We start from the raw sequence: 40,978 nt of genomic DNA on the forward strand, positions 1-40,978 counted from the left end.
CGAGGCGCAGCCACAGGTCCGCCGGCACCGCCACCACGGCGAGGAGGAACCCGACCGGTACGCCGAGGCGGCGGGTGACGCCGAGGAGATAGGCCCGGAGGGCCGGCTCGCCGCCGGCCTCGTAGGCGCGGCCGGCACCGGTCGGCACCACGTTCTCGGTGGCGGCGAGCAGCAGGAGCACGATGCCGACGAGGTACTGCGCCGCCCGCAACCCCCCCAGGGCCTCGTCGCCGAGCGCCCCGCCGGCGAGGATCCAGACCAGCTGCTCCTGCCCGAAGGTGACGAACACCACCGGCAGCAGCCAGCGCGCCATCTGCCAGTGCCGCCGGGCGGCGACGGCGAGGTGCCGGCGTCCGGGCTCGACCGCCCGGCCGAGCAGCACCGGCAGGGTCGTCAGGAATGCCGTCAGCGCCAGGAGCTCGACGAGGCGGGGGGCGTTCAGCGGGATGCCGAGCGCCCACAGGGCCGCGACCGCGACGGGAAACGCGGCCGCGCGGGCGAAATCCATGGCGAGCGCCCGGCCACCGCCCTCGTAGGCGAAGAGCAGGCGGCGCGCGGTGAGCTGGAGATTCTGCGCCAGGGTCAGCGCGCCGGCGGCGGTGACGAGATCGACCGGCACCGCCTCGCCCTGGGCGGCGAAGTAGAGCGCCAGCGCTCCGGCGACGCCGAGCGCCAGGCCGGCGGCCAGCACCAGGGCCCCGGCGCCGACCGCGGCGGCGTAGCGGGCGGGGCTGCGGACGGTGCCGGCGAGCGTCATCAGGGGTGCGGTGACGAGGGCATTGTGCAGCCCCTGTGCGAAGCCTGCGACGATCAGCACGAGGGCGAAGCGCCCGAACGCCTCCATGTCGATCAGCCGGGCCGCGGCGATGCCGGCGAGGAAGCCGAAGCCGCTCACCGCCCCCTGGTCGAGGAGCGAGAGCAGGGCCGGCCCGCGCAGGCGGCTCAGTCGTGCCGCGGCCATCGTCACCGCGCGAGCCAGGCGCCGGCCGCCGCCGTGACGAGGCGGTTGCGGCCGAGAAGCCAGAGCGGGCCGCTCGAGGCGACGTTGCGGGTCAGCCCGCGCTTGAAATCGTAGACGCCGCGGTTGTTCGCCGGGTCGATGCCGCCGAAATCGAACACCCGGCAGCCCTCCTCCACCCCGCGGCGGAGGAAGCTCCACACCGCCAGATAGGCGGCGGCGTTGGCCTTGGCCCGTTCGGTCGAGGCGGTGAAGAAATCGGTGAAGCGGTCGCGGCTCCGATGCGCGATGCGCACCAGGCACGGCTCGTCGCCGTCGCGGATCTCCAGCATGACGTGGCGCGGGTCGTTCGCCGCGAGGTCGCGATAGGCGGCGGGGTCGAAATCGTTCGAGAAGCCCTTCCGGGTCTTCAGGGCCGCATACATCGCCGCGAAGGCGTCGAAGGCGGCGAGCCGCTCGCCCGGGTCGTCGAGGAAGCGGGCCTTGAGGCCCGGGTTGCGCTCGGCCTTGCGCAGGGCCTTGCGCCAGCGCGGCTCCATCCCGGCCTGGATCGCGTCGAGCCCGCCCGTGAGGTCGACCTCCAGGGTGTGGCGGCCGGCGGTCGTCACCGGCTTGAAGCCGGTCGCCAGCAGGCCGAGCACGGCGCCAGGGCTCTCGGTGCGGGCGAAATCCACCACCGCGAGGTCGAGCGGCCCGAGGGCCAGATGGGCGAGGAGCGCCCGCAACACCGCCTCGCCGTGGCGCTCGCCCTTGTCTGTGAGAAGCGGCCCGCCCTGGATATAGACCTGCCGCGCCGGGCCGCGGCGACGGACCTGGGCCTGGGCCAGGCCGAGGAGGTCGCCGGCCTCGTCGACGACGCCGAGCCGGGCGACCGCGGCGCCGCGGCGCGTCTTGTAGGTGCCCCAGCCGGAGGCCGCGAAGATGCTGCCGCGCCCCTGCCCCCACACGGCCTCGTCCCAGGCCGGGACATCGGTCATCGGCGTCACCCGCATTCCGGTCTCGTGGTTCGTTCCGGTCATGGATTCCCCGTGCCAGGATGCGACAGCCCCCGCCGCCATACCCCCTGGCCCGCAAGCGGCGCGCCGCTTGCGAGAGGCGTGAAGTCTCGTTCGCAAGTCTCCGTTAGGCCGGATCTGCGACGATGCCAGGGCAGCTGGGGATTCCCGGTCGCGATCGACAGGGATCTCGGTAGTCTTCTCGGATCCCGGTGATTGTCCTGGAACTCGGTAGTTTTCTTGGCTTGCTGCCGCGGCGGACCGGTCTCACCATCGAGGACCAGCGGTGTCGCAACGGCGGACGGGATGCTGCAACCCATCAAGACACTCGCGCGCGACCACCCCGTAATCCGGGCGCTGCTGCTGCGGGCGCTCGCCCGGGTGCGCCGTCTCGCCCACGCGCCGCCGGGCCTCTACGCGCTGTGCTACCACCACGTGCCGGAGCGCCACCGGGACGGGTTCGCGGCACAGATCGCCCATCTGCAGCGGCACGGCCGCTTCGTCGGGGCCGACGAGGCGGTGGCGTTGCTGCGCGACGGCACCGTCTGCGCGCAGCGCCACTTCCTCGTCACCTTCGACGACGGCTACGCCGACACCGTCGAGGTCGCCCTGCCGGTTCTGCGCGCGGCCGGCGTGCCGGCGATCCTGTTCCTGGTCGCCGACTGGCTCGACGCCCCGCCCGCGACGCCGCCCGGCCCCTATGCCGACCGCGCCCTGGTGGCGGAGTGGCTCGCCGCCGGCCTGGAGATCGGCTCGCACAGCCTCACGCATGCCCGCATCGCGACCCTCGGTGACGACGCCGCCGCGCGGGAGATCGCGGCCTCCCGCAACGCCCTTGAAGCCGCCCTCGGGCAGCCGGTCCGGCACTTCGCCTGCCCGTGGGGCGTGGCGGAGAGCGACTACCGGCCCGGACGCGACCCGGGCCTGGCCCTGGGCAGCGGCTACGCCACCTTCTTCACCACCCGGCGCGGCGTCGCCACGGGTGCCGCCGATCTCGCGGCGATGCCGCGCCACGTCCTCGAACCGGAATGGCCGTTGCACGAGCTCGATGCCCTGATGGGAGCCCGCCTTGGGAGAGGCTGAGCGTCCGGTCGTCGTCGTCACCGGGGCGCTCGCGCCCTACACGCAGGTGCTCTACCGGGCCCTCGCCGCGTCCCTCGACCGGCCGCTGACCGTGCTCGCCTGCGCGGCCCGCGAGCCGGCGCGGCAATGGGAGCTCGCGGCGGCGGACGGGTACCGGTTCGCGGTGCTGCCGGGCCTGCGCTGGCATCGCGACGCGGTGCGCAACCTCTACGTCAATCCGGGCGTCGTTCCCCGGCTCGCGCGGTTGCGGCCTCGCGCCGTGATCCTCAACGACTTCTCGCCCACCATGGCGATGGCGGCGCTCGCCGCGCGGATGCTGAGGATTCCCTACGGGATCCGCACCGACGGCGTGCCGGAGACCGATCCGGGCGCGCGCTCGCGGACGCACCGGGTCTTGCGGCGGACGATCGTCCCGGGCGCCGCCTTCGGCCTGGCGCCGAGCGAGGGCAGCCGGACCCTGCTGGCCTCCTACGGGCTGGCGCCGGCGCGCATCTTCCGCGCGCCGCTGTTTCCCGCCTGGACGCCCCGCGGGAGGCTGCCCGCAGCCGAGGACCGGCCCTACGACGTGCTGTTCTGCGGCATCCTCAACGAGGAGGTGAAGGGCGCGCGCTTCTTCACCGACGTGATGCGGGCCTGCGCCGCCGCCGGGCGTCCCCTGCGGGTGCGGGTGGCCGGTGACGGCCCGCTGCGGCCCGAGATGACGGCGCGCCTCGCGGAAGCCGGGATCCCGGCCCGATTCGACGGCTACCTCGACCAGGAGGCCTTAGGTGAGGCCCATGCCTCGGCCCGGCTGCTGCTGTTCCCGAGCCGCGGCGACGTCTGGGGCATCGTCGTCAACGAGGCGTTGCAGAGCGGCGCGGCGGTCCTGGCCTCGCCCCATTCCGGCGCGGCGCGGGAGTTGCTCGAAGCGCGCGGCTGCGGCGTGGTGCGGCCGCTCGATGTCGCGGACTGGGCGCACACGACCCTCTCGCTCCTCGACGATCCGGACCGGCGGGCGCGGCTGCGCGCCGCGGCAGAGCAGGCCCTGCCGGATGTCGCGCTCGACCGGGCGGTGGAGGGCTACCGGGCGGGGCTCGCATCGGTCGTCTGACGCGGATCGAGTCAGGCAGCTGCCTTCATGAGGGTCGCGACCTCCCCGGAAGCGGCATCCCCCTCCCGAGCCCTGCTGGCGCGGTCCCGGCTCCTCCAAATGGGGGGCCGGTTCGGGAGGATCCCGTCACGTCCGATCCCATTCCAGACCCGCCGCCGCGAGCATGGCCCCGTCGAGGCCGCCCGCCGACAAAGCCTCGCGCAGGGCGGTCGCATCGGCGTAGATCATCACGTCGCAGGCCGGATCGCCGCCCTGCAGGCAGGTCCGGATCACGTATCGCCCATCCGCCATGCGGTACAGGGTCTGGGTCACCGGAACGGCATCCCCGGGAGGGCTCGCCGCACGGGCGATCGGTTCGGCGAACAGGCTTACCACGTCGCGCGGGGGCCCGGAGACCGGACGCGGCGGCACCGCCGGGGACTGAACCGGGTGCCGCTTCCGGGGAAAGGTCGCGTGGCTCTCTGGCATCGTCATCCTGCGATCATGGCGCCCTGACAATCTTATCGAGTATTCACGGCCGATCCGCATCCTCCGGTCGTTACCCCAGCCCAGACAAACAACTTAAAGTTTTTATTGTCTCCCGGCGCATGACCGCGGGACTGGTGCGGGACAGCCCCATAGAACGGCAACACTCGGCCAGCCGCACCACCGATTTAGCGCATGACTGGTGCGGGAGTCAGGTTTTCACCGTTAAAAACTGCGCAGGGGCCCCGGGGGAGCGGCATTAGGCCTCGGGCGGGCCGTGATCGAGGGGCGCGATCGGCTCGTCCTTGATCTGCTCGAGGGCGAGCGCGGTGCGCACCGTGCGGACGTTGGGAAGGCCGGTGAGGTGCCCGACGAGCTGCTGGAAGGCACCGAGATTCGGCGCGACGCATTTGAGCAGGAAGTCGGTCTCGCCCGACAGCGTCCAGCACTCGCGCACCATCGGCCAGCCGCGCATCTCCGCCGCGAAGGCCGCGAGCTCGGCCTGGCCCTGCGCGGCGAGCTGCACCATGGCGAAGCACACCACCTCGTAGCCGAGCGCCTTCGGCTCGAGCAGTGCGCGGTAGCCCCGGATGATGCCGGCCTCCTCGAGGGCCCGGACCCGGCGCAGGCAGGGCGGCGCCGACAGGCCGACGCGCCGGGCCAGCTCCACGTTGGTGATGGAGCCGTCGGCCTGCAGCTCCCGGAGGATCGCCCAGTCGATGGCGTCGAGACGGGCGGGCAAGGCGGCGGGCGATCCTGAGGCGGGGCGGGATCAAGCTGAGTAGCCGGCCGCGGGAGCGGGCACAAGGCAAGCCGGCACAAGGCCGGCGCCGGTTGCCCGTCGCGGGCTCGTCTCTTATGGGGGGCTGTCCGCGTGACTGGCGAGGTTCAAGGTGGCCGAAACCACCGGGGAGCGCGGGCGTCCTCCTGCCGCTCGCCTGGGCACCCTCCCCGACTCGACCCACGGGTGACCCATGATGGCCGCGCCGACGAAAGCCGCGCACGACGCTTCTTCCCCGCCCTGCTCCCTGCCCGGGGTGCTGGACCGCCTCGACCGACTGACCGACTGGGAGAAGCGCCCCCGGGGCGGGATGCGGGTCGGGCTCGGCCCGATGCGCGACCTGCTCGCCCGCCTCGGCGACCCGCAGGCGTGCCTGCCGGTGGTCCATGTCGGCGGCACCAAGGGCAAGGGCTCGGTCTGCGCCCTGATCGAGGCCGGGCTGATGCGGGCCGGGCTGCGGGTCGGGCGCTACGCCTCGCCCCACGTCGAATCGGTCACCGAGCGGGTGTGCCTCCAGGGGATCCCGGTCGGGGCGGCCCGGCTCGCTGGGGCGCTGACCCGGGCGCTCGACGCCCACGAGGCGGCGCGGCGCGGCGGCACCGCCGGGGCCGACGCGACCTGGTTCGATGTCCTGACCGCGGCCGGCTTCACGCTGTTCGGCGAGGCCGGGCTCGACTGGGCGGTGGTCGAGGTCGGGCTCGGCGGGCGCCTCGACTCGACCAACGCGGTCGACGGGAAGGTCGCGGTCATCACTAATATCGGGCTCGAGCATACCGAGATCCTCGGCCACACCCGTGCGGCGATCGCCGCCGAGAAGGTCGGCATCCTGAAACCCGGCGCGGCGCTCGTCACGACGCTGCCCCCGGACGACGAGGCCGGGGCCGTCGTCGCCGCCCGCGCCGCCGCCCTCGGTTGCCCGGTCCTGCGCCCGGCGACCGCACCCAGCGCCTCGATCGCCGCGGAGAACGCGGCGTTGGCCGGTCTCGTCCTCGATCGTCTCGGCGCGGGCGGGGTGCGCGGCCGAGACGGCGCCCCCCTGCATGCCGGCCTGCTCGACGCCGCGGCCCGCGCGAGCGCCAGCCTGCCCGGGCGCCTGGAACGCCGGGTGATCCGCACCGCCCGCGGCCCGGTGCCGGTGGTGCTCGACGGCGCCCACGTGCCGTTCAACCTCGCGGCGGTCCTGCACGACCTAGGCGGCGATCCGACTCTCGCCGGCCCCTGCACGGCTCTCGTCGCGCTTGCCGGCGACAAGGACGCGGCCGGCTTCCTCGCGGTGCTGGCCCGGCATGCCGCGGCCATCGTCGGCACCGAGATGCCGGAGCGGCGCGGCCACGCCGCCGCCGCGCTCCGGGCGCTCGCCGCCGGCGAAGGGGTGGAGGCGGAGGCGGTGGCCCTGCCGGAGGCGGGCCTCGCCCGCGCGACGGAACTGGCGGCCCGGCGCGGCGGCTGGCTGCTGGTCACGGGCTCGCTCCACCTCGTCGGGGCGCTACGGGGCTCGACCGGCCTCGAGTGACCCGCCGCTCGGGCGAGCCCTCGGATGCGCCGATGCGCGAACCAGCCTCAGCCGCTGGGCTCCCCGTGCGCGAGGTTCCCCGGTTTCGCCCGGGGCCAGGGCTTGAACCGGATATACTGCTCGATCGAGAAGGCGCCGCCGCCGAGAGCGAGCAGGGCGAGAAGGGCTTCGCGGAAATCTCCAGGGTTCGTCATGGCGCTTACCCGCAGTTCGATGGATTTTGTCAGGTCTTGCAGCGGTCGCCGTCCCGCCGCACTCAGACAATGGCCGAGGATCTCCTGGGTTGCAGGCTGCCCCCGACGAAACGACATCGAGGGCATTACAATGTCTTCATGCAGGGCGGCCGCGCAGCCCGGTTTGCAATTGCCGGAGGCTCAGCGCAGCAGCGCCAGGGCGAGCGGCACCAGCACCGCGGTCAGGAAGGCGTTGAGCCCCATGGCGATGCCCGCGAAGGTGCCGGCGACCTCGCTGACCTGGAAGGCGCGGGCGGTGCCGATGCCGTGGGCGGCGAGCCCCGCCGCGAAGCCGCGGGCGCGGTAATCGCGGATGCCGAGATGGTCGAGGAGCGGCGTCACCATGATGGCGCCGAGGATGCCGGTGAGGATCACCAGCACGGCGGTCAGGGTCGGATCGCCGCCGAGGGCCGAGGTGATCCCCATGGCGACGCTGGCGGTGACGGATTTCGGCGCGAGCGCGATCAGGACCGCATCCGGGACGCCGAGGAGCTTCGCCGTGCCGATGCCGGTGGCGAGCGCCACCGTGGAGCCGACCACCAGGGCCGCCAGCATCGGCACCAGCACCCGGGTCACCGTCTTGCGGTGCTCGTAGAGCGGGATCGCCAGGGCGACCGTGGCCGGCCCGAGCAGAAAGTGCACGAATTGCGCGCCCTCGAAATAGACCGCGTAGGGCGTGCGGGTGACGATCAGCACCAGGCCGACCATCCAGATCGCGTGCAGCACCGGGTTGGCGAGCGGATGGCGCCCGGTGGCGGCGGATACCCGGTCGGCGATGACGTAGGCGGTGAGCGTCACGGTGAGCCATAGGAGCGGCGTGCGCGACAGGAACACCCAGAGGGCGAAATCCCCGGTCATCGCCCGATTCTCATCGCCAAGGCCTCATCATCGCCGCCGTCTCATCGTCCGACCCATTTGGCGACGGACAGGAACGTGTAGACGGTGGCGACGAGGGCGAGCGCCGTCGAGACCACCAAAGCCGCCGCCAGCGCGACGCCGTGGGCCGCCAGCACGTCGAGCCGTCCGATGACGCCGGCTCCCGCCGGCACGAACAGCAGCGACAGATGGGCGAGCAGACCCTTGCCGGTGCGCTCCAGCGTGCCGTCGGTGAGCGGTGCCGGCCATCCCCCGGGCCGCCGATCGCGCAGGGCCAGCACCGCGAGGAGCAGGGCCATGCCGACGACGGGACCCGGCACGGGCAGCGCGAAGCCACGGGCGACGATCTCGCCGGCGAGCTGGCACAGCAGCAGCAGGGTGAGGCTGAGGATCATGAGGCGGCGAGGACCTTCGGCCTTGCCCCCACCCCTGTCCCCGCCAGCCAATGGTCGAGGAACGCGTCGAGCCAGGCGACCACGCGGCCGTCATGCATCAGCCGGCCCTCGATCTGCCGCGCCCGGTCCTGCGCGCCGGGCAGGCGCAGGCGCTCGGCGGCCCGCACGGTCCAGCGGCAGATCATGGCGTGGGTGACCTCCGGGTGGAACTGGAAGCCGAAGGCCGACTTCCCGACCCGGATCGCCTGGGTCGGGAAGTCGTCGCCGGTGGCGAGCGTCTCGGCCCCGGCCGGGCAGGTGAAGCCCTCGCGGTGCCAGTGATAGACGTGCGACGGCCAGGGCTGGCCGATCTCGTCCGCGAAGTCGCGTCCCGCCGCGGTCGGGAGCAGCGGGTAGTACCCGATCTCGGCCCGCCCCTCCGGATGGGCGCAGACCGTGGCGCCGAGGCCCTTCGCCAGCATCTGCGCGCCGAGGCACAGGCCGAGGAACGGCCGCTCCTCGCGAAGGGGCACCTGGATCCAGTCGATCTCCTCGCGCACGAAGGCGTCGCCGTCATTGGCGCTCATCGGGCCGCCGAAGATCACCGCCCCGGCATGGTCGCGCATCGTCTCCGGCAGGGGATCGCCGAAGCGGGGCCGGCGGATGTCGAGGGGATAGCCGCGCTCGAGGAACAGCCGCCCGAGGCGCCCCGGGGTCGATTGCTCCTGGTGCAGGACCAGCAGCACGGGCCGGCGGTCGGACTCGGGCTGGCCGCCCGTGCGAGAGTTCACCGTGCGAGAGTTCACCGTGCAAGCGTTCATCGCGGCGTCACCGGGCCGGCATCTGCTGGGCCGGCAGCCCCGCCAGGGCGACGGCCCGGGTCGCCGTGATCGCCGCGTCGTCGAAGCCGAGGAGCTGGCCGAGGCGCCAGACGAGATCGTCCTCGAATTCGTGCACCTGCCCGTCGGCGGCGGCCACCGCCCAGGCGAGGCCGAGCAGGCTGCGCCGCTCCTCCTCCGGCACGTCGCGGCCGATCATCTCGACGAGCTCGGCCACGTCGCGGGTCTGGTCGTCGAAGCCGATGGCGCGCTCGATCAAGGCCTTCGCCGCGGCCTCGGTCGGGGCGAAGCGGTGGGTCAGCAGGCGGGCGAGGCGGTCGCGCTCCACCGCCGCAAGGGTGCCGTCGACCCGCGCCACGTGGACGAGCAAGGCCGCGGCGGCGAGATGCGGCTCGTCGCCGGCATCGGGGGGCGAGACGGGCGCGCCGAACATCTCGGCGGCGTAGGCGCGAAGGCGGGCGATCAGGGGCATTGGGGAGATTGAGATTTTTGGGTTCATTATGGTCGGGATTCGTCGCCTTCGCGTCAAGCGCCCCGGATCATCAAACGACACCGATCCGGCCGCCCGGCCTGCATCGCTGGTCTGCGTCGCGGCCCGGGCGCGGCGGAGGCCCTCGACGGAGGCCCCTCGTGGCTGGGGACCCTCTTGGCGGAGGACCCTCTTGGCGGAGGACCCTCTTGGCGGAGGACCCTTGCCAACCCGGACAGCGGCGGGTAAGAGGACGCCCATCGGCCGCCGGTTCACCGGCCCGGTCGGCGCCGCAATAGCTCAGCTGGTAGAGCACCTCATTCGTAATGAGGGGGTCGGGGGTTCGAATCCCTCTTGCGGCACCACTCTCCTCCCCCGACAATCGACTGGATGCGGCGCCTCGCGGAGCGCTTGCCCGCGCGTGGCCGCCCCTCCCCCGGCAGAGCGATCAACCGATGCGGCGTTCCCTCGCGCCCGGTGCGTCCGAGGCGGCGCGGCTGGCTTCATGGACCGAACTCGACACCGGCCCGATCCCCGGCCGCAGCGGCTGTTTGCGCCTGGTGCGGCGCGACGACGAGTTCCTGATCGCGGTCGACGGGACGGAGCTGATGGGCAGCCATCGCAGCGGCTCGGAGCGGGAGCTCGCGACGCTCGCCTGCGCGGCCTTGCGGGACCATTCGGCACCGCGGGTGCTGATCGGCGGGCTCGGCATGGGCTTCACGTTGCGGGCGGCGCTCGGCGCCCTCGGGCCGCGAGCCCGGGTCGTGGTCGCCGAGCTGGTGCCGGCGGTGGTGGCCTGGGCCCGTGGCCCGCTCGCCCACGTGTTCGGCGACTGCCTCGACGACCAGCGGGTCGAGATCCGCGAGGGCGACGTCAACCGGGTGATCCAGTCCGGGCCGGAGGCCTGGGACGCCATCCTGCTCGACGTCGACAACGGCCCGCGCGGCCTGGTCAGCCGGGGCAACGACCGGCTCTACGATGCCTGGGGCCTGAAGCGAGCCCGCTGGACCCTGCGGCCGGGCGGGGTGCTCGCCGTCTGGTCCGGCTGCCCGGACCGGAAATTCAAGGCGCGGCTGCAGCACACCGGCTTCTCGGTGGCCGAGCACCGCATCCGCGCCGAGCGCCGCGGGCGAACCCCGCACGTGGTCTGGATCGCGACGCGCCCCTCTCCGTAAGCCGCGCCGGTCTCAAGAGGCCGGGCTCAGCACGCGATGAGCAGGTGCGCCGCGATCACCAGGGTGATGGCGAGGGCGAGCGCGACGCTCAGGACGACCGGGGCGCGGCGCCCGGCATCCCCGGGCAGGCCCCTCGCGGGCATGATCTCGAACCCTGACCCAACCATGACGACACGACTTGCTGACGGAGAGATGATCGGCGTGTCGTAGCATATCTGGCGCATGAGGGTGCGGCAGGATGCGGCTCAGCGTCTCGAAGACTTGTCCCGGTGTCTCATCATATCGCCCGTTCCACGTCGTGGCAGCGCCTGGCGGAGGAGACGGTGCGCCCCGGCCCTGTCTTCCGGGCAGGTCGTCCGGCATGTCTTGCTGTTAGACGCTAGGGGCCGGCGGGAGCGGCAGGCCGCGCGCCGCCGGACGATCGCGGGCGCTTCTGCCGTCATCGCCTGTCTGCGCCGTCGACCGTCACTCGGGGGATGGTCGAGCCCGGCATCGAGAAAGACGTTCACCATCCCGCGTCGCGGATTGACGTTAGGACCGAATTCCCGCATCGCCCGTGCCCCAGCGGTCGCGATTCCGACGGTCGCCTCGTCGCGCCGATCCGCCCTGGTTCGGAGGGCAACCGCACCGGGAGAGGCGGACGCTGTCACGATGTCGGGCCAGGACACGACCGATTTCAGGCTCGAGCGGCTCGCGGCGGAGCAGCGTTTCGCCCTCTGGCACGACCTGGTGCAGCCGCTGTTCCGGGTCAGCCTCGAGGAGGATTCCGCGGCGGGTTTCCGGGCCGAGATGCGGGCGGTCCCGGTTTCCGACGCCCTTCTCACGACCTGCACCTCGCAGGCCCAGGTCTTCGAGCGCAGCATGGCCGACGTCCGCAGTTCCGGCTGGGACCACGTCGTGATCCAGCATTACGTCGACGGGGGCTTCACGGGCCTGTGCGGCGACCGGAGCGTGACGGTAGAGGCGGGCGACGTGAACGTCCTCGACCTCAACCGCACCCTGCGCACCCGGGCTACGGACTTCGCCAACCTGACCCTGATCCTGCCGCGCGACCGGCTGCCGCTGGCGGCCTCCTACGACCTGCACGGGCGGGCGATCGGGCGGGGCAGTGCAATCGCGGCGGTGATCGGCAGCCACCTGCGCAGCCTGGCCGAGCACGCCCCCGCCCTGTCACCGATCGAGGCGAGCACCGCCCTCGAGGCCCTATGCCTGATGCTCTCGGGCAGCGACCTGCGGGAGGCCGATCCGCTGGTCCGCGCGGCCGCCAATGCCAGCGTGCACGAGCGGGTCTGCGCCTATATCGACCGGCACCTCGACGACCCGAGCCTCAACCCCGGCACCATCGCGGCGGCCTGCCGGGTGTCGCGGGCGAGCCTCTACCGGCTGTTCGGCTTCGAGGGCGGCGTCATGGCCTACCTCGCCGGGCGCCGGCTCGACCGGGCCTTCGCGACGCTGAGCCGGACGGATGGCGGCCGCAGCAGCATCGCGCAGGTGGCGTATCGCACCGGCTTCTCCAGCGAGACGCATTTCAGCCGCTCGTTCCGGACCCGCTTCGCGATGTCGCCGCGGGAGGCCCGCCGCCTCGCCCGCGAGGGGGTGCACCCGCCCGGTCCGGCACCCGGCCTCGGCCCTCAGGACTGGGTGCGGACGATGCGGCGGCTTCGCGAGGTGCTGTAGGCCACGCGTCCCCCGTGAACCCACCCCTCAGGGCAGCGCGCCGATCCGCTCCTTGGCGCGGGTCATGGTGTCCTCGCAGGCGCGCTCGTTGCCGGCGCGGTCCTGCTCCCGGGCCTTGGCGATGAGGTCTCGCGCCTCGGCGATCCGGCCCGGATTCGGGACCGTCGCAGGGTCGCTCGGCTTGCCCGCGGGCGGCGCATCCAAGGCCTTGGGCGAGCCCTGCGTCGTCGGCGTGCTGCCGGTCACCGCCGCGGCACCCGGGCTCTCGAGCCGGCGCTCGATCGTGGCGATCTGCTCCGCGCACGGCGTCGCGGCGGCAGCGGTGGCGAGCGGGATCAAGATCGATGCCCCGATCAGCGTGGCCCGCATGGCGGTCTCCTCCTGCTTGAAGGCCGCCTCGTGCGGGCGGCAGCAGGAAACTGTCCGCCGGGGCGCCGGTTCGCCGACCCGGCTGCGGCGTCGATGTCGCATGCGGGCGGCGCGGCGGCCGCCGCTCTCAGTTCCGGTCGCCGCGGGCCGCCTCCTGGACCAGGCGCAGCACCTCGCGGCGGGTGTCGGGATCGGTGATCCGGTTGAAGGCCCGCAGCAGCTCGAGCGCCTGGCTTTCGGTCTCCATGCTTCCCGGCATCATGTCCGGCCCCCCCGGCGCGGCGGGATCGGCCGCGGGATCGATCACCACCCCGAGCAGGGTCTCGATCTCACGCAGGCGGCGCGCCGAGAGGCTGACGCCGGACACGGCGGCGCCGCCGCGGGAGGATCGCGGCGACTTGCCGGGATCGAACACGCCATCGGTCATACGCCCCTCCCGTTCCTCGCGCATCTTCCGACGAAGTGGATCCCCGATCGTCGCAGAAAACGCGGAATAATCAACGATTTAGAGCACCACGCGAGCGTGCCGGGTCAGGCGGCGCCCGAGAGCCCCGTCGCGCGGGGACGCACCGGGATTCGCACCCCGGGCCAGCCCGCGCTCGATAGAACACAGATTGTTGTCTCAGTCATTCGCAGACAAACAAGAACGAACGGATTACCCCGTTCGACACGATCCGGATCCGCCGAGCGGCGCCGACGGCAAGGCCCAGCCATTCCCGACCGGCATGTCTCCTGCAGGCGGCGGCGTCTTACACAGGACGGGCCCCGCTCCGGGGCGCCTCGATCCTTCCAGCGATTGTGAGCGGACCAGACGCGATGACGATTCCACGAGAGCCGTCCGCCGGAGAATCGTCTATCCGAGAAGCGCCCATGCAAGCGTCGCTGCCGCTCCTCGTCGCGGTGACGATGACCGGGACGGTGGCCCTGCACATCTTCGTGCCGGCGCTCGCCGATGCGGCGGCCGATCTCGGCACGACGCCGGTCGCCGCGCAGCTGACGATTACCCTCTACCTGGTCGGCCTCGCCTGCGGGCAGCTGGTCTACGGGCCGCTCTCGGACCGGTTCGGCCGGCGCCCGGTGCTGATCGCCGGCCTGTCGCTGTATCTCGCGGGCCTGCTGCTCGCGATTCCCGCCACGTCGATCGAGGTGCTGATCGTCGCCCGGGTGCTGCAATCGCTCGGGGCCTGCGGCTCCCTGGTCCTCGGCCGGGCGATGGTGCGCGACGTCTCGACCGCCACCGACGCCGCCCGCAAGATCGCGATCCTCACGATGGCGATGACGCTGACCCCGGCGCTCGCGCCGGCGATCGGCGGCCTCGTCAACGGCGCCTTCGGCTGGCGGGCGGTGTTCGTGGTGCTGGCGGTCCTGGTGGCGGGGCTCGGGGCGCTGGTGGTGACGACCCTGCCGGAGACCAACCGGCGGCCGGTCGCGCTTCCCGGGATCGCTGCGGTGGCGGGGGCCTATCTGCGGCTGCTGCGCCATCCCGCGTACCGGGCCTACGTCACCGCCGGGGCCTGCGCCGGCACCAGCCTCTACGCTTTCCTGGCGGTGGCGCCGTTCCTCCTCGTCGACCGGCTCGGCCGCTCGTCGCAGGAGGTCGGGCTCGATTGCCTGATCGTGGTGGCCGGGATGGTAGCCGGCTCGGCGATCGCCGGGCGCCTCGCCGGCCGGGTGCCGATCCGGCGCGCCGCGAAGGCCGGCAACGGCCTCTGCCTCCTCGCCGCCCTGGCGTTGCTCGCGGTCGACCGCAGCGGATCGCTCAGCCTCCCGACGCTGCTCGCGCCGCTGGTGCTCTACGCCGTCGGCATCGGCCTCCTCGGGCCGAACGCCGTAGCCGGCCTGATGAACGTCGATCCGCATTCCGCCGGCTCGGCCTCGAGCCTCTACGGCTTCATGCAGATGGCGCTCGGCGCCCTGTTCACCCTGGCGGTCGCCACCTGGCACGACGGCTCGGCGACCCCGGTGGCGGTGACGCTGCTCGCGGCGTCGGGGATCGCCGCGCTCGCGCTGCGGCGGGTCTGACCCGCCGCAGGCCCGGCCCAGCGGGACCCTGTGAACACACGTTAACCTTTTCTTAACTCGGCCGTTGCCCCGGCGGAGCCGGCGTGCGACCAACTCGTTAACGAGAGCTTAACGGTTGCGGGTGCGGGTCGGATGCGTATCGCGGGTCGCCGGAATGGAATCGGAATCGTCGCGCAATCGACGGCCCTTGCCGCGGTCGTCGCCGCCGCGCTCCTCACCTCGGTGAGCGGCGCCGGCAGCCAGACCCTCGCAGGGCTTCCCGCGGTCACCATGCCGGCCACGTCGGTCGGCGAGGCCCGGCCGGTCCCGGCCTGGACCGAGTTCTGCGCCCGCTACGCCCAGGAATGCGCCGTCGATCCGAGCGAGCCGGCCCAGGTGACGCTGACTCCGAAGCTGTGGCAGACGGTCACCGGCATCAACCGCCAGGTCAACACCTCGCTGCGCGCCGTCACCGACATGGAGCATTGGGGCGTGCCGGACCGCTGGGACCTCGCCGAGGACGGCTCGGGCGATTGCGAGGATTTCCAGCTCCTCAAGCGCAAGCTGCTCGCCCAGGCCGGGCTGCCGCGGCGCGCGATGCGGATGACGGTGGTCATCGACGAGAAGGGCGAGGGCCACGCCGTGCTGATGCTGCGCACCGACCGGGGCGACCTCGTCCTCGACAACAAGACCAGCGCGGTGCTGCCCTGGCACAAGACCGGGTACACCTACATCAAGCGCGAGGCGGACGAGGCCGTCCGCTGGGTCTCCCTCGGCCGGGCGGTGTCGCCGGTCGTCACTGCGAATCGCTGAGGTCGGCGCCGTAGCGCGCGTTCAGCGAGTCGCTGGCCAGCTCGGCGCTGCCATTCGTCCACGGCATCGCCAGGACGACCCGGACGCCCGGCGCCGGCGCCGGGGCGGCGGGCCGTGCCAGCCGCGTGGCGATCGGCACCGGGTCGAGCGCCGGGCGCAACGGCACCGCCGCCGCCTCCTGGCCTCCCCGGCTCAACAGCACAGCCACGCCAGCCCCCGTGATGAACGCGGCCTGGAGCCCCAGCCGCCGTACAGTCCGAACCATGTGAAGCACTCGCCTGTCAGGCGGCGGCCGTGTTCTTGCGTCCGTCGCTCGCCTGGGACCATCATCGGCCGGCGTCGCTTAACGGGCTATCGTCATCGCGCCCGCTGCTCTCATCGCGGATCGACGAGTTTCCGCGATGCTGAACGGAGGTTTTACACTGTCCTTCATCATCCCATAACCTTGACGGAGCGCGAACGCGGCCCCTCCTCCGGAGCGTGGGTGGGAAGGGGAGGCGCACCGCGCTATATTCCGCCGATGAGCATGCGGGTCGAGCCGGAGGTGGTGCGGATGGGATGGCCGACGGAACGGACGCTGTCGCGCCTCCTCGCCGCGGGGCTGGCGGCGGTCCTGCTGGCGCCGGGGGCGGCGCAGGCGCAGTACTATGACGGCTCCGGCTATCGCCGCGCCCCCGCCTACCGTCCCGCCCCCGCACCCGAGGCGCAGCGGCAATTCTACTGGCCGTGGGAGGACCGCCCCGCGGCCCAGCCCGTGCCGCAGGATTACGGCCAGCCCAGCCCCCGCGGCGCCTACCGCACCCCTCGCCCGCGGCGAGAGCGGGAGCGCGAGCGGGAGCGGGAGGTGGTGCACAGCCGCGAAGGCCGCTCGGTGCAGCGTCCGAAGCCGCGCCCGGCGCCTGTCGTGGCACGCCCCGCCGCCCCGAAGCCGAAGACCGACCCGCAGACACAGATCGCGGTCTTCGGTGATTCCCTCGCCGACCTTCTCGGCCAAGGCCTCGACACCGTGTACGAGGCAAATCCGGACGTCGTGGTGATCCGCCGCGCCAAGGGCGACAGCGGCCTCGTGCGCAAGGACGTGGTCGACTGGCCGAAGTCGGCGGAGGATTATCTCAAGTCGAACCCGAAGGTGACATTCGCGGTCGTGATGGTCGGCGCCAACGACCGCCAGCCCCTGCGCGACGGCGACCAGACCCTCGACCCGCTGAGCGAGCGCTGGCGCGCCATCTACCGCGACCGGGTCGATGCCCTCCTGAAGGTCTTCACCGACCGCAAGGTACCGGTGATCTGGGTCGGCGAGCCGCCGATGAAGAGCGAGAGTTTGTCGGCCGACATCACATCGCTCAACGAGATCGCCCGCGACCGGGTGCAGCGCGCAGGCGGGGTCTATGTCGACATCTGGCCGGCCTTCGTCGACGAGAACAACCGCTACGCCGCGAGCGGGCCGGACCTCGAGGGGCAGCAGGCGAAGCTGCGCACCGCCGACGGCGTCCATTTCACCCAGGCCGGCGCCCGCAAGGCGGCGCATTTCGCCGATGTCGAGATCAAGCGGCTGATCGAGGCGAAGGGTGGCACCCCGTCCCTGCCGGACGCGGTCTCCACCCTCACCCCGGAAGCCGCGCCGCCGGCCGCGGGCGGCGGGAAGCTCGACGACGACGCGGCGATCGACCGGCTCATCACCGCGATGCTGCCGAGCCTGCCGGAGCCGCCGGGCATTCCGGCCCTGCCGGTGAAGCCCGCCGCCGGCCCGGTCCTGCCGCTGACCCGCAACGAGGTCGCCCCCAACGGCACCCTCGTCACCGGGCGGCCCCGGGTCGAGGGCGATGCCGGCTACACCCTGGAGCGCAGCCTCACCCGCGGCGTAGCACCCCCGCCCCAGCCCGGCCGGGCCGACGATTTCCGCTGGCCGCGAGGGTGAGCTGTCGCCGCGCCTGACCGGCCATCCCATCGATCGCAGCGTCGAACAATGCCAGGCCGACCGACGTGAGGGTGCCGGAGGTCTCGTTGTCGGGAAGGAGCATCATACGGCGGGCCGGCGCGATCGTTTCGTCATTCATGGCCGCCCCCTTCCCGCAGCCGAACACGACCGCCTGGCCCGGCTCGCCCGGCACCGTGGCGATGATCGGGGCGCCGAGTCCGGGCTTGGCCTGCGTCGTCAACGCATCCTTGACGGAGACCATGTCGATGCCGGCCGGACATCTTGCCCACCATGCCCGTATCGCCGAGGAGATCGCTCTCGCAGGTCGACACCGGCCCCGGGAACCGGCAAACGGCGCCGAGGAGGTCGGGGCTGCGGATGTTCGACGGCGGCCGCAGCTCCCGGAAGCATTACGAGGAGGAACGATCCGAGGAAGAGGCGGTGGAGTCCCGGCCTACCACCGCCCCGTGATCGTCGCGAGCACGGTGAACGGCGCGCCCGGGATGTTGTTGAACTGGTTGAACGGTGCCTCGATGTAGCGCGCGTCGGTCAGGTTGCGCAGGTTGAGCGAGAACCGGGCGTGCTCGTTCAGATCGTAGAACACCGCCGCGTCGACCCGGGCATAGGCCCCGACCGTGAAGCTGTTGTTGAGGTCGCCGAAGCGCTTGCCGACATACGTCACGCCGGCCCCAATGCCGAGGCCGCGCCAGGCCCCCTCCTGGACCTGATAGGTGGTCCAGATGCTGCCGCTGAAGGCCGGCACGCCGACCAGCCGGTTGCCGACCGCGAAGGTGGTGTCGCGGGTGATGCGCGCATCGAGGTAACCGACGCCGCCGATGACCTTCCAGCCCGGCAGGATGGTGCCGGCCAAGTCGGCCTCGACGCCCTCGGAGCGCTGCTGCCCGGTGATCACCGAGAATCCGCTATTGACCGGATCGCTCGCCGCGACGTTGTCGCGGGTGATCCGGAACGCGGCGGTGCTGAGGGTCAGCTCGGGATTGATGTCGTAGCGCGCGCCGACCTCGTATTGCTCGCCGGTCTCGGGCGCGGGATTCACGGCGCCGAGCACGTTGGCGGTCTGCGGCTTGAACGAGGTCGAGTAGCTGGCATAGAGCGCCAGCGGCTCCGCCGGCCGGTAGATCAGGCCGACGCGGGGCGAGACGCCGGAGAGTTCCTGCGTCGGCGGCAGGCTGCGCGAGGTCGGCAGGCGACTAAAATAGAACTGGTCGCCGGTGTCGTAGCGCACGCCCAGCAGCAATTGCAGGCCGTAGCCGAGCTCGATCTGGTCCTGGGCGTAGAGGCCGGTCAGTTCGTTCTTCTGCCGCAGGTCGCTCTGGAACGAGAGCGGGCCGGGCAGCGCGCCGAAGGTCGGGTTGAGGAAACTGACCGACGCGATGTTGCCCTGCGTCGTGTAGGAGTGACGGTACCCGTTGATGTACTCGACGCCGACGAGGGCGGTGTGGCGCAGGCCGAGCCAGTCGAACTTGGCGACGAGTTCGGTCTGGCTGTCGACCGAGGCGTAGCTCGAGACGGTGGAGGTCACCCGGCGGCTGAGCACCGTGCCGGCGGCGTTGACGCCGGTCGCCCGCGGCGAGATCAGGTCGAAGCTGCCGCCCTGCGCGTTGAGGACCTGGCGGATCATCAGGTTCTCGTTGAAGTCGTGCTCGACCTTCAGCGTGCCGAAATTCGCCATCGCGTTGTAGCGGGCCCAGGGCTCGCCGTAGTAGCGCGCGATGTTGTCGAGGGGCACGCGGCCGCGGAAGGCGGTCAGGCCCTCGTCGTACTGGCCGTCCTGCTTGGTGAATTCGCCGAGGAAGGTGACCCGGGTGTCGGGGCTCGGGTTCCAGGTGAAGGCCGGGGCGACGAAGTTGCGGGTGTTGTCGCGCCCGCCGTAATTGCGGAAGGTCGGATCGGCCTCGGTGGCGAAGCTCACCCGGCCGGCCAGCCCCTCGGCGCTGGGGATCGGGCCCGAGACCGAGCCCTGCACCCGCCGGAAGCCGAAACTGCCGCCCTGCACGCTGGCATCCGCCATGGGCACGAAGCTCGCCTGCCGCGTCACGATGTTGATGACGCCGCCGGGGTCGCCGCGGCCGTAGAGCACCGAGGCCGGACCTTTCAGCACCTCGATCCGCTCGACATCGGCGAGGTCGCGCCTGGTGACGAAGAAGTTGCTGGCCTGGTTCAGGAACACGCCGTCGATGGCGTAGGTCTGGGTGTTGAAGCCGCGGATGTTGTAGGTTTCGGTGCGGCCCTGGAGCGTGCCGGCGGGCTGCACGTTGCTGACGTTGAACAGGGCGTCGGTGAGCCGCGTCTCCTGGCGGTCGACCAGGACCTCGCGCGGGATGACGTTGACACTCTGCGGCAGGTCGCGCAACGCCGTGTCGGTCTTGGTCGCGGTGGCGCTGCGGGTCGCGCGGTAGCCCTGGACCGGGCCAGTGGCGATCTCCCGGAAGGGCGGCACGCCGGCCACGGTGATCGCATCGAGGGCGATGGTCTCGCCCGCATCCTGCGCGCCGGCGCCGCCCACCGCTAGGACCGGCGCCGCGCCCGCGAGCAGGGCGACGAGCAGCGCGGAGCGATGCCGGCGGGCGGGGGAAAACGTGGAGCGCACGGGAACCTCAGGCGGAAGAAGCGGCCTCCCGCTGCGTAAACCCCCGGTCTGTGGCAATCAATCACTTCATCCCAGCAAGCTCTGGAACGGTTCCATGCTCGGTCGTTATCGCCCGTAGTGTTGCACAGGAGCATCTTGCGCAATGTTCGAAGGATGCGACCGGAGATGGATAACTTGCGAGGTCGCAGGTGAATTAGAATAGATACAGAAAGCGCGTTCGGTTGCGTGCGGAAATCTGCGCGAGAGGCGGCGGCATGATCGCATCGGGCGAGACCCCTCCCCTGCCCTGATGAACCGATCGGTCGACGGCGAAGGGCGGGCTTCCCGCCTTTCAGCCCCTCGCCGACCCCAGACACGACAACGGGATCCGCCCCGGGGGGAGCGGATCCCGCTGACCGCCACCGAACCGGCGACGGCGAAAACCGATCGTCCCGCCGTCAGACCGGCAGGGTCGTCGCGCCCATCAGGGCCTCGTCGATCGAGCGAGCGGCCTGCCGGCCCTCGCGGATCGCCCAGACCACCAGGGACTGGCCGCGGCGCATGTCGCCCGCCACCCAGACCTTGTCGGTCGAGGTGCGGTACTGGGTGTCGTCGGCGAGCACGTTGCCGCGCTTGTCGCGGGCGACGCCGGATTCCTCGATCAGGCCCTGAGCCACCGGACCGGCAAAGCCGATCGCCATGAAGACGAGGTCGGCCGGCAGCAGGAACTCGGAGCCCGCGATCGGCTTGCGGGATTCGTCGACCCGGGCGCAGACCACGCCCTTCACCTTGCCCTTCTTGCCCTCGATGCGGAGCGTCGCGGCCTGGAACTCGCGCTCGGCGCCCTCCGCCTGGCTCGACGAGGTGCGCATCTTGGTCGCCCAGTAGGGCCACACGGTCAGCTTGTCCTCGCGCTCGGGCGGGCGCGGGCGGATGTCGAGCTGGGTGACCGAGAGCGCGCCCTGGCGGAAGGCGGTGCCGACGCAATCCGACGCGGTGTCGCCGCCGCCGATCACCACCACGTTCTTGCCGGCGGCGATGATCGGCTCCTCGGCCGTGGCGGCTTCCTGCCCGACGCGGCGGTTCGATTGCACGAGGTAGGGCATGGCGAAGTGCACGCCCTCGAACTCCTGGCCCGGCAGGCCGGGATCGCGCGGGGCCTCGGCGCCGCCGGCGAACAGCACGGCGTCGAACTCGTTGTGCAGGCTCGCGAAGGAGCGGGTGACGCCGACATTGACGCCGTAATGGAACTGCACGCCCTCGGCCTCCATCTGCCGCACCCGGCGGTCGATGTGGCGCTTCTCCATCTTGAAGTCGGGGATGCCGTAGCGGAGCAGGCCGCCGGCCTTCGGCTCGCGCTCGAAGACGTGGACGTCGTGACCGACGCGCGCGAGTTGCTGCGCCGCCGCGAGGCCGGCCGGACCCGAGCCGATGACCGCGACCCGCTTGCCGGTCTTGACCGCGGCCGGCTCAGGCACGACCCAGCCCATGCTCCAGGCCTTGTCGGCGATCGCCTGCTCGATGGTCTTGATCGCCACCGGCTGGTTCTCGAGGTTGAGGGTGCAGGCCTCCTCGCACGGCGCCGGGCAGATGCGGCCGGTAAATTCCGGGAAGTTGTTGGTGGAGTGCAGGTTGCGCGCCGCCTCCTCCCAATCCGCATTGTAGACGAGGTCGTTCCAGTCCGGGATCTGGTTGTGGACCGGGCAGCCGGTCGGGCCGTGGCAGAACGGAATGCCGCAATCCATGCAGCGCGCCGCCTGCTTCTTCAGGTCGTGCTCGTCGAGCGGCAGGGTGAATTCGAGGAAGTGGCGCACGCGGTCGGCCGCGAGCTGATACTTCTGCTCCTGCCGGTCGAATTCGAGGAAGCCTGTGACCTTGCCCATCGGTGGAGTGCTCAGTTCGTGAAGTGGTCGGGCCGGCGGCGGGTCTCAAGCGACCCTGGCGACGGTGGCGGAGTGGGGGAGCGCGTCCCCGCAACGGGTGAGCCAGGCCCGGATCGCGGGCCGGCCCGAGAGATCGAATCCGCCCTCGTCGGCGAATTGCGTATAGGCGAACAATGCGACGTCCGCGATGCTGACTTCATCCCCGACGAACCAGTCGGCGGCGGTCAAGTGTCGCTCCATCCGGTCGAGGGCGGCTTCGCCCCCGTCGACCTTCTTCGGGTCTCGGGTCTCGGCCGGCTTAGCCTGATAGCGCATGTGGAAGCGGCAGACCGCGATGGTCGGCTCGTGATTGTACTGCTCCCAGAACAGCCACTCGTCGATCTTGGCCTGCACCCACGGATCCTCCGGCAGCAGGGCGGAACCGCGGGCGAGATAGCGGATGATCGCGTTCGACTGCGCGAGCGTCCGCCCGTCGTCGAACACCACACCCGGAACTTGGCCCACGGGGAAGCGGGCGAGGTAGTCGGGCGTGCGGCTCTCACCCCGCATGATGTCGACCGGGATCCAGTCATAGGCGAGCCCGAGGTGATCGGCGACGTACCGCACCTTCAGGCAATTGCCCGACATCATGTCGCCGTAGACCTTCACCGCGGAATCTCCGTGCGTCTCCGATCGTTCGTCAAGGCGCCACCCCAACCCTCCCCCCTCTGCGGGGGAGGGTGGCGAGCGGAGCGAGCGCAGCGGGACGAAGTCCCGCCGAGAGGGGCAGCGCGACGCTGATCCAGGCGGCGCCCGTCAAGACGCGCGACCTTTCCGGACGCGGCGCCCCTCTCCCGCCCCGCTCCGCGGGGCACCCTCCCCCGCAGAGGGGGGGGGGGAGGGTTCAGGTCGGCGTTACTCCGCCGCCACCGGCATCCGGGCCCGCTCCATCTCGCGCAGGGCCCGCCGGTACTCGACCGGCATCACCTTCACGAACTTGGTGCGGTAGGTATCCCAGTTGTCGATGATCGCCTTGGCGCGCACCGAGCCGGTATACTTCAGGTGGTTGTTGATGAGCCCGACGAGGCGCTCCTCGTCGTGGCCCGACATGTCGGCCAGGATGTCGATGCGCCCCTTGGTCTCCAGGTCGCCATCCTGGTGGAAGCGGCGCATGAACTCGTCCTCCTCCTCGACCGGCTCGAGATCGACCATCGACAGGTTGCAGCGCTTGGCGAAGGAGCCGTCCTCGTCGAGCACGTAGGCGATGCCGCCCGACATGCCGGCCGCGAAATTGCGCCCGGTCTCGCCGATCGACACGACGACGCCGCCGGTCATGTACTCGCAGCCATGGTCGCCCATGCCCTCGACCACCGCGATGGCGCCCGAGTTGCGCACCGCGAAGCGCTCGCCGGCCGCGCCCCGGATATAGGCCTCGCCGGCGATGGCGCCGTAGAGCACCGTGTTGCCGACCATGATGGTGCGGTCCGACGGCGAGCCCAGCGCATCCGAGGGCCGGATGATCAGCTTGCCGCCCGACAGGCCCTTGCCGACATAGTCGTTGGCATGGCCGGTCAGGCTGAGCGTCACGCCGGCGGCGAGCCAGGCGCCGAAGCTCTGGCCGGCGGTGCCGGTGAGCTTCACCGTCAGGGTGTCGTCCGGCAGGCCCTCGTGGCCGTGCGCCTTGGCGACGGCGCCCGACAGCATCGCGCCCGCGGCCCGGTCGGAGTTGCGGATCACGTCCTCGACGGTCACGGCGACGCCGGTCTCGATCGCGTCGCCGATGGCCGCGATGAGCCGCCGGTCGAGAACCTGGTCGATCGGGTGCTTCTGGGTGTCGACGTGGCGGAGCGCGACCGTCTCCGGCACGTCCGGCTTGTGGAACAGCCGGGTGAAGTCGAGCCCCTTGGCCTTCCAGTGCGAGATCGCCGCCAGCTTGTCGAGATATTCCGAGCGGCCGATCAGGTCGTCGAGCTTGGTGACGCCCAAGCTGGCCATCAGCTCGCGCAGCTCTTCCGCGACGAAGAAGAAGTAGTTGATGACGTGCTCAGGGGTGCCCTTGAAGCGCTTGCGCAGCACCGGGTCCTGGGTCGCGACGCCGACCGGGCAGGTGTTGAGGTGGCACTTGCGCATCATGATGCAGCCGGCCGCGATGAGCGGCGCGGTCGAGAAGCCGAACTGGTCGGCGCCGAGGAGCGCCGCGATCAGCACGTCCCGGCCGGTGCGGATGCCGCCATCGGCCTGGAGCGCCACCCGGCCGCGCAGGTGGTTGAGGACCAGCGTCTGCTGGGTCTCGGCCAGCCCGATCTCCCACGGCCCGCCGGCATGCTTGATCGAGGTGAGCGGCGCCGCGCCGGTGCCGCCGTCGAAGCCCGAGATGGTGATGTGGTCGGCGCGCGCCTTGGCGACGCCGGCCGCCACCGTGCCGACGCCGACCTCCGCCACCAGCTTGACCGACACGTCGGCCGCCGGGTTGACGTTCTTGAGGTCGAAGATCAGCTGGGCCAGATCCTCGATCGAGTAGATGTCGTGGTGCGGCGGCGGCGAGATCAGGCCGACGCCCGGGGTCGAGTGGCGGACCTTGGCGATCTTGGCGTCGACCTTGTGGCCGGGCAGCTGGCCGCCCTCGCCGGGCTTGGCACCCTGCGCCACCTTGATCTGCATCATGTCGGCGTTGACGAGGTACTCCGCCGTGACGCCGAAGCGGCCGGACGCCACCTGCTTGATCGCCGAGCGGCGCGAGCGGCCGTCGGGCAGCGGCCGGTAGCGCTCGCGCTCCTCGCCGCCCTCGCCCGAGTTCGAGCGGCCGCCGAAGGAGTTGACGGCGATCGCCAGGGTCTCGTGCGCCTCCTTCGAGATCGAGCCGTAGGACATCGCCCCCGTCGCGAAGCGCTTGACGATCTCGACCGCCGGCTCGACCGCGTCGATCTCGACCGGCGCCCGGCCGATCTCCGCCGCGCTCTTGATCCGGAACAGGCCGCGGATGGTCTTGAGGTGGTTCTCCTGCTCGTTCACCATCTTGGCGTAGGCGCGGTAGCGGTCCGGCAGGTTGAGCCGCACCGCGTGCTGGAGCGTCGCGACGGTGTCGGGCGTCCAGGTATGGGCCTCGCCGCGCAGGCGGTAGGCGTATTCGCCGCCGACATCGAGAGCGCTGCGATAGACCGGGGCATCGCCGAAGGCGTCCTGATGGCGCCGGCCCGTCTCCTCGGCGACCTCGGCCATGCCGATGCCCTCGATGGTCGTCGCCGTGCCGAAGAAGTCGCGCTCGACGAAGGCCGAGTTGAGGCCGACCGCATCGAAGATCTGGGCGCCGCAATAGGACTGGTAGGTCGAGATGCCCATCTTGGACATCACCTTGAGCAGGCCCTTATCGATCGACTTGATGTAGCGGTAGACGATCTCCTCGTCGGTCAGCTCGGGCGGCAGCTCGTCCTTCATCGCCAGCAGGGTCTCGAAGGCGAGGTAGGGGTTGATCGCCTCGGCGCCGTAGCCGGCCAGGCACGCGAAGTGATGCACCTCGCGCGGCTCGCCGGATTCGAGCACGAGCCCGACCGAGGTGCGAAGCCCCTTGCGGATCAGGTAGTTGTGCACCGACGCGGTGGCCAGCAGCGCGGGAATCGGGATCCGGTCCGGGCCGACGGCACGGTCCGACAGCACGATGATGTTGTAGCCGCCGCGCACCGCCGCCTCGGCCCGGTCGCAGAGACGGTCGAGGGCGCCGTCCATCGCCTGCGCGCCGGTTTCGGCCGCGTAGGTGATGTCCAGGGTCTTGGTGTCGAAGCGGTCCTCGAAATGGCCGATGCAGCGGATCTTCTCCAGATCCGCATTGGTCAGGATCGGCTGGCGCACCTCGAGGCGCTTCTTGCGCGAGGTCCCCTCCAGGTCGAGGATGTTCGGCCGCGGCCCGATGAACGAGACGAGGCTCATCACGGCCTCCTCGCGGATCGGGTCGATCGGCGGGTTCGTCACCTGCGCGAAGTTCTGCTTGAAGTAGGTGTAGAGCAGCTTCGGCTTGTCGGAGAGCGCCGAGAGCGGCGTGTCCGTGCCCATCGAGCCGACCGCCTCCTGGCCGGTCACGGCCATCGGCTGCATCAGCAGCTTCAGGTCCTCCTGGGTGTAGCCGAAGGCCTGCTGCCGATCGAGCAGCGACACGTCGGTGCGCGACTCGCGCGGCTGCACCGGGCGCAGGTCCTCAAGCACGATCTGGGTGCGCTTCAGCCACTCCTTGTAGGGATGGGCGGCGGCGAGCTCGCTCTTGATCTCCTCGTTGGAGACGATGCGGCCCTTCTCGAGGTCGATCAGCAGCATCCGGCCCGGCTGCAGGCGCCAGGACGAGACGATCTTCTCGTCCGGGATCGGCAGCACGCCCATCTCGGAGGCGAGCACGACGAGCCCGTCATCGGTAACGAGGTAGCGGGCGGGGCGCAGGCCGTTGCGGTCGAGGGTGGCGCCGATCTGGCGGCCGTCGGTGAAGCACAACGCGGCCGGGCCGTCCCACGGCTCCATCAGCGCGGCGTGGTACTCGTAGAAGGCGCGCTGCTCCTCGCTCATCAGCGGGTTGCCGGCCCAGGCCTCGGGCACCAGCATCATCATCGCATGGGCGAGCGGGTAGCCGCCCTGGACGAGGAACTCGAGCGCGTTGTCGAAGCAGGCGGTGTCGGACTGGCCCTCGTAGGAGATCGGCCAGAGCTTCGAGATGTCGTTGCCGAACAGCTCCGAATCGACGCTGGCCTGGCGCGCCGCCATCCAGTTCACGTTGCCGCGCAGCGTATTGATCTCGCCGTTATGCGCGACCATCCGGTAGGGGTGCGACAGGCGCCAGGTCGGGAAGGTGTTGGTGGCGAAGCGCTGGTGCACGAGCGCCAGCGCCGAGACGAAGCGCTCGTCCTTCAGGTCGAGATAGTAATGGCCGAGCTGGTTCACCAGCACCATGCCCTTGTAGACGATGGTGCGCGAGGACAGCGAGACCGGATAGAATTCCTTCAGCCGCTCGTCCTTGAGGGTGTAGACGGCGTTCGAGATCACCTTGCGGACGAGGAACAGCCGGCGCTCGAAGGCGTCCTGGTCGGCGCTGGAGGCCGGACGGCCGATGAACACCTGGCGGTGGCGCGGCTCGCTCGCCTTCACGCTCTCGCCGAGGTCGCTCGGGTCGACCGGCACGTCGCGCCAGCCGAGCAGGGTCAGGCCCTCGTCGGCGATCGCCTTCTCGACGATCCCCTCGACGAGCTTGAAGCCCTCCTCGTCGCGCGGCATGTAGAGCTGGCCGACGCCGTAATGGCCGGGCTCGGGCAGCGTCATGCCGAGGCGCTCGGCCTCTGCCGCGAAAAAGCCGTGCGGGACCTGCACCAGGATGCCGCAGCCGTCGCCCATCTTCGGGTCGGCGCCGACGGCGCCGCGATGGTCGAGATTCTCGAGGATCTGCAGGCCCTGCTGCACGATGGCGTGGGTCTGGCGATTGTGCATGTCGGCGATGAAGCCGACGCCGCAGGCATCCTTCTCGTTGCCGGGGTTGTAGAGGCCCTGGCGCGCCGGCAGGGCCGGATCGCGCACGACGAGGGCGGGGACCGCCTGCCCGCGGGAGGGGTGCTGGGACTGGTCCGTGCCGCTCATGGTCTGGTCTCCCAAGGTCCGGTCGTCGTGTCGAGACTCGCGGAGGCGCGCGCTCGCCTGATGGTCAGAAGGGCCGGACGAACCGGCCGGGAAAAGCTCGGCCTGCCTCTGGGACAGGCGACCTGCCTCGGCGGCAGGCTATCCCACCGTCACCGGCGGGCGAAGTGGCGCGGGCAGCCGCGAGCGGCGCCGCGGGCGGGAGGGCCGAGGGCACGGCCGCCGCCTTATCGTTCTTCAGCCGCGGGAGGGTCGGTCGCGTCTCGCGAAGGGAGCGCCCGCACCTCGCGAGCGCCCGGCAGGCTTGGGTTCAGCCCGCGTGCGCCCGCACCGCCCGGATGGCGGCGCGTTTGGTATCTCGTTTGGCCGTCGTGCAAGCCACAAGCCAGCGCCCTTGCGACCCGGGGGCACGGGGCCCGGCCGGGAAAATGGGACAGCGGTACTGTCCTAACTCGGGGAACCTGCCAGATTTCAATCGGTCCAGCAAGAGGCCATTCCGTCCACCCTTGTGCTTTTCTTGCGTTTCATCACCGCGACCCGCAACGAAATGCCGAATCTGGCGGAGACCGCGCATCTTTCCCCCGCGGGGACGCGAGATAATCGACCGGGCGGAACCGGGACGGCACGACGAGCAGGACATGACGGGCATGAGCGGCGGCGTCTCGTCCCGGCCGGCCTGCCCCGGCATGATGGTGTCGGGACGATCGAGGGAGCCGAGGGACCGATGAACTTCGCGAGCGACAACGTGGTGGGCGCGAGCGCCCCGGTCCTGGAGGCGATCGTGCGCCACAACGGCGGCGCGATGCCGGCCTACGGCGCCGACCCGCTGACGCTCGGGCTGACCCCGCGCTTCCGGACGCTGTTCGAGCATCCCGATCTCGCGGTGTTCCCGGTCGCCACCGGCACCGCGGCGAATGCGCTCGCCCTCTCGGTGATGGTGCCGCCCTTCGGGCTGTGCGTCTGCCACGAGGAGGCGCACGTGATGGAGGACGAGTGCGGCGCGCCGGAATTCTACACCCACGGCGCCAAGCTGCATGGGTTGCCCGGGCCCGGCAGCAAGATCGCCCCGGAGACCCTCGATGCGTTCCTCGGCGGCCTGACCCGCCACGTGAAGCAGATGCCGCCGCGGGCGCTCACCCTGTCGCAGCTCACCGAGAGCGGGCAGGTCTACACGCTGGAGGAGATCGCGCGTCTCAGCGGCATCGCCCATGCCCACGGCCTCACCGTCCACATGGACGGCGCGCGCTTCGCCAATGCGCTCCACGCGCTCGGCTGCTCGCCGGCCGAGATGACGTGGCGCGCCGGCATCGACATCCTCTCGTTCGGGGCGAGCAAGAACGGCGCGCTCGCCGCCGAGGCGATCCTGGTCTTCCGCCCCGACCTCTCCGAGACGCTGGAGTTCCGCCGCAAGCGCGCTGGCCACATCCTGTCGAAGGGCCGCTTCCTCGCCGCGCAGCTCGACGCCTACCTCGCCGACGATCACTGGCTGGCGAACGCGGCGCATGCCAACCGCATGGCCGCGCGCCTCGCGGCGGGCCTGTCCGCGATTCCCGGGGTTCGGCTGGCCTGGCCGGTCCAGGGCAACGAGCTGTTCCCGATCCTGCCGGCCGCCCTCGACGAGGCCCTGCGCGGCGGCGGCGCCGTCTACTACGACTGGGCGAGCCGCAGCCTGCCCGCCGGCGAAGGGGTGCGCGAGGGCGAGCGGATGATCCGTCTCATCACCGCCTTCTCGACCACCGACGCAGAGGTGGAGGCGTTCCTGGCGCTGGCGCGGCGGGCGGGATGACGGTCGGGCCTCTCCTACCCGAAAGGCGATGCTGCCGACTGCCGCGCTCCCGCAATCCCGCCTCAATCCCGCGGTTAACAGAACCTTGTCCAAGCACGAGGGGAATGCGGGGCTCACGCAGCCCGGCACGACCCCGGAAACAAGGGAATGCGGGACGATGACTGCAAAGCCGTCGAAGACGGGACCGCGGTCCGTGACGGGCGCGGCGCTCCTCGCCGCGCTCGCCGCCACGCTGCTGACGGGGGCGGTCGCGCCCGTCCGCGCGCAGGGCTACCGGGTCGTGATCGAGGACGAGGACGACGCGATCCTGCCGCCGCGGGCGGTGCTGTTCCGCCTCGGCCGGGCCGGCTTCACCGGCATGAGCCATCCGCGCTTCGACGGCGAGACCTACCGCGTCGAGGCCGACAGCCCGTGGGGCAACCGGGTGCAGCTCGTCGTCGATGCCCGCACCGGCCGCATCCTCGATCGCGAGCGCCTGGAGGCGCCGATGATTCCCCCCGGCACGATTCCCGGTGGCCGTCGCCCCGGCTACGGCTGGACCGAGGCGGATGTGCGCCCGCCGGCGCCCCGCGACGAGATGTTTCGCGAGCGCGGCCCCCGCGGCGACTTTCGCCAGGCCAACCCACGGGACGGCGACCCGCGGGACGGCGGCGCCTACGTCCCCGTGCCGCTCTCCCGGGCCGAGCCGCTGCCGCCGGTGGGCGAGTGCCCGGAGGAACGCCGGATCGCCGCCCGCCCGCTGCCGCCGTCAGCGCCCGGGCAAGGGGTTCACGGGCAAGGGATTCACGGGCAGGGCATCCCTGGGCAAGCGATCCCCGGCGCGGAGGCCCCCTCCCCGGCCGTGCGTGCCGCACCGGCCCCGCGCGCACCGGGCGCCGCCGGGCCTAATCCGCTCGGCCTCAACCCCGACAGCCCGGCCGCCCGCTCCGGTGCCGCGTCGCGCCGCGAGACCGCGCCCGATGCGGCCAGGCCCGAGGGCGTGAAGCCCGAGGCACCGCGGCGGACCGCCGCCCGGACGAAGCCGCCGGAGAAGATCGAGAAAGAGAAGATCGAGACGCCAGCGGCCCTCGTCCCGCCCCTCGCGCCGAAGGCCGAGCCGGCGCCGAAGCAAGCCGCCGAGGCCGCACCCAAGGCCCCGGACGCGAAGGACGGCACCTGGAAGACCCCGCCCGACGGCAACCGCCCGGTGCGGGTGATCGGCGGCATCACGCAGGTGCCCGGCAAGGACGAGCCGGCGAAGGATTGATGCGGGGCGGGGGCGACGCAGTGCCCCCGGTCGCGCAACGACGTCCCGCGGGATTTCGACCTCTCCGCGTCGTCCCGGGGCTGCGAAAGCCGGGCCCGGGGCGCCAAACCGCAGGTCACGCAGGACGACGCGGCCAATTTTTCCCGCGATTCCGCCCCCCTACCGTTCTGGATCCCGGGCTCTCGCCTGTGCGAGGCCCGGGCTGGCCCTGCGAGGGGGGCGAGGCTTGCGCAGATCGACAGGCCGGCCGGGTCGGCTAATCTGTCGGCGATCTTCCCCCGCCCCTGTCCCGCTCTCTAGATCGAAAGACGCGGTCGACAAGCGCTGCCACTTTCGGTTCTATCCGGCACCCCGATAACCCGGCCGCCGAGGCCGGCACGGCAAGAAACGGTCCCCGGAGGAATCCAGATGCGCTCATCCCTGACCGCTCTCGCGGCGGCGCTCGCCTGCGCGACCGCCCTCGCGGTCCCGGCCCTGGCGGCCGACCCGATCAAGATCGGCGTGACCGGCCCCTATACCGGCGGCTCCTCCTCGATGGGCGTGTCGATGCGCGACGGCGTGCGGCTCGCCGCCGACGAGATCAACAAGAGCGGCGGCGTGCTCGGGCGCCAGATCCAGCTCGTGGAGCGCGACGACGAGGCCAAGAACGAGGTCGGCGCCCAGGTCGCCCAGGAGCTGATCAACAAGGAGAAGGTGGTCGCCACCCTCGGCTTCATCAACACCGGCGTGGCGCTCGCCGCCCAGCGCTTTTACCAGGAAGCCGAGATCCCGGTGATCAACAACGTCGCCACCGGCACGATCATCACCAACCAGTTCAACCCGCCGGACTACGACAACAACTACGTCTTCCGGACCTCGGCCTACGACGTGCTGCAGGCCGGCATGATGGCCGACGAGGCGATCGCGCAGGGCTTCAAGAAGATCGCGATCCTGGCCGATTCGACCAATTACGGCCAGCTCGGCCGCGAGGACCTCGAGAAGTACTTCAAGGCGAAAGGCATCAAGCCGGTCGCGGTCGAGAAGTTCAACATCAAGGACGTCGACATGACGCCCCAGCTGTTGAAGTCGCAGGCCGCCGGCGCCGACGTGATCCTGGCCTACGGCATCGGCCCGGAGCTGGCCCAGATCGCCAACGGCATGGCCAAGCTCGGCTGGAAGGTGCCGATGATCACCTCGTGGCCGGCCTCGATGCAGAGCTTCATCGATATCGCCGGCGCGAACGGCAACGGCGTGATCATGCCCCAGACCTTCATCGAGGATAAGACGCTGCCGAAGCGCAAGTCGTTCCTCGACGGCTACTACGCCACCTTCAAGGTCAACAAGATCCCGACCCCGGTCGCAGGCGCGCAAGGGTACGATTCGGTCTACCTGCTGGCGGCCGCGATCAAGCAGGCCGGCTCCACCGACGGTGCCAAGGTGCGGGCCGCGCTCGAGAACCTGAACACCAAGGTAGAGGGCGTCGTCACCACCTACGACAAGCCGTTCACGGCCAAGGACCACAACGCCATCAGCCGCAACATGGTGGTGTTCGGCAAGGTCCAGGACGGCAAGATCGTCTATGCCAAGGACGAGGACGCCAAGAACGCCGGCGTCGTCCGCGTCAAGGAGAAGGCCTCGAACTGAGGCCGCAATTCGGCCCCGCGCATGAGGCGCGGGGCCTGCCCGTCGAGACGAGCCCTTCCCTCATGCAGATCTTCCTTCAGCTCGTGGCGAGCGGCGTCGCCGTCGGCATGATCTACGCCGCGATCGCGTTCGGCTACCAGCTCACCTTCGCGACCTCGAAAACCCTGAATTTCGGCCAGGGCGAGGCGCTGATGCTCGGCGCCCTGTTCGGCCTCACGCTGGTGCCGTTCACCGGCTACTGGCTGATGCTGCCGCTCGTCCTGGTCTTCGGCTTCGCCCTCGGCGCTGTCGTCGAGCGCCTCGGCGTCCGCCCGGCGGTGAAGATCAAGTCCGAGTACGGGTGGATCATGGCCACCATCGCGCTCGGCATCATCTTCAAGAACGTCGCCGAGAACATCTGGGGCCGCGACGACCTCAAGTTCCCCTCGCCGCTGCCCGAGGAAGCGCTGACCTTCGGCGGCGTCCGCGTCCTGCCGATGGAGCTGATGATCGTCGCCGGCGCGCTCCTGATGATGCTCGCGGTCGAGCTGTTCAACCGCCGCTCGATCTGGGGCAAGGCAGTGGTGGCGACCTCGAACGACATCGACGCCGCCGGCCTGATGGGCATCAACACCCAGAAGGTCATCACCCTGTCCTACTCGATCAGCGCCATGACGGCCGCCTTCGCGGGCGTGCTCGTCGCCCCCGTCACCCTCACCGGCGCCACGATGGGCTCGGTGCTGGCGCTCAAGGCCTTCGCGGTCGCGATCATCGGCGGCCTCGAATCCGGCCTCGGCGTCATCGTCGGCGGGCTGATCCTCGGCGTCGCCGAGACCCTGACCGGCTTCTACATCTCGACCGGCTACAAGGACGTGCCCGGCCTGATCCTGCTCCTCGCCGTGCTGGCGGTGCGCCCGGTCGGCCTGTTCGGCAAGGCTGTGATCAAGAAGGTCTGAGTTCCTTTCCGCCTGTGCCGCTCCCGGTTGCGGGAGCGGCACTGACGTGTCGTCCGATCGCGCTGCAACCGGACGACACGTCAGCTCTCTGATTTTGCCGCATTTTCTTCGACGAACCGGTCTCCGCGTCGTCGGGAAATGCTCCAGTCGCTCCCGTCTCGTCCAGGGTTTCACACCACCATGGCGCAGTCCGCCTCCGCGCCGGCCCTTGCCCGGCAAACCGCCCCGCCGGTGCCAAATGCCGGGCTCGGCCGCTTCGTCGGCCTCCTCGGGGCCGTGTGTCTCGTCGTCTTCCTCGCGGCCTTCCCGCACGTCGTCACCAGCCAGTATTATATTCACCTGCTGGTGGTGATCGCGATCTACGCGATCCTGATCCTCGGCCTCGACATCGTGGTCGGCTATACCGGCCAGGTCTCGCTGGGCCATGCCGGCCTGTTCGGCATCGGCGCCTACGCGGCGGCCGTCCTGTTCCTCAAGTTCAAGCTCGGCCTGTGGGTCGGGCTCGTCGCCGGCATCGGCGTGACGGCGGCCTTCGGGTTGCTGCTGGCGATCCCGGCGCTGCGGGTCAGCGGGCCGTACCTCGCCATGGTGACGCTCGCCTTCGGCACCATCATCCAGATCTTCATCAACGAGATGACCGATCTGACCAATGGCCCGCTGGGCATCACCCTGCCGCCGGCCCGCGTCCTCGACTTCTCGCTGATCGGCATGCAGGCGCCCTGGGGGGCCGCCGGCCGCAAGCTCGAATTCTACTATCTCGTCTGCGCCTGCCTGCTCGCCACCATTCTGGTGGTGAACCGGGTGGTGCGGTCGCCCTTCGGCCGCGCCTTCGAGGCCCTGCGCGATTCGCCGATCGCCTGCGACTGCATGGGCGTCAGCGTCTACCGCTACAAGGTCTACGCCTTCGTGATCTCGGCGGCGCTCGCCGGCCTCGCCGGCGCGCTGTTCGCCTGGTCGGAGCGCTACGTCGCGCCGAACTCCTACGGCTTCGAGCTGACGGTGCTGTTCCTGCTCGCCGTCACCATGGGCGGCCGCAAGTCGCGCTCCGGCCCGCTGATCGGCGCCGCCATCATCGTCATGATGCCGAACATCCTGGCCGATATCGGCCTCGTGCGGATCATGGCCGGCATCATCGCCGCGCTGGCCGTCGTCGTGGTCGGCCTCGCCTTCCTGCGCCGCCAGGACAACCGGATGACCCTCCTCATCCCGGGCGCGCTCTGCCTCGCCTTCTTCCCGGCGACGCTGGCGATGGACTCGGTGACGGATTTCCGCCTCACCGTCTTCGGCCTGATGATCCTGTTCGTGGTCTATTACCTGCCGGACGGCATCGTCGGCTTCTTGCGCGAGAAGCTGCCCTTCCTGCGCCCGGCCCATACCGGCGCCACCCAGGAGCTCGCCGCCTCCGGCGAGGCGCTCAACCGGCAGGGCGGCCGCTCCGGCGCCGATCCGCTGCTGAAGGTCGAGCGGGTGCTGATGCAGTTCGGCGGCCTCAAGGCCCTCAACGAGGTCGACCTCGCGGTGCGGCCGGGCACGATCCACGGGCTGATCGGCCCGAACGGCTCGGGCAAGAGCACGATGATGAACGTGCTCACCGGCATCTACAAGCCGACCGCCGGCGGCGTCTCGCTCGCCACCGGCACGGATGCGGTGAAGCGCCTCGACGGTCGCACGCCGTCCGAGATCGCCCTGTCGGGCGTCGCCCGCACCTTCCAGAACGTCCAGCTCTTCCGCGAGATGACCGCGCTGGAGAACGTGCTGGTCGGCCTGCACCACAGCTTCCAGGGCACGCTGTTCGACGCGATCCTCGGCACCCCGCGCCGCCGGCGCGAGGAGCGCGAGGCCAGGGCCCGCGCCATGGCGATCCTGGACTTCGTGGGCTTAGGCTCGCTCGCCCAGGTCGAGGCCCGCAACCTGCCCTACGGCAAGCAGCGCCTCCTCGAGATCGGACGCGCCCTGGCGCTCGATCCGGTGCTGCTCCTCCTCGACGAGCCGGCGGCGGGCCTCACCGCCCCCGACATCGCCGAGCTGACCCTGATCATCCGCAAGATCCGCGACGCCGGCATCACGGTGATCCTGATCGAGCATCACATGGACGTGGTGATGGGGCTGTGCGACCGGGTGAGCGTGCTCGATTTCGGCCACAAGATCGCCGAGGGCGGCGCCCGCGAGGTCCAGTCCGACCCCAAGGTCATCGAAGCCTATCTCGGCAGCCCGGTTGCCGACGCCGCGGAGTAGAGAGATGCTCGATGTCAGCGGCCTGTCGGCCGGCTACGGCCAGATCGAGGTCCTCCACGGCCTCACCTTCACGGTCCCGAAGGGCCAGGTCGTCACCCTGATCGGCTCCAACGGGGCCGGCAAGACCACGACGATGCGGGCGCTCTCCGGCATGATCAAGCCGCGCGCCGGCTCGATCAAGCTCAACGGGCGCGAGATCGGCGGCCTGGAGAGCCACGATGTCGCCCGCACCGGCCTTGCCCACTCGCCCGAGGGGCGGCGGGTCTTCCCGACCCTCTCGGTCGAGGACAACCTGACCCTCGGCGCCTTCCCGCGCCTCACCGGATCGCGGCCGAAGGGCGACGTCAACGCCGACCGGGAGCGGGCCTACACCCTGTTCCCGCGCCTGCGCGAGCGCCGCACCCAGCTCGCCGGCACCCTGTCGGGCGGCGAGCAGCAGATGCTCGCCATGGGCCGGGCGCTGATGCTGCGTCCGGAGATCCTGCTCCTCGACGAGCCCTCGATGGGCCTCGCGCCGAAGCTGGTCGAGGAGGTGTTCCGCATCATCCGCCGGCTCAAGGAGGAGCAGGTGACGATGCTGCTCGTCGAGCAGTTCGCCATGGCGGCGTTGGGCGTCGCCGACCACGCCTACGTGCTGGAGAACGGCCGCATCCGTTTCCAGGGACCGGCGGCGCAGCTGCGCAACGATCCCCAGGTGCGGGCGGCGTATCTCGGCGGCGGTCATTGAGGCGTCGGACCGGCGGGGCGACGTGGCGTCATCGCCGGTTCATCCGACTTCGCTCATCGGGTGCCGGACACGGAATCGGGAGAGTGCCGTGAAGTCGTTATTTGCGAGCGCCGCCTTGTTCGCCATCGCGGGCGCTTCGCCGGCCTGGGCCATGGGGAACCCGGCCTCGGCCTATTGCACCTCGGTCGGCGGGCGCCTGGAAATTCGCAAGGAGGCCAAGGGCGAGGCAGGCTATTGTCATCTCCCCGACGGCCGCGTCGTCGAGGAATGGCAGCTGTTCCGCGCGGCGAACAGGGCGAAGAACTGATACCGCCGCGCCTTCGAACGGGCGTCGGCGTTGATGCGCCGGACGCCTTGGCATCGACACGTCGATGCCAAGGCGCGAGGGTATGAGAGACAGCTCGGCTCGCTCGACACTCACCGATATCATCCCGTCACCCTGGGGCCGCGAAAGCGGAACCCGGGAACCGTAATCGCAGGCGGCTCGAGAGGAGGCGGCCCGCGATCCGCGTTCTTCCCCGACGGCGGCGGATGGGGATCCCAGGCGCCCGGCTTCGCCGGGCCCCGGGACGACGTGATGGGTTCTCGATCTACGACGGGTAGAGCGCGGCATTGCCGGCGGGATCCGCCGATTGCCCGCATCGGTTCCGAGACGCGGGAGGCAGGCCGTCACTTCGCCTTCAGGAACTCCCCCACCTCCAGCAGCACGAACTCGTTGTCGTCGACCTTGTGCGGGTCGCGGCTCGCCGAGAACGGCAGGTTGTTGTCGTTGCCGACGATGATGTGGGTGTCGTCGACCTTGTCGACGTTCTCGATGGTCCAGAACGGCATGGCGAGCACCCCGTCGGTCAGCGGCTTGCGCGCCCTCTTGTTCGGATCGGCGATGCGCATCAGGTCGATGAAGCCGATCTTGCGCACCGGACCGCCCTGGTTGGCGTCGGTCATCTCGATCTTGGTGACGCGCTTGAACTTTGCCGGGACCGAGAAGCAATCCGGCCCCTTCTGGCCCGCCGGGCAGGCGCGGTCCGCGGTACCCTCGCCGTCGTCGCGCTCGATGATCAGGCCGGTCGTGCCGTCGATCAGGTTGAAGTCGCCGATGGCGTTGCCGGCCTGCTCCAGCGGGTAGAGCCAGGAACGGCCGGTCCAGGTCTCCGCCTTGGTGTCGAATTCGAGGATGCGCAACACCTCGCGGCCGTCGCGCGTCTCGAACGCCTTCGCGTCGGCGTTCCAGAGCGGGCCTTCGAGCAGGGCGTAGAGCCGGCTGCCGTCGGGCGACGCCGCCATGCCCTCGAAGCCCTTGGAGCGGCGGGCGTTGAATGACACCGGGCCGCCCGGCATCGCCGGCGTCGTCACCGCCGGATTGTCGGGGGAGCGAACGGGCTTGCCGTCGGCCAGGGTCTCGACCACCGCCTCGATCTTGCCGCTGCGGTCGGCCTTGATGAGGAACGGGCCGAACTCATCGCCGATCCAGATCGTGTCGCCGACGAACTGGACGCTCTCGGGGTCGAAGTCGCTGCCGGTGAGGTAGCGGCTGTCGGTCGCCTCGTTGGCGATGCGGAACGGCACCTTCTTGTCCGGATCGCGCAGGAAGATCGTCTCCAGCCGCTCGACGCCGCCCTTGTCGAAGTCGATCCGGTAATGGTTGAGGTAGAGCATCGAATCGGGAGAGCCGGCCTTGGTGCCGAAGCCGTTATCGGTCAGCACCCAGTAGGTCCCGTCCGGCATGCGCTTGATGCCGGAATGGCCCTGGAGCGGCTGGCCCTTGAGCGGCAGCTTGAGGCTGGTGGCACGGCCCATCGACTGGGCCTCGACGGTGCCGACAGCCTCGACCCGCCGGCCGGTGGTGAACTTGCCAGGCGTCGCGAAATCCTTCGGCGCATCGGCCGGCAGCGGCGCGACGCTCTCGGCCGGCAGCACGGCGTGGCCGGCGAGGGTGGCGGGAAAGGCCTTCGGCTCCTGAGCGAGAGCGGCGGACGCGCCCGACAGCAGGAGCGCGAGGGCGAGGAGAGAACGGCGCGGCATGGGATCCTCAGCGGATGAGCGCGGCCGTTCTGGCGCACGCCCCATGTCAACGGAGTGACGACCCGCCGTCTTTCCGACCCTGCGGGCCCGAATCCGCCCCGCCTCAGCCGTGATGCGGCTCGCCCGGGGCCGGCATCGGCCGGACGCCGCGATCGAGGGCGGCGCGGATCCGGTCGGCGAGCTCGGCCTTGCGGTAGGGCTTGCCGAGCACGTCCATGGTCGGGACGGTCGGCCCGTCCGCCACCAGATCCTCGTTGTAGTCGGTGGTCAGCAGCACCGGCAGGTTCGGCCGCAGGGCCTGCGCCCGTTCGGCCAGGATCAGGCCGTTGACGCTGCCCGGCATCACGATGTCGGAGAACAGAAGGTCGATCCGCTCCCCGCGCTCCAGGATCCGCAACGCCTCGGTGCCGTCGCGGGCCGACAGCACGTGATAGCCGAGGCTGTCGAGGTATTCGCGGGCGAGCGCCCGGACGTCGTCGCTGTCCTCGACCAGCAGCACGGTCTCGTCGCCGCGCCGCAGGACCGCCGTCTGCTCGGCCGGCTCGTCCTCGACGGCCGCCCCGGATCCGGCCGGGAACAGCATCGTGATCGTGGTGCCGCCCGCCCCCTCCCCGGTCTTCCGCCGGCTCTCGATCTCGAGCCGGCCGCGGGATTGCTGCACGAAGCCGTGCGCCATCGCGAGCCCGAGGCCGGTTCCCTTGCCGGGGCCCTTGGTCGAGAAGAACGGCTCGGTCGCCCGCTCGGCGACGTGGGGCGGCATTCCCTCCCCCTCGTCGCGGATCCGCAGGGCCACGTAGTCGCCGGGCGGCAGGGTGCGGGCCTCCCCGGTCCCGTCGAGGTGGACGGAGGCGGTCGAGATCGTCACCGTACCGCCCGCCGGCATCGCGTCGCGGGCGTTGATGAGCACGTTGAGGAGCGCCATCTCCAGATTGGTGCGGTCGAGGGTGACTGCCGGCAGCCGCGGGGTCAGGTCGAGACGGATCGAGACGGTGCTGCCGAGCGTGCTCTCGGCTACCTCGGCGAGATTGAGCACGAGGGCGTTGAGGTTGAGCGAGCGCGGCTCGAGCCGCGCCTTGCGGGCGAAGGACAGGAGCTGCTTCGTCAGCTTGGCACCGCGCTCCGCCGCGCCGGCCGCGTTGGCGAGCTGGCGTTGCGTCCGCTCACCGGTCACCGAGCCGCGTGCCAGTTCGAGGTTGCCGGAGACGACCTGCAGGAGGTTGTTGAAGTCGTGGGCGAGGCCGGCGGTGAGCTGGCCGATCGCCTCCATCTTCTGCGCCTGGCGGAACGCCTGCTCCGACACCCGGCGACGGGTCACGTCGAGCTGCGAGGCGAAGAAGTAGACGATCTCGCCCGCGGCGTCGAAGACCGGGCCGATGAAGATGCCGTTCCAGAACGGCGAGCCGTCGCGCTTGTAGTTGAGAATCTCGGTCGCGATCGCCCGGCGCTCCTCGACCGCCCGGCGCAACTCCGCCACGGTCTCCCGGCTGGTCTCGGGGCCCTGCAGGAAGCGGCAGTTGCGGCCGATCAGCTCGGATTCGGCATAGCCGGTGAGGTCCTGGAACGCCCGGTTGGCGAAGACGATCGGATTGTCGGGCCGGCGCGGATCCGTCAGGATCATCGGCATGCGGGTCATCTCGATCGCGGCGAAGAACACGCTGCCGCGGTCGTCGAGGCCCGGCTCGCGGATCACCGCCGATTTCAGATGCGCGTAGGAGGGGGCCTCCGCGGCGTGGTGGGCGTCCGGAACCGGCGACCCGGCCTTGTCGTCGTCGCTCACACCGCCACCTGGCTCGCCATCCGCCACCCCGCCGGTGCCGGCCATCCCTATGGCACGACAATGGGGCGGAAGATGAGATCGCGCAAGGCCTTCCCCCTCCCCCGAGCCTTCCCGTCCCAGGGCCTGCGTCGCGGTTCCGCCGACGGAGAGTGGCGGCCCGGGGCACCGGCCCGATCGGGGAAACAGGCCCTTCCAAGAAACTCGGCCATCCGGCACGAACGGCCTTGCGGCCCCCGGAAGCCCTCGCTATAAGCCCCCTCGTCGGCCACGGGCCGGCCGTTCGGAGTGTAGCGCAGTCTGGTAGCGCACCACGTTCGGGACGTGGGGGTCGCAGGTTCAAATCCTGCCACTCCGACCAGCGCTCTCCCGAGCTCTGTGTCATCCCGAGATCAAACAACATCTGCAAAGGTGTTGTGACAAGACCAAGCGAGTGCCTTCGGGCGCGTCGGAGTGTAGCGCAGTCTGGTAGCGCACCACGTTCGGGACGTGGGGGTCGCAGGTTCAAATCCTGCCACTCCGACCATTTCTCCCTAGGGGGAATGCGTCTTCCCGATATCCAGCCTGGGGCCCGGCCACAGGTTCGTGCAAAAGTCGGCATTCAAGGCCCGGCCACATGTTTCGGCCACAGGTTCGATCCCGTCAGGCCGCTCTCTTCTTGCGCTTGCCGCCAAGGGCCGCCCGGGCCCCTTCCATGTGGCTCGACGAGTGGTGCCCGAACCGGCGCTCGATCATCTCGACCGTCATGCCTAATCGGCCCCCACGAGGTGGTCCAAGTTGAAAGTTAGTGCAGTGTCGGCGTTTGCTCCACGGGTAGCTTGACCGGCGGAGCCGGTCGGGTGAGCGCAGCCGGCCAAGCGGGCAAGCCTGGCACGAACACCTCCGGGGCCGGGGGTCGGTAGCCCAGCGCGCCGTGCGGGCGCACCCCATTGTAGTGCCGTCGCC

At 70.8% G+C, this 40,978-nt stretch carries 34 protein-coding genes, 3 tRNA genes, 1 pseudogene and 1 riboswitch (1 of these 39 cut by a window edge); of the genes and pseudogenes, 18 read left to right on the forward strand and 20 right to left on the reverse strand.

Features of this window, described 5'->3' with window-relative positions; translation table 11 throughout:
- Together FF100_RS07165 and FF100_RS07170 are read right to left on the reverse strand one after the other, a co-directional pair.
- Positions 1-961: the 5' portion of a lipopolysaccharide biosynthesis protein gene (locus FF100_RS07165; RefSeq protein WP_139034849.1), read on the reverse strand. It extends 299 nt beyond the left edge of the window; the window shows 961 of its 1,260 coding nt (coding positions 1-961); it begins with the start codon at positions 959-961; its stop codon lies beyond the left edge, outside the window.
- Between the two features lie 2 nt (positions 962-963).
- Positions 964-1,977 (reverse strand): lipid II:glycine glycyltransferase FemX, encoded by a 1,014-nt coding sequence (locus tag FF100_RS07170; protein WP_246101948.1) that lies wholly within the window; start codon positions 1,975-1,977, stop codon positions 964-966.
- Between the two features lie 282 nt (positions 1,978-2,259).
- Between FF100_RS07170 and FF100_RS07175 the strand changes: the two genes are divergently transcribed.
- Positions 2,260-3,036 carry a polysaccharide deacetylase family protein gene (locus FF100_RS07175; RefSeq protein WP_139034850.1) on the forward strand — a complete coding sequence of 259 codons (777 nt, stop codon included), beginning with the start codon at positions 2,260-2,262 and terminating at the stop codon, positions 3,034-3,036.
- The gene (locus FF100_RS07180) at positions 3,023-4,126 is read left to right on the forward strand and encodes a glycosyltransferase (protein ID WP_139034851.1); all 1,104 of its coding nucleotides are present in this window, start codon (positions 3,023-3,025) and stop codon (positions 4,124-4,126) included. Before FF100_RS07175 ends, FF100_RS07180 begins: the two co-directional genes overlap by 14 nt.
- 126 nt (positions 4,127-4,252) lie before the next feature.
- Here FF100_RS07180 and FF100_RS07185 read toward each other — a convergent pair whose 3' ends face one another.
- Together FF100_RS07185 and FF100_RS07190 are read right to left on the reverse strand one after the other, a co-directional pair.
- On the reverse strand, positions 4,253-4,438 hold the full coding sequence (locus tag FF100_RS07185; protein WP_139034852.1) for a hypothetical protein: 186 nt from the start codon (positions 4,436-4,438) through the stop codon (positions 4,253-4,255).
- 412 nt (positions 4,439-4,850) lie between these two features.
- Complete coding sequence (locus FF100_RS07190) at positions 4,851-5,333, reverse strand: Lrp/AsnC family transcriptional regulator (RefSeq protein ID WP_139034853.1); 483 nt, start codon at positions 5,331-5,333, stop codon at positions 4,851-4,853.
- Between the two features lie 122 nt (positions 5,334-5,455).
- Positions 5,456-5,542, forward strand: a riboswitch (ZMP/ZTP riboswitch).
- Between the two features lie 26 nt (positions 5,543-5,568).
- On the opposite strand from FF100_RS07190, the gene FF100_RS07195 reads away from it, so the two are divergent.
- Positions 5,569-6,885, forward strand: coding sequence for a bifunctional folylpolyglutamate synthase/dihydrofolate synthase (locus FF100_RS07195; protein WP_246101949.1), 1,317 nt, complete (start codon positions 5,569-5,571; stop codon positions 6,883-6,885).
- Between the two features lie 47 nt (positions 6,886-6,932).
- Here FF100_RS07195 and FF100_RS36955 read toward each other — a convergent pair whose 3' ends face one another.
- The 5 genes from FF100_RS36955 to FF100_RS07215 all read right to left on the reverse strand — a co-directional run bounded on the left by FF100_RS36955 (position 6,933) and on the right by FF100_RS07215 (position 9,679).
- Positions 6,933-7,079, reverse strand: a complete 147-nt coding sequence (locus FF100_RS36955) for a hypothetical protein (RefSeq protein WP_171070075.1) — start codon at positions 7,077-7,079, stop codon at positions 6,933-6,935.
- A 180-nt stretch (positions 7,080-7,259) separates the two neighbouring features.
- Positions 7,260-7,976, reverse strand: a complete 717-nt coding sequence (locus FF100_RS07200; RefSeq protein WP_139034854.1) for an LrgB family protein — start codon at positions 7,974-7,976, stop codon at positions 7,260-7,262.
- Between the two features lie 41 nt (positions 7,977-8,017).
- Positions 8,018-8,389: a CidA/LrgA family protein gene (locus FF100_RS07205; protein ID WP_139034855.1), complete on the reverse strand. Its 372-nt coding sequence runs from the start codon at positions 8,387-8,389 to the stop codon at positions 8,018-8,020.
- A complete protein-coding gene (locus FF100_RS07210) occupies positions 8,386-9,159 on the reverse strand; it encodes a glutamine amidotransferase (RefSeq protein WP_246101950.1) in 774 nt (257 codons plus the stop codon). The genes FF100_RS07205 and FF100_RS07210 overlap by 4 nt, the downstream gene beginning before the upstream one ends.
- Before the next feature lie 37 nt (positions 9,160-9,196).
- Entirely contained in the window at positions 9,197-9,679 is a 483-nt protein-coding gene (locus tag FF100_RS07215) for a tellurite resistance TerB family protein (RefSeq protein ID WP_139034857.1), read from the reverse strand.
- A 286-nt stretch (positions 9,680-9,965) separates the two neighbouring features.
- On the opposite strand from FF100_RS07215, the gene FF100_RS07220 reads away from it, so the two are divergent.
- The 3 genes from FF100_RS07220 (at position 9,966) to FF100_RS07230 (ending at position 12,528) form a co-directional block, all read left to right on the forward strand.
- Positions 9,966-10,041 (forward strand) — tRNA-Thr (locus FF100_RS07220).
- Positions 10,042-10,173: 132 nt separating this feature from the next.
- A complete protein-coding gene (locus FF100_RS07225; protein ID WP_425463291.1) occupies positions 10,174-10,851 on the forward strand; it encodes a spermidine synthase in 678 nt (225 codons plus the stop codon).
- A 651-nt stretch (positions 10,852-11,502) separates the two neighbouring features.
- Positions 11,503-12,528, forward strand: a complete 1,026-nt coding sequence (locus tag FF100_RS07230; RefSeq protein WP_171070076.1) for a helix-turn-helix domain-containing protein — start codon at positions 11,503-11,505, stop codon at positions 12,526-12,528.
- Between the two features lie 27 nt (positions 12,529-12,555).
- Here FF100_RS07230 and FF100_RS07235 read toward each other — a convergent pair whose 3' ends face one another.
- Together FF100_RS07235 and FF100_RS07240 are read right to left on the reverse strand one after the other, a co-directional pair.
- Positions 12,556-12,897 (reverse strand): hypothetical protein, encoded by a 342-nt coding sequence (locus FF100_RS07235; RefSeq protein WP_139034860.1) that lies wholly within the window; start codon positions 12,895-12,897, stop codon positions 12,556-12,558.
- 127 nt (positions 12,898-13,024) lie between these two features.
- Positions 13,025-13,324: a hypothetical protein gene (locus FF100_RS07240; RefSeq protein ID WP_139034861.1), complete on the reverse strand. Its 300-nt coding sequence runs from the start codon at positions 13,322-13,324 to the stop codon at positions 13,025-13,027.
- 443 nt (positions 13,325-13,767) lie between these two features.
- Between FF100_RS07240 and FF100_RS07245 the strand changes: the two genes are divergently transcribed.
- Positions 13,768-14,919 (forward strand): multidrug effflux MFS transporter, encoded by a 1,152-nt coding sequence (locus FF100_RS07245; protein ID WP_246101951.1) that lies wholly within the window; start codon positions 13,768-13,770, stop codon positions 14,917-14,919.
- A gap of 132 nt (positions 14,920-15,051) precedes the next feature.
- Positions 15,052-15,711, forward strand: a complete 660-nt coding sequence (locus tag FF100_RS07250; protein ID WP_139034863.1) for a transglutaminase-like cysteine peptidase — start codon at positions 15,052-15,054, stop codon at positions 15,709-15,711.
- Here FF100_RS07250 and FF100_RS07255 read toward each other — a convergent pair.
- The gene (locus FF100_RS07255; RefSeq protein ID WP_139034864.1) at positions 15,695-15,976 is read right to left on the reverse strand and encodes a hypothetical protein; all 282 of its coding nucleotides are present in this window, start codon (positions 15,974-15,976) and stop codon (positions 15,695-15,697) included. The genes FF100_RS07250 and FF100_RS07255 overlap by 17 nt on opposite strands.
- Before the next feature lie 255 nt (positions 15,977-16,231).
- On the opposite strand from FF100_RS07255, the gene FF100_RS07260 reads away from it, so the two are divergent.
- A complete protein-coding gene (locus FF100_RS07260) occupies positions 16,232-17,629 on the forward strand; it encodes an SGNH/GDSL hydrolase family protein (protein ID WP_139034865.1) in 1,398 nt (465 codons plus the stop codon).
- Here FF100_RS07260 and FF100_RS07265 read toward each other — a convergent pair.
- The 5 genes from FF100_RS07265 to gltB all read right to left on the reverse strand — a co-directional run bounded on the left by FF100_RS07265 (position 17,562) and on the right by gltB (position 27,688).
- Positions 17,562-17,891 (reverse strand): hypothetical protein, encoded by a 330-nt coding sequence (locus FF100_RS07265; RefSeq protein ID WP_139034866.1) that lies wholly within the window; start codon positions 17,889-17,891, stop codon positions 17,562-17,564. The genes FF100_RS07260 and FF100_RS07265 overlap by 68 nt on opposite strands.
- 192 nt (positions 17,892-18,083) lie before the next feature.
- The gene (locus tag FF100_RS07270; protein ID WP_425463292.1) at positions 18,084-20,156 is read right to left on the reverse strand and encodes a TonB-dependent siderophore receptor; all 2,073 of its coding nucleotides are present in this window, start codon (positions 20,154-20,156) and stop codon (positions 18,084-18,086) included.
- 521 nt (positions 20,157-20,677) lie between these two features.
- Positions 20,678-22,102 carry a glutamate synthase subunit beta gene (locus FF100_RS07275; RefSeq protein WP_139034868.1) on the reverse strand — a complete coding sequence of 475 codons (1,425 nt, stop codon included), beginning with the start codon at positions 22,100-22,102 and terminating at the stop codon, positions 20,678-20,680.
- A gap of 45 nt (positions 22,103-22,147) precedes the next feature.
- Entirely contained in the window at positions 22,148-22,750 is a 603-nt protein-coding gene (locus FF100_RS07280) for a glutathione S-transferase family protein (protein ID WP_139034869.1), read from the reverse strand.
- 246 nt (positions 22,751-22,996) lie between these two features.
- A complete protein-coding gene (gltB, locus tag FF100_RS07285) occupies positions 22,997-27,688 on the reverse strand; it encodes a glutamate synthase large subunit (RefSeq protein WP_139034870.1) in 4,692 nt (1,563 codons plus the stop codon).
- 721 nt (positions 27,689-28,409) lie between these two features.
- Here gltB and FF100_RS07290 point away from each other — a divergent pair.
- From FF100_RS07290 to FF100_RS07320, 7 genes are all read left to right on the forward strand, one after another.
- Positions 28,410-29,471, forward strand: coding sequence for a threonine aldolase family protein (locus FF100_RS07290; RefSeq protein ID WP_139034871.1), 1,062 nt, complete (start codon positions 28,410-28,412; stop codon positions 29,469-29,471).
- 157 nt (positions 29,472-29,628) lie between these two features.
- Positions 29,629-30,717 (forward strand): hypothetical protein, encoded by a 1,089-nt coding sequence (locus tag FF100_RS07295; protein ID WP_139034872.1) that lies wholly within the window; start codon positions 29,629-29,631, stop codon positions 30,715-30,717.
- Positions 30,718-31,125: 408 nt separating this feature from the next.
- Complete coding sequence (locus FF100_RS07300) at positions 31,126-32,340, forward strand: ABC transporter substrate-binding protein (RefSeq protein WP_139034873.1); 1,215 nt, start codon at positions 31,126-31,128, stop codon at positions 32,338-32,340.
- Positions 32,341-32,402: 62 nt separating this feature from the next.
- The gene (locus FF100_RS07305) at positions 32,403-33,275 is read left to right on the forward strand and encodes a branched-chain amino acid ABC transporter permease (protein ID WP_139034874.1); all 873 of its coding nucleotides are present in this window, start codon (positions 32,403-32,405) and stop codon (positions 33,273-33,275) included.
- Positions 33,276-33,455: 180 nt separating this feature from the next.
- Entirely contained in the window at positions 33,456-35,510 is a 2,055-nt protein-coding gene (locus FF100_RS07310) for a branched-chain amino acid ABC transporter ATP-binding protein/permease (protein WP_139034875.1), read from the forward strand.
- A gap of 4 nt (positions 35,511-35,514) precedes the next feature.
- Complete coding sequence (locus tag FF100_RS07315; RefSeq protein WP_139034876.1) at positions 35,515-36,237, forward strand: ABC transporter ATP-binding protein; 723 nt, start codon at positions 35,515-35,517, stop codon at positions 36,235-36,237.
- Between the two features lie 88 nt (positions 36,238-36,325).
- Positions 36,326-36,544, forward strand: coding sequence for a putative hemolysin (locus tag FF100_RS07320; RefSeq protein ID WP_246101952.1), 219 nt, complete (start codon positions 36,326-36,328; stop codon positions 36,542-36,544).
- A gap of 362 nt (positions 36,545-36,906) precedes the next feature.
- Here the strand turns inward: FF100_RS07320 and FF100_RS07325 are convergent, their stop codons facing one another.
- Both FF100_RS07325 and FF100_RS07330 read right to left on the reverse strand, forming a co-directional pair.
- Positions 36,907-38,259: an esterase-like activity of phytase family protein gene (locus tag FF100_RS07325; RefSeq protein WP_139034877.1), complete on the reverse strand. Its 1,353-nt coding sequence runs from the start codon at positions 38,257-38,259 to the stop codon at positions 36,907-36,909.
- Between the two features lie 103 nt (positions 38,260-38,362).
- Positions 38,363-40,036: a histidine kinase famiy protein gene (locus tag FF100_RS07330; RefSeq protein ID WP_246101953.1), complete on the reverse strand. Its 1,674-nt coding sequence runs from the start codon at positions 40,034-40,036 to the stop codon at positions 38,363-38,365.
- A 281-nt stretch (positions 40,037-40,317) separates the two neighbouring features.
- On the opposite strand from FF100_RS07330, the gene FF100_RS07335 reads away from it, so the two are divergent.
- Together FF100_RS07335 and FF100_RS07340 are read left to right on the forward strand one after the other, a co-directional pair.
- A tRNA-Pro gene (locus FF100_RS07335) sits at positions 40,318-40,394 on the forward strand.
- Positions 40,395-40,482: 88 nt separating this feature from the next.
- Positions 40,483-40,559: transfer RNA gene (locus tag FF100_RS07340), tRNA-Pro, on the forward strand.
- Between the two features lie 258 nt (positions 40,560-40,817).
- Here FF100_RS07340 and FF100_RS07345 read toward each other — a convergent pair.
- A pseudogene (locus FF100_RS07345) lies at positions 40,818-40,978 on the reverse strand (IS3 family transposase); the annotation flags it as partial.

The organism is Methylobacterium terricola, assembly GCF_006151805.1.
Taxonomy (GTDB): Bacteria; Pseudomonadota; Alphaproteobacteria; order Rhizobiales; family Beijerinckiaceae; genus Methylobacterium; species Methylobacterium terricola.

What these genes read in the sequence shown, in the direction of transcription:
- FF100_RS07290 (WP_139034871.1), top strand. Translation starts at nt 28,410, where the DNA reads ATGAACTTCGCGAGCGACAACGTGGTGGGCGCGAGCGCCCCGGTCCTG.
- FF100_RS07300 (WP_139034873.1), top strand. Translation starts at nt 31,126, where the DNA reads ATGCGCTCATCCCTGACCGCTCTCGCGGCGGCGCTCGCCTGCGCGACC.
- FF100_RS07315 (WP_139034876.1), top strand. Translation starts at nt 35,515, where the DNA reads ATGCTCGATGTCAGCGGCCTGTCGGCCGGCTACGGCCAGATCGAGGTC.
- FF100_RS07295 (WP_139034872.1), top strand. Translation starts at nt 29,629, where the DNA reads ATGACTGCAAAGCCGTCGAAGACGGGACCGCGGTCCGTGACGGGCGCG.
- FF100_RS07255 (WP_139034864.1), bottom strand. Translation starts at nt 15,976, where the DNA reads ATGGTTCGGACTGTACGGCGGCTGGGGCTCCAGGCCGCGTTCATCACG.
- FF100_RS07240 (WP_139034861.1), bottom strand. Translation starts at nt 13,324, where the DNA reads ATGACCGATGGCGTGTTCGATCCCGGCAAGTCGCCGCGATCCTCCCGC.
- FF100_RS07230 (WP_171070076.1), top strand. Translation starts at nt 11,503, where the DNA reads ATGTCGGGCCAGGACACGACCGATTTCAGGCTCGAGCGGCTCGCGGCG.
- FF100_RS07325 (WP_139034877.1), bottom strand. Translation starts at nt 38,259, where the DNA reads ATGCCGCGCCGTTCTCTCCTCGCCCTCGCGCTCCTGCTGTCGGGCGCG.
- gltB (WP_139034870.1), bottom strand. Translation starts at nt 27,688, where the DNA reads ATGAGCGGCACGGACCAGTCCCAGCACCCCTCCCGCGGGCAGGCGGTC.
- FF100_RS07305 (WP_139034874.1), top strand. Translation starts at nt 32,403, where the DNA reads ATGCAGATCTTCCTTCAGCTCGTGGCGAGCGGCGTCGCCGTCGGCATG.
- FF100_RS07175 (WP_139034850.1), top strand. Translation starts at nt 2,260, where the DNA reads ATGCTGCAACCCATCAAGACACTCGCGCGCGACCACCCCGTAATCCGG.
- FF100_RS07170 (WP_246101948.1), bottom strand. Translation starts at nt 1,977, where the DNA reads ATGACCGGAACGAACCACGAGACCGGAATGCGGGTGACGCCGATGACC.
- FF100_RS07275 (WP_139034868.1), bottom strand. Translation starts at nt 22,102, where the DNA reads ATGGGCAAGGTCACAGGCTTCCTCGAATTCGACCGGCAGGAGCAGAAG.
- FF100_RS07235 (WP_139034860.1), bottom strand. Translation starts at nt 12,897, where the DNA reads ATGCGGGCCACGCTGATCGGGGCATCGATCTTGATCCCGCTCGCCACC.
- FF100_RS07250 (WP_139034863.1), top strand. Translation starts at nt 15,052, where the DNA reads ATGCGTATCGCGGGTCGCCGGAATGGAATCGGAATCGTCGCGCAATCG.
- FF100_RS07310 (WP_139034875.1), top strand. Translation starts at nt 33,456, where the DNA reads ATGGCGCAGTCCGCCTCCGCGCCGGCCCTTGCCCGGCAAACCGCCCCG.
- FF100_RS07215 (WP_139034857.1), bottom strand. Translation starts at nt 9,679, where the DNA reads ATGCCCCTGATCGCCCGCCTTCGCGCCTACGCCGCCGAGATGTTCGGC.
- FF100_RS07205 (WP_139034855.1), bottom strand. Translation starts at nt 8,389, where the DNA reads ATGATCCTCAGCCTCACCCTGCTGCTGCTGTGCCAGCTCGCCGGCGAG.
- FF100_RS07200 (WP_139034854.1), bottom strand. Translation starts at nt 7,976, where the DNA reads ATGACCGGGGATTTCGCCCTCTGGGTGTTCCTGTCGCGCACGCCGCTC.
- FF100_RS07260 (WP_139034865.1), top strand. Translation starts at nt 16,232, where the DNA reads ATGAGCATGCGGGTCGAGCCGGAGGTGGTGCGGATGGGATGGCCGACG.
- FF100_RS36955 (WP_171070075.1), bottom strand. Translation starts at nt 7,079, where the DNA reads ATGACGAACCCTGGAGATTTCCGCGAAGCCCTTCTCGCCCTGCTCGCT.
- FF100_RS07245 (WP_246101951.1), top strand. Translation starts at nt 13,768, where the DNA reads ATGCAAGCGTCGCTGCCGCTCCTCGTCGCGGTGACGATGACCGGGACG.
- FF100_RS07265 (WP_139034866.1), bottom strand. Translation starts at nt 17,891, where the DNA reads ATGGTCTCCGTCAAGGATGCGTTGACGACGCAGGCCAAGCCCGGACTC.
- FF100_RS07195 (WP_246101949.1), top strand. Translation starts at nt 5,569, where the DNA reads ATGGCCGCGCCGACGAAAGCCGCGCACGACGCTTCTTCCCCGCCCTGC.